46 protein-coding genes and 1 pseudogene (2 of these 47 running past the window's edge) are annotated in these 57671 nt (G+C 58.2%); 22 read left to right on the forward strand and 25 right to left on the reverse strand.

The window, feature by feature from the left end; translation table 11 throughout:
- Positions 1 to 508: the 5' portion of an RNA 2',3'-cyclic phosphodiesterase gene (thpR, locus tag MKleb_RS04830; RefSeq protein WP_014837425.1), read on the reverse strand. It extends 29 nt beyond the left edge of the window; the window shows 508 of its 537 coding nt (coding positions 1-508); the start codon lies at positions 506 to 508; its stop codon lies off the left edge, out of view.
- 72 nt (positions 509 to 580) lie between these two features.
- On the opposite strand from thpR, the gene hrpB reads away from it, so the two are divergent.
- Positions 581 to 3010, forward strand: coding sequence for an ATP-dependent helicase HrpB (hrpB, locus tag MKleb_RS04835; protein ID WP_025106517.1), 2430 nt, complete (start codon positions 581 to 583; stop codon positions 3008 to 3010).
- Positions 3011 to 3284: 274 nt separating this feature from the next.
- Here hrpB and MKleb_RS04840 read toward each other — a convergent pair whose 3' ends face one another.
- Genes MKleb_RS04840 through gspC form a run of 13 tightly spaced genes read right to left on the reverse strand, consistent with a single transcriptional unit; the run spans position 3285 to position 14903 of the window.
- On the reverse strand, positions 3285 to 4082 hold the full coding sequence (locus MKleb_RS04840) for a prepilin peptidase (protein ID WP_025107360.1): 798 nt from the start codon (positions 4080 to 4082) through the stop codon (positions 3285 to 3287).
- A gap of 2 nt (positions 4083 to 4084) precedes the next feature.
- Positions 4085 to 4843: a type II secretion system protein N gene (locus MKleb_RS04845; RefSeq protein WP_025107361.1), complete on the reverse strand. Its 759-nt coding sequence runs from the start codon at positions 4841 to 4843 to the stop codon at positions 4085 to 4087.
- Positions 4833 to 5318 carry a type II secretion system protein GspM gene (gene gspM, locus MKleb_RS04850; RefSeq protein WP_025107362.1) on the reverse strand — a complete coding sequence of 162 codons (486 nt, stop codon included), beginning with the start codon at positions 5316 to 5318 and terminating at the stop codon, positions 4833 to 4835. Before gspM ends, MKleb_RS04845 begins: the two co-directional genes overlap by 11 nt.
- Positions 5311 to 6504: a type II secretion system protein GspL gene (gene gspL / locus MKleb_RS04855; protein WP_025107363.1), complete on the reverse strand. Its 1194-nt coding sequence runs from the start codon at positions 6502 to 6504 to the stop codon at positions 5311 to 5313. The genes gspM and gspL overlap by 8 nt, the downstream gene beginning before the upstream one ends.
- The gene (gspK, locus tag MKleb_RS04860) at positions 6497 to 7477 is read right to left on the reverse strand and encodes a type II secretion system minor pseudopilin GspK (RefSeq protein WP_025107364.1); all 981 of its coding nucleotides are present in this window, start codon (positions 7475 to 7477) and stop codon (positions 6497 to 6499) included. The genes gspL and gspK overlap by 8 nt, the downstream gene beginning before the upstream one ends.
- The gene (gene gspJ / locus MKleb_RS04865) at positions 7474 to 8070 is read right to left on the reverse strand and encodes a type II secretion system minor pseudopilin GspJ (protein ID WP_064405739.1); all 597 of its coding nucleotides are present in this window, start codon (positions 8068 to 8070) and stop codon (positions 7474 to 7476) included. Before gspJ ends, gspK begins: the two co-directional genes overlap by 4 nt.
- On the reverse strand, positions 8067 to 8432 hold the full coding sequence (gspI, locus tag MKleb_RS04870) for a type II secretion system minor pseudopilin GspI (RefSeq protein ID WP_009654631.1): 366 nt from the start codon (positions 8430 to 8432) through the stop codon (positions 8067 to 8069). Before gspI ends, gspJ begins: the two co-directional genes overlap by 4 nt.
- A complete protein-coding gene (gene gspH / locus MKleb_RS04875) occupies positions 8429 to 8941 on the reverse strand; it encodes a type II secretion system minor pseudopilin GspH (protein ID WP_064405737.1) in 513 nt (170 codons plus the stop codon). Before gspH ends, gspI begins: the two co-directional genes overlap by 4 nt.
- A complete protein-coding gene (gene gspG, locus MKleb_RS04880) occupies positions 8941 to 9363 on the reverse strand; it encodes a type II secretion system major pseudopilin GspG (RefSeq protein WP_004098709.1) in 423 nt (140 codons plus the stop codon). The genes gspH and gspG overlap by 1 nt, the downstream gene beginning before the upstream one ends.
- Before the next feature lie 20 nt (positions 9364 to 9383).
- Positions 9384 to 10589 carry a type II secretion system inner membrane protein GspF gene (gene gspF / locus MKleb_RS04885; RefSeq protein WP_064405735.1) on the reverse strand — a complete coding sequence of 402 codons (1206 nt, stop codon included), beginning with the start codon at positions 10587 to 10589 and terminating at the stop codon, positions 9384 to 9386.
- A gap of 1 nt (position 10590) precedes the next feature.
- Positions 10591 to 12084, reverse strand: a complete 1494-nt coding sequence (gspE, locus tag MKleb_RS04890; protein ID WP_064405733.1) for a type II secretion system ATPase GspE — start codon at positions 12082 to 12084, stop codon at positions 10591 to 10593.
- Positions 12081 to 14027 carry a GspD family T2SS secretin variant PulD gene (pulD, locus tag MKleb_RS04895; protein WP_217076742.1) on the reverse strand — a complete coding sequence of 649 codons (1947 nt, stop codon included), beginning with the start codon at positions 14025 to 14027 and terminating at the stop codon, positions 12081 to 12083. Before pulD ends, gspE begins: the two co-directional genes overlap by 4 nt.
- A gap of 36 nt (positions 14028 to 14063) precedes the next feature.
- A complete protein-coding gene (gspC, locus tag MKleb_RS04900) occupies positions 14064 to 14903 on the reverse strand; it encodes a type II secretion system protein GspC (protein WP_143440002.1) in 840 nt (279 codons plus the stop codon).
- Between the two features lie 352 nt (positions 14904 to 15255).
- Between gspC and pulA the strand changes: the two genes are divergently transcribed.
- Positions 15256 to 18528, forward strand: a complete 3273-nt coding sequence (gene pulA / locus MKleb_RS04905; RefSeq protein WP_217076505.1) for a pullulanase-type alpha-1,6-glucosidase — start codon at positions 15256 to 15258, stop codon at positions 18526 to 18528.
- A gap of 71 nt (positions 18529 to 18599) precedes the next feature.
- A complete protein-coding gene (gene gspB, locus MKleb_RS04910) occupies positions 18600 to 19124 on the forward strand; it encodes a type II secretion system assembly factor GspB (RefSeq protein ID WP_025107372.1) in 525 nt (174 codons plus the stop codon).
- Positions 19125 to 19152: 28 nt separating this feature from the next.
- Here the strand turns inward: gspB and pulS are convergent, their stop codons facing one another.
- Positions 19153 to 19530: a GspS family T2SS pilot lipoprotein variant PulS gene (gene pulS, locus MKleb_RS04915; RefSeq protein WP_025107373.1), complete on the reverse strand. Its 378-nt coding sequence runs from the start codon at positions 19528 to 19530 to the stop codon at positions 19153 to 19155.
- A gap of 572 nt (positions 19531 to 20102) precedes the next feature.
- On the opposite strand from pulS, the gene mrcB reads away from it, so the two are divergent.
- From mrcB to fhuB, 5 genes are all read left to right on the forward strand, one after another.
- Positions 20103 to 22658 carry a bifunctional glycosyl transferase/transpeptidase gene (mrcB, locus tag MKleb_RS04920; protein WP_025107374.1) on the forward strand — a complete coding sequence of 852 codons (2556 nt, stop codon included), beginning with the start codon at positions 20103 to 20105 and terminating at the stop codon, positions 22656 to 22658.
- Between the two features lie 274 nt (positions 22659 to 22932).
- Positions 22933 to 25137 carry a ferrichrome porin FhuA gene (gene fhuA, locus MKleb_RS04925; RefSeq protein WP_033836993.1) on the forward strand — a complete coding sequence of 735 codons (2205 nt, stop codon included), beginning with the start codon at positions 22933 to 22935 and terminating at the stop codon, positions 25135 to 25137.
- A 45-nt stretch (positions 25138 to 25182) separates the two neighbouring features.
- Complete coding sequence (gene fhuC / locus MKleb_RS04930; RefSeq protein ID WP_004098728.1) at positions 25183 to 25980, forward strand: Fe3+-hydroxamate ABC transporter ATP-binding protein FhuC; 798 nt, start codon at positions 25183 to 25185, stop codon at positions 25978 to 25980.
- Positions 25980 to 26870 (forward strand): Fe(3+)-hydroxamate ABC transporter substrate-binding protein FhuD, encoded by an 891-nt coding sequence (gene fhuD, locus MKleb_RS04935; protein WP_217076507.1) that lies wholly within the window; start codon positions 25980 to 25982, stop codon positions 26868 to 26870. The genes fhuC and fhuD overlap by 1 nt, the downstream gene beginning before the upstream one ends.
- Complete coding sequence (fhuB, locus tag MKleb_RS04940) at positions 26867 to 28849, forward strand: Fe(3+)-hydroxamate ABC transporter permease FhuB (protein ID WP_025107377.1); 1983 nt, start codon at positions 26867 to 26869, stop codon at positions 28847 to 28849. Before fhuD ends, fhuB begins: the two co-directional genes overlap by 4 nt.
- Positions 28850 to 28963: 114 nt before the next feature.
- On the opposite strand, the pseudogene MKleb_RS30285 reads toward fhuB, so the two are convergent.
- A pseudogene (locus MKleb_RS30285) lies at positions 28964 to 29122 on the reverse strand (Rpn family recombination-promoting nuclease/putative transposase); the annotation flags it as partial.
- 270 nt (positions 29123 to 29392) lie between these two features.
- A complete protein-coding gene (gene hemL / locus MKleb_RS04950; RefSeq protein ID WP_025107379.1) occupies positions 29393 to 30673 on the reverse strand; it encodes a glutamate-1-semialdehyde 2,1-aminomutase in 1281 nt (426 codons plus the stop codon).
- A gap of 180 nt (positions 30674 to 30853) precedes the next feature.
- Here hemL and clcA point away from each other — a divergent pair, with 180 nt between their 5' ends.
- On the forward strand, positions 30854 to 32272 hold the full coding sequence (clcA, locus tag MKleb_RS04955; RefSeq protein WP_032694441.1) for a H(+)/Cl(-) exchange transporter ClcA: 1419 nt from the start codon (positions 30854 to 30856) through the stop codon (positions 32270 to 32272).
- Between the two features lie 81 nt (positions 32273 to 32353).
- Positions 32354 to 32698: an iron-sulfur cluster insertion protein ErpA gene (gene erpA, locus MKleb_RS04960; RefSeq protein ID WP_004098733.1), complete on the forward strand. Its 345-nt coding sequence runs from the start codon at positions 32354 to 32356 to the stop codon at positions 32696 to 32698.
- Between the two features lie 99 nt (positions 32699 to 32797).
- Here erpA and MKleb_RS04965 read toward each other — a convergent pair whose 3' ends face one another.
- From MKleb_RS04965 to mtnN, 3 genes are all read right to left on the reverse strand, one after another.
- A complete protein-coding gene (locus MKleb_RS04965; RefSeq protein WP_009654554.1) occupies positions 32798 to 33421 on the reverse strand; it encodes a TRIC cation channel family protein in 624 nt (207 codons plus the stop codon).
- A gap of 183 nt (positions 33422 to 33604) precedes the next feature.
- Positions 33605 to 34405 carry a vitamin B12 ABC transporter substrate-binding protein BtuF gene (gene btuF, locus MKleb_RS04970; protein ID WP_025107381.1) on the reverse strand — a complete coding sequence of 267 codons (801 nt, stop codon included), beginning with the start codon at positions 34403 to 34405 and terminating at the stop codon, positions 33605 to 33607.
- The gene (gene mtnN, locus MKleb_RS04975) at positions 34398 to 35096 is read right to left on the reverse strand and encodes a 5'-methylthioadenosine/S-adenosylhomocysteine nucleosidase (protein ID WP_025107382.1); all 699 of its coding nucleotides are present in this window, start codon (positions 35094 to 35096) and stop codon (positions 34398 to 34400) included. The genes btuF and mtnN overlap by 8 nt, the downstream gene beginning before the upstream one ends.
- Before the next feature lie 84 nt (positions 35097 to 35180).
- Here mtnN and dgt point away from each other — a divergent pair, with 84 nt between their 5' ends.
- The 3 genes from dgt to cdaR all read left to right on the forward strand — a co-directional run bounded on the left by dgt (position 35181) and on the right by cdaR (position 39618).
- On the forward strand, positions 35181 to 36695 hold the full coding sequence (gene dgt / locus MKleb_RS04980; RefSeq protein ID WP_014227994.1) for a dGTPase: 1515 nt from the start codon (positions 35181 to 35183) through the stop codon (positions 36693 to 36695).
- A gap of 134 nt (positions 36696 to 36829) precedes the next feature.
- The gene (gene degP, locus MKleb_RS04985) at positions 36830 to 38269 is read left to right on the forward strand and encodes a serine endoprotease DegP (protein ID WP_004098740.1); all 1440 of its coding nucleotides are present in this window, start codon (positions 36830 to 36832) and stop codon (positions 38267 to 38269) included.
- A gap of 191 nt (positions 38270 to 38460) precedes the next feature.
- Positions 38461 to 39618, forward strand: a complete 1158-nt coding sequence (gene cdaR / locus MKleb_RS04990; RefSeq protein WP_004098741.1) for a DNA-binding transcriptional regulator CdaR — start codon at positions 38461 to 38463, stop codon at positions 39616 to 39618.
- Between the two features lie 36 nt (positions 39619 to 39654).
- On the opposite strand, the gene MKleb_RS04995 is transcribed toward cdaR, so the two are convergent.
- The 5 genes from MKleb_RS04995 to map all read right to left on the reverse strand — a co-directional run bounded on the left by MKleb_RS04995 (position 39655) and on the right by map (position 47833).
- Positions 39655 to 42633 carry a putative mucin/carbohydrate-binding domain-containing protein gene (locus MKleb_RS04995; RefSeq protein WP_025107383.1) on the reverse strand — a complete coding sequence of 993 codons (2979 nt, stop codon included), beginning with the start codon at positions 42631 to 42633 and terminating at the stop codon, positions 39655 to 39657.
- 195 nt (positions 42634 to 42828) lie between these two features.
- Positions 42829 to 43218 (reverse strand): DUF3461 family protein, encoded by a 390-nt coding sequence (locus MKleb_RS05000; RefSeq protein ID WP_004098742.1) that lies wholly within the window; start codon positions 43216 to 43218, stop codon positions 42829 to 42831.
- 107 nt (positions 43219 to 43325) lie between these two features.
- A complete protein-coding gene (gene dapD, locus MKleb_RS05005; protein WP_004098743.1) occupies positions 43326 to 44150 on the reverse strand; it encodes a 2,3,4,5-tetrahydropyridine-2,6-dicarboxylate N-succinyltransferase in 825 nt (274 codons plus the stop codon).
- A gap of 33 nt (positions 44151 to 44183) precedes the next feature.
- On the reverse strand, positions 44184 to 46847 hold the full coding sequence (gene glnD / locus MKleb_RS05010) for a bifunctional uridylyltransferase/uridylyl-removing protein GlnD (RefSeq protein ID WP_025107384.1): 2664 nt from the start codon (positions 46845 to 46847) through the stop codon (positions 44184 to 44186).
- A gap of 191 nt (positions 46848 to 47038) precedes the next feature.
- Complete coding sequence (map, locus tag MKleb_RS05015; protein WP_025107385.1) at positions 47039 to 47833, reverse strand: type I methionyl aminopeptidase; 795 nt, start codon at positions 47831 to 47833, stop codon at positions 47039 to 47041.
- 323 nt (positions 47834 to 48156) lie between these two features.
- Here map and rpsB point away from each other — a divergent pair, with 323 nt between their 5' ends.
- The 9 genes from rpsB to bamA form a co-directional block, all read left to right on the forward strand.
- Positions 48157 to 48882, forward strand: a complete 726-nt coding sequence (gene rpsB / locus MKleb_RS05020; RefSeq protein ID WP_003856207.1) for a 30S ribosomal protein S2 — start codon at positions 48157 to 48159, stop codon at positions 48880 to 48882.
- Positions 48883 to 49001: 119 nt separating this feature from the next.
- Positions 49002 to 49853, forward strand: coding sequence for a translation elongation factor Ts (gene tsf / locus MKleb_RS05025; RefSeq protein ID WP_004098746.1), 852 nt, complete (start codon positions 49002 to 49004; stop codon positions 49851 to 49853).
- Between the two features lie 146 nt (positions 49854 to 49999).
- Positions 50000 to 50725, forward strand: a complete 726-nt coding sequence (gene pyrH, locus MKleb_RS05030) for a UMP kinase (protein ID WP_004098747.1) — start codon at positions 50000 to 50002, stop codon at positions 50723 to 50725.
- 205 nt (positions 50726 to 50930) lie between these two features.
- On the forward strand, positions 50931 to 51488 hold the full coding sequence (gene frr, locus MKleb_RS05035; RefSeq protein WP_004098748.1) for a ribosome recycling factor: 558 nt from the start codon (positions 50931 to 50933) through the stop codon (positions 51486 to 51488).
- 226 nt (positions 51489 to 51714) lie between these two features.
- Entirely contained in the window at positions 51715 to 52914 is a 1200-nt protein-coding gene (gene ispC / locus MKleb_RS05040; protein ID WP_014227999.1) for a 1-deoxy-D-xylulose-5-phosphate reductoisomerase, read from the forward strand.
- Between the two features lie 242 nt (positions 52915 to 53156).
- Entirely contained in the window at positions 53157 to 53915 is a 759-nt protein-coding gene (ispU, locus tag MKleb_RS05045; RefSeq protein WP_004098751.1) for a (2E,6E)-farnesyl-diphosphate-specific ditrans,polycis-undecaprenyl-diphosphate synthase, read from the forward strand.
- A 12-nt stretch (positions 53916 to 53927) separates the two neighbouring features.
- Complete coding sequence (gene cdsA / locus MKleb_RS05050; protein WP_014228000.1) at positions 53928 to 54785, forward strand: phosphatidate cytidylyltransferase; 858 nt, start codon at positions 53928 to 53930, stop codon at positions 54783 to 54785.
- An 11-nt stretch (positions 54786 to 54796) separates the two neighbouring features.
- Entirely contained in the window at positions 54797 to 56149 is a 1353-nt protein-coding gene (rseP, locus tag MKleb_RS05055) for a sigma E protease regulator RseP (RefSeq protein WP_014228001.1), read from the forward strand.
- Between the two features lie 31 nt (positions 56150 to 56180).
- A protein-coding gene (gene bamA, locus MKleb_RS05060; RefSeq protein WP_014228002.1) for an outer membrane protein assembly factor BamA crosses the window boundary here: on the forward strand, positions 56181 to 57671 show its 5' portion. The gene runs 939 nt beyond the window's last position; the window shows 1491 of its 2430 coding nt (coding positions 1-1491); its start codon is at positions 56181 to 56183; the stop codon falls past the right edge of the window.

Genomic DNA, 57671 nt, shown 5'->3' on the forward strand with positions numbered 1-57671 from the left:
CCAGCGCCTGATAGCGGGTACGCCCGCGGCTAAAGCTGGATTCGTAGAGCACAAATTCGTTGACCGCAAACGCCCAGCTAAATCCGGGCGGCGGAATCGGCACCGCGTGGCGCGCGTCGCGCAGCAGGGTGATATGCGGATGAAACGGCTGCGGGCTCTGATAGCAACCGCTGCGGGCGGCCTGGGCGCGTAGCATATTCGCTAATTGCAGCACCCCGCGCGGCGGCTGACGGGTGCCCAGCCACACTACCCGCGAACGCAGCCACTGCCCGGCATCGTCAAGCGTCAGGGTAAAGCCCGGCTGGCGGATCCGTCCGGCCATCGCTGACAGCGCCCGCTGCTTGTCCGCGCTCACCTCGCCAAGAAACGCCAGCGTCAGATGGAGGTTAGCCGCCGCCACCGGTCGACCCGCATCGCCGGGAAAGCTGGCGGCGCGCCAGTGCACGATCTGCTGCTGAACGTCCCCGGGAAGTTCAATGGCGAAAAACAGCCTTTTCGGCTCGGACATGATAGAGACTCGGTAATGAATTACCGGGATGCTACAATGCTTGCCCGCAAATGTTAACCTCCGGAGCGTTTCGTGTCCTCATTGCCGGTTGCCGCCGTCCTCCCTGAACTTCTCTCTGCCCTGCAGCATGCGCCGCAGGTTCTGCTTAATGCGCCAACCGGCGCCGGGAAATCCACCTGGCTGCCGCTGCAAATCCTCGCCGAAGGTAACATCAACGGACGCATAATCCTGCTGGAGCCGCGGCGGCTGGCCGCGCGTAACGTGGCGCAGCGGCTGGCGGAACTGCTGGGAGAGAAGCCCGGCGAGACCGTGGGCTATCGCATGCGCGCGGAGAGCTGCGTCGGGCCGAACACGCGCCTCGAAGTGGTGACGGAGGGCATTTTAACGCGGATGATCCAGCGCGATCCGGAGCTGACCGGCGTGGGGCTGGCGATCCTCGATGAATTCCACGAACGCAGCCTGCAGGCGGATCTGGCGCTGGCGCTGCTGCTCGACGTTCAGCAGGGGCTGCGCGACGATCTCAAACTGCTGATTATGTCGGCGACGCTGGACAATGAACGCCTGCAGCGGCTGCTGCCGGAGGCGCCGGTTATCGTCTCTGAAGGGCGCGCGTTTCCGGTTGAGCGGCGTTTTCTGCCGCTGCCGGCCCATCAGCGCTTTGACGAGGCGGTGGCGGTGGCCGCCGCGGAGCTGCTGCGCAGCGAAAATGGCTCAATGCTGCTTTTTCTGCCCGGGGTGGGAGAGATTCAGCGCGTTCAGGAGCGGCTGGCGGAGCGGGTGGCGAGCGATGTGATTCTTTGCCCCCTGTACGGCGCGCTGCCGCTGAGCGAGCAGCGTAAGGCGATACTGCCCGCGCCCGCCGGGATGCGCAAGGTGGTGCTGGCGACCAATATCGCCGAAACCAGTCTGACCATCGAGGGGATTCGGCTGGTGGTGGATAGCGCCCAGGAGCGGGTCGCCCGCTTTGACGCCCGCACCGGGCTCACTCGCCTGGTCACGCAGCGCATCAGCCAGGCCTCAATGACCCAGCGCGCCGGACGCGCCGGGCGCCTGGCGCCGGGTATCTGCCTGCATCTGCTGGCTAAAGAGCAGGCCGAGCGCGCGGCGGCGCAGGGCGACCCGGAAATTCTGCAAAGCGATCTGTCGTCGCTGCTGCTGGAGCTGCTGCAGTGGGGATGCCAGGACCCGGCCCAGCTCAGCTGGCTGGATCTGCCGCCTGCGACCAACCTGGCGGCGGCCCGGCGTCTGCTCACCGACCTTTCTGCGCTGGAAGGCGAGCGGCTGTCGGCGCGCGGGCGCAAAATGGCGGCGTTGGGCAACGATCCGCGCCTGGCGGCGATGCTGACCGCGGCGGAGGATGCCGATGGCGCCGCCACGGCGGCTAAACTGGCGGCGATCCTTGAAGAGCCGCCGCGCGGCGGCAATAGCGATCTTAGCGCGGCGTTTGCCCGTCAGCAGGGTAACTGGCAGCAGCGGGCGCAGCAGCTGATGAAAAGGCTGGCGGTTCGCGGCGGTCAGCCCGACGCCGACAACATCGCGGCGCTGCTGGCTTCCGCTTTTGCCGACCGTATCGCCCATCGTCGCGGCCAGGAGGGGCGCTACCAGCTGGCTAACGGGATGGGGGCGATGCTCGACGCCGACGATGCGCTGGGCCGCCACGAATGGTTGATTGCGCCGCTGCTGCTGCAGGGAAGCGCATCGCCGGACGCGCGGATCCTGCTGGCGCTGCCGGTCGATATTCACGCGTTGATTGAGCAGTGTCCGGCCCTGGCCCGGCGTTCCGATATCGTCGAGTGGGATGAGGCGTTAGGAACGCTGAAGGCCTGGCGGCGCACCTGTATCGGACGCCTGGTGATTAAGACCCAGCCGCTGGCGAAGCCGTCGGAAGAGGAGCTGCACCAGGCGATGCTCAACGGGATCCGCGAGAAGGGACTGAGCGTGCTAACCTGGACGCCGGAGGCGGAGCAGCTGCGTCTGCGGCTACACTGTGCGGCGCGGTGGCTGCCGGAGGAGGCGTGGCCGGCCGTTGACGAGGCGTCGCTGCTGGCCTCGCTTGAACAGTGGCTGCTGCCGCAGATGGCGGGCGTCCATTCGCTGCGCGCCCTGAAGGCGCTGGACGTGCGTCAGGCGCTGCAAAACTGGCTGCCGTGGCCGCTGCGCCAGAAGCTGGACAGCGAGCTGCCCACGCACTATACGGTGCCGACCGGTAGCCGCATCGCGATTCGTTATCACGATGAAAACCCGCCGGCGCTGGCGGTGCGGATGCAGGAGATGTTTGGCGAAGCGACCACTCCGACTATCGCCCAGGGGCGCGTGCCGCTGGTGCTGGAGCTGCTTTCACCGGCGCAGCGCCCGCTGCAGATCACCCGCGATTTAGGCGCCTTCTGGCAGGGGAGCTACCGCGAGGTGCAAAAAGAGATGAAAGGGCGCTATCCCAAGCACGTCTGGCCCGACGATCCGGCCAATACCGCCCCGACCCGGCGCACCAAAAAGTATTCGTAGCCGGAGAGTTCCCGGGTTGCGGCGTAAACGCTTTACCCGGGCTACCGGACCAGCACCGCCCGTAGCCCTGCTAAGCGCAGCGCGAGCAGGGGGGGGGGCCCGGGTTGCGGCGTAAACGCCTTACCCGGGCTACCGGACCAACAGCACCCGTAGCCCCGCTAAGCGTAGCGCGAGCAGGGGATGTTTTCCCGGGTTGCGGCGTAAACGCCTTATCGGGGCTACCGGACCAGCACCGCCAGTAGCCCTGCTAAGCGCAGCGCGAGCAGGGGATGTTTTATACCTGGCTCCACAAAAAGATGCCGCCGCCCGCCAGCGCCAGCCAGGGGCCGAAGGCCAGAGGTTGTTCGAGCGAACGACGGGTTACCAGGCGCTGCAGCAGCGTCCAGACCAGACCGCTGGCGGAAGCCAGCAGCAGCGTCTGCGGCAGCGGCTGCCAGCCGAGCCACGCGCCGAGCGCCGCCAGCAGCTTGAAATCGCCGTAGCCCAGCGCCTCTTTACCGGTCAGCAGACGGAACACCCAGTACACCAACCACAGCGACAAATACCCGGCCATCGCGCCAATGACCGCCTCCGCCAGCGGCGCGAAGGTATCGGAAAGATTGAACAGCAGACCGGCCCACAGCAGCGGCAGCGTCAGCCTGTCAGGCAGCAGCTGCGTTTGCGCGTCGATGGCGGCGAGGATCAGCAGTACGGACACGAAAATTAGCCCGCCCAGCAGCGGCATGCCCGGAGCCATCAGGTACCCCGCGAGTACAAACAGCGCGCCGGTCGTCAGCTCCATCAGGGGATAGCGACGCGAGATCGGCTGCCCGCAGCAGCGCGCGCGCCCCCTGAGCCATAAAAAGCTCAGCAGCGGGATATTGTCCCGCCAGGCGATAGGCTGACGGCACTGCGGACAGAACGACGCGGGGAGGCAGAGATTCACCCCCTCTGCGCGTTCCATCATCAGCGGTAAACGATGGATAACGACGTTAAAAAAGCTGCCGAACGCCAGTCCGGACAGGAATAAAAAGCCGCCCCAGATTGACGGGAATTGCGCGGCGAACTCGGGTAACTGCGCGATATTTTCCATCTCTATTTTTTCTCCCCGGAGCGCCACTGCCCCTGCCACTGCCACGGCGTGCGCCCCTGCTCATCTTTGCGGCCGTTTTGCGCGAGCAGCAGCGCCAGCAGCGCCGGAGCCGTCTGGCGGGTCTGCAGCGTACCGTTAAACGTAAAGCGCCCGTTGGGCGTCAGAACGCCCTGTCCTGCGAGGCTAAGCTGACGGGAGTCCTGGGTCAGGGCGACAGCCAGCGCGCCCGCCGGGGTACAGCTTAATTTGCCGTTGACCTGGGCCAGTTCGAGCGATCCGGCGGGGGAGCTGAGCGCCGCGTCCCGCCACTGCACGGTGCTGGCGCTCATCTGTCGGCAACCGCCGGCGTTAAAGCGGGCCTCGGGCAGCGTCAGCACAACCTGACCGCGGGCCTCCAGCGGTATGCCGGATGCTAACCGCTGGCCGATCGTCCGGGCCGGCGCCGCGAGTTGTCCCTCGCGCACCACAACGTCGTTCAGACCGTGCAGCCAGGCCTGGCCGCGCAGGCCGGAGGGGTCGTTAAACGCGATATGCCAGCCGGGAAGCCACGACGAAAAGCCAAACTCCCAGCGTAAATGGGCGATGTCAAAACCGCGCCAGCTGGCCTGACGGGCTTCTCCTTGCCACAGGGTGCCCGTGGTTTCGCCGAGCCGCGCGCCGTCCGGTAGCGCCAGAGTGAGCAGCCGCGCCGGCGCGCTAAACAGCAGCGAGAAGAGATAGACCGCCGCCAGCAGCAGGGCGATAGTGAGTTTATTTTTCATCGCTGCGCTCCAGCACCAGCGTATTAATCGTCACCCAACCGGGCTGCTGCGCCACGGCGGTCACCGCCAGGGTGGCGGTGGTCATCCCCGCCTGCCCCAGCGCGTCCAGCCATGCCATCAGCGCCTGGAAATCGGCGGGCTGCACGGTAAGGCTCAGGCGGGAGCCCTGCGGCTGCAGGCGAACGATAGCGATACCGTGGCGGCCGGCTTCGCGCATAATCACCGTCGAGGGTTCTTCCGGCGCGGCAGAAGGTTTCCGCTGGTTAAGCTGCTGGAGAAGCGGGGTCTGCTGGCGCATCCACCGCAGGCTGGACTGCTCCCTGGCCAGCGTTTGCCGCCACTGCGCCTCGCGATTTTGCCAGGGCTGCCAGAAGGCGTAATAAATCAGGCCAATAAGCAGCATGACGCCCATCCCCAGCAGCAAATGCCGTTCGCGGCGCGTACGCTGTTGCCATAAGGCGAGCAGGTTATCCATCGTTCCCCTCCAGCGTCAGACGCCCTTCAATACCGTCGGCGCGCGGCTTCATCTCGCCGGTCTGCACGCGAAACCCCGCCCGCGTCCGCTGGCTGAACTGCTCCAGAGCCTGCGATGAGACGGCGGATATCTCCAGCTGCAGCGCGTTGCGCGCGGCGTCAAAGCTCAGGGCGCGCAGACGAATGCCCGGCGTTTCGGCGATGATTTGCTGCAGGGCGCCGAGCCGTGAGATGAGCGCCGGCCGGGCGCTCACGCTTTCCAGACGGCGCAGATGCTGCTGCATTTGCAGGCGTGGATTGACGAGATTTTTTTCCGCTTTGAACCACTGGCGGTAAAAATCACGGCTGGCCTGCACGGCGGCGTCGGCCTGACGCGCCAGGGCGAGATGGTCGTGGAGGCGATTTCCGCTCCACAGCAGCAGTAGCGCCAGGGTTGCGACAATCGCCGGCCGCCAGCGTCGGGGCGTCGGCGGCCGGCGTTTCGCGGCAAAATTGCCCTGGCGTAAGCAGATTTTGCGCGCCTGCGGGTTGCTCGCCGCCAGCGCCAGCAAATCCTGCGCCGGGCGAGGCTGCCACGGCGCGGCGATATCCGGCGGCGGCGAGTAGCAGGCGATGGGCGCGAGGTCAGGCCAGTGAACCAGCAGTTCGTCGAGCCATGGGGTTTCCACCGCCATACCGCTGCACGTCTCGCAGCGAAACAGCCACTGTTCGCCGCAGCGTACGGCGCTCCAGCCGGTCGGGTTCTGCGGCAGGGCAAGGGCATCCGGCGTCAGGGCCAGCACGTTCAGTCCGAGCCCCTCGCACCAGGCCTGCCATGCGCGCATCTTCTCCCGCCCGACCACCGCCACGGCACAGTCGCTTTTATCCCGGTGGAGCAGGGCAAAATGGCTTTCTTCGATCTCCGTTGCCAGCTGTTCTTCGAGTAAAAACGCCAGCGCCTGCTGCGCATTTCGGCGCGCGCCGGCGGGCAGGGTAACGCGATGAAACGCGCAGTCGCTGGCGGGCACCAGCACCCAGGCCGGATGACGCTGCGCCAGCAGGCTGAGCGTCGGGTCGCCAGCGTCAGGATGCCACTCGCCAGTCTGCGCCGCGTCGCCCGGCGCGGCCAGCCGCCATATCGCCGTCGCGGCATCGGGATTGAGGCGAATAATCAGCACGGCGGCGGAAAAAGTATGGTGGTTATTCATCGGCTACCCAATAGATTCCGTAGCGCCGCTGGACGACGCTGAAGGTTCGCCCCTGCTTTTGCAGGAGACTGCGTTGCTGATAGCGGGCGCTGCCCATCACCACGCTGAATGTGGCGATAAAGCGCTCGCTGTGCACCGCCAGCCACGGACGCGCGGCGGCGGTATCGGTTTTTTGTAATAGCGGCTGCGACAGGAAGGCGGCGACGCTGCTCCAGCCGGTGGCCGCGCGGGCCTGCAGCAGCTGCCGGGCTTCGGCGAGGGTGAGTTCAGCGGGGAAGAGCGCCGCCAGCAGCGCGGCCTGAGCGGGCTGCAGGGTATTGACGTTTACCTGCAGCGTCTCGTCCGCCAGGGCGCAGACGTAGGGCAGCAGACGCTGATAGAGCGCGGCGTCCATCCCGGCCAGCAGACGCAGTTCGCTGACGTCCTGCAGCGGCTGATTGCCGGTCAGATAGCCGGGGGATTGCGCCATATAGACTTCGTCTTCCGCGCCGTTCAGCAGCGCCTGGCGATCGCTATCCACCCAGTCACGCAGGGCGGCGGTCAGCTGTAAGGCGCGCAGCGGCTCGCTGCCGAGGTTTTCCAGCAGTCGGGTAAAAACCTGCGCGGGATAAGGGATTTCAACGCTTTCGTCGCCGCTGAGCTGGTTAATGGCGTTGAGATTGAAGCAGGCCTGAGCGTCGGTAATCGTGGCGTAGATCTCGCCATCATTGACCGCAAAGCGGCGCCCCTGCTGGGCCCAGTTCTGCGCCAGATGGGTCTGGTTCGGCGAGTCGAGCGCGTCGCGTTGCAGCAGCGCCGCCGCCAGGGTTTCCGCCCCCAGCGCGTACCATTTAGCCTGCAGGTTATCGAGGGTAGTGGCGGTTTGCTGATACATCCGCGCGCTGCGTTCGGTCATGGCGCTCGCCAGCACCATCATCAGAGCGAGGATCAGCAGCACCATAAGCAGGGCGACGCCGCGCTGGCGGGTATTCATTGGCTGCCTCCTGGCGTAAGCAGAAACAGCCGGCGGATCTCGCCGGACTGCTCCAGCGTCAGGGTGACTTCCAGCCCCTGCGGCAGCGTCTGCGTCTGCTGCCATTCATCCTGCCAGCGGCCGCTGGCGTAAAAGCGCAGGCGAAACGCCTGCACGTTGCGCTGCATAACGGTCACCGTGGGCAGACTACCGGGCAGCGGGTCCTGCTGGTCGTAGCTCAGACGCTCCAGCCGATCCCCGCGCAGGCGGTAGCTGACGTTCTGAATTTCCGAACGCGGCAGGATCCCCAAAGGATTGGGCCAGCCGTTGCGGTTAAAGGCGATCGCCCAGTCGTCGCTGCCGAGCTGAAAACGTCCGGCAAAAAAGAGGCTCGCGCTGTCGCGGCTGCGGCGGGGAATGATTTGGCTAAAGTCCGCCGCTATCTGGCTGAACGTTAGCTGTAACGCCTGCATGCGCCCGCCCTTATCGCGGGTGAGCGTATCGGCGCGCATCACGTTTTGCAGCACCGTGACCGCAGCGACGCTGAGCGCGGCGAGGATAGCCAGCGCCAGCAGCATTTCGACGAGGGTAAATCCGCGAGCGCGCTGGATCATGGCGGCGTCACGTAGGTGCGCAGCGAAGAGACGGGCATTTTATCGCTTTTGGCGCGGCGGACTTCAACGTCCAGCGCCCGCAGCTGCGGCAGGTCGGTCTCCACCCCCTGCCAGCGAATGTGCCAGCTGACGCCCGCCGCCTGCACCGTGGTTTCCGACCAGCTCAGCGCGGGCCAGCGATTTTCCAGCCGGAGCTGCACCAGCTGATTATCCGCCAGCCAGCCGGCCAGGGTTTTCTCCTCCATACGACCCAGCTGGCGGGTTTGCTGGAGCGTGGCCTGCATCACCGCCAGCCCGGCGAGGGCGAAGACCGCCAGGGCGACCATCACTTCAATCAGCGTCATACCGGCCTGCTTTTTCATGGCGCCTCCTGCGGTTCGGGCAGGCTTTCGCCGCGCGCATTAAACGCGATACCCGGTCCCTCGCCGACGGTCAGCCGGAACGGCGTCATCTCACCGCCGGGAAAGATCAGCACATCGGGATTGTCGCCCGGCGTCCAGGCCTCGCCCTGCGGAAAAGTGAGATGCAGCGTGTTCCCGGCGATGCTGCCCGAGGTGGCGACGCGTCCGGCGCGCAGGGGGAGCCAGCGATAGCCGTTCCAGTCGTCGCCGGCCGGGGGCGGGTCGTTGCTTTCGCGGGGCTGTAAGACCAGAAACTGCCAGCGATCGGGATGCACCGAGGCGCCAAAAAACTGGCCGGTTTGCAGCCCTCGTTGCTGGACAAAGCGCAGCTGCGCCTCAAAGCGCGCCAGCGCCTGCGCCGCGCTATCGTCGCGCGAGGCGGGGAAGGCCAGCATCACCATGCCCGCGCTGACGCCGATCAGCAGCAAAATGAGCATCATCTCCAGCAACGTAAAGCCGCGCTGTCGCACTATTTCTTCCCGATTGTCCAGTTACCGATATCGTCATTGCTCTCCGGTACGCCGTCCGGCCCGAGGCTGAAAATATCCACCTGTCCGTGCTGGCCGGGGCTCAGCAGCTGGTAATCGCTGCCCCAGGGATCCTGCGGCAGACGGCGAATATAGCCGCCTTCAGGATAGTTGCGCGCGTGCGGCTCGGCCGATGGCGCGCTGACCAGCGCCTGCAGCCCCTGCTCGGTGGTGGGATAGCGGCTGTTATCCAGTTTGTACATGTCCAGCGCCCCCTCGAGCGCCACAAGATCGCTGACCACTTTTTGCCGGTCGGCCTTTTCCTTGTTGCCCATCAGGTTGGGCACCACGAGGCTGGCGAGCACGCCGAGGATAACAATCACCACCATGATTTCCAGTAAGGTGAATCCGCGCTGTCGTTGCATATTTTTCTCCATTAGAACAATTACATACTCATCAGGGTATTGAGCTGCAGTATCGGTTGCAGGATGGCGAGGACGATAAACAGCACCATGCCGGCCATCGCCACTATTAGCAAAGGTTCAAACAGGCTGAGGGCCAGCTGAATTTGCGCGCTCAAATCCCGGTCCTGGTTATCCGCCGCGCGCTCCAGCATGCCGTTGAGCTCGCCGCTCTGTTCGCCGCTGGCGACCATGTAGCGCATCATCGGCGGGAACAGCTTGGTCATTTCGAGCGCGCGATGCAGGCTGACGCCTTCGCGAACCGCGTCGCTGGCGGCTTCCAGCTGGCGCTTCGCCCAGGCGTTGCTTAATACTTCCGCGCTGATGCGCATCGCCAGCAGCAGCGGAACGGCGCTGGCGTTGAGAATGCTCAGGGTGCGGGCGTAGCGGGCGCTGTTAACGCTGCGCGCGACCCGGCCAATCAGCGGCAGGCGCAGCAGCAGCCTGTGCCAGGCCAGCCGCTTTGCCGGCTGCCGCAGCAGGTAGCGCAGCAGCAGAGCGACGAGCATGGCGGCCAGCAGCAGCCACGGACCGGCGGCGCGCAGCACATCGCTCATCGCCATCAGCAGGCGGGTGGAAAACGGCAGCGCCTGCTTAAGGTGGATAAACTGCTCGACAACCTTCGGCACCACCGTCGATAGCAGAATGACGATCACGCTGACCGCCACCAGGGTCAGCACGATGGGGTAAATCATCGCCTGCAGCAGCCGGGCGCGCAGCTGCTGGCGCTGTTCGGTATAGTCCGCCAGCCGGTTCAGCACGCCGTCGAGGTGGCCGGAGGCTTCTCCGGCGGCGACCATCGCGCAGTAGAGCGCGTCGAAGCAGCCCGGGTAGCCGCGCATCGCTTCCGCCAGCGAATGGCCTTCCAGCACTTTGCCGCGCACGCCGGCAATCAGGGTTTTCAGCTGGTTTTTTTCACACTGCTGGGCCACCGCGTCGAGCGCTTTTTCCAGCGGGATGGCGGCGGCGACCAGCGTCGCCAACTGGCGGGTAACGAGGGCGAGATCGCGGGCGTTGGTGCGGCGAATAAAGCGCAGTTGCCCGCCGCTGCCGGCTGCCGGGGCGATGTCCAGCGCCAGCCAGCCCTTTTCCCTCAGCAGCTGGCGAGCGTGGCGGGCGGAGTCCGCCTGCTGGACGCCGCGCCGGGTTTTACCGTTTTCATCAACAGCCTGATAGCGAAAAAGCGCCATGTCAGGAGGCCTCCGCGATCTGCTGTTCGCTAACCCGCAGCACCTCTTGCCAGCTGGTGATCCCCGCCAGCGCCTTGTCCCGTCCGGCGTGGCGCAGGGTGATATAGTCCGCCCCCAGCTGCTGGATCAGCGTCACCTCGTTTTCGCCGCGGTGGATTGCCATACGCACGCGATCGTCCACCAGCAGCAGTTCGTGAATGCCGGTACGTCCGCGATAGCCGGTAAAGCCGCACTCGGCGCAGCCCCGGGGCTGCCAGAGCGCCGTGCCGGGAGCGATCTCCATCTGGCGGGCGGTGTCGGCATTCGCCGGTTCCTGCTGGCGACAGTGCGGGCAGAGCCGGCGCACCAGCCGCTGCGACATCACCGCCAGCAGCGAGGTGGAGAGCAGAAAAGGCTCCACGCCCATATCCTGCAGGCGCGAGATGGCGCCCAGCGCGCTGTTGGTGTGCAGCGTTGAGAGCACCAGATGACCGGTTAGCGAAGCCTGAACGGCGATCTGCGCCGTTTCGCCGTCGCGAATTTCGCCCACCAGCACCACGTCAGGGTCCTGGCGCAAAATGGCGCGCAGCCCGCGGGCAAAGGTCATATCGACTTTCGCGTTAACCTGGGTCTGACCGATGCCCTCCAGCTCATATTCGATAGGATCTTCAATGGTCATGATGTTGCGCTCGCGGGCATCGAGGCGGCTCAGCGCGGCGTAGAGGGTGGTGCTTTTTCCCGAACCGGTCGGCCCGGTCACCAGCACGATGCCGTGCGGGCGGGCGATCAGTCCATCCACCTGCTGAAGCAGCGCGGGCGACATGCCGAGGGTCAGCAGGTCGAGATTGACGCTGTTTTTATCGAGCAGACGCAGCACAACGCGTTCGCCGTAGCTCGACGGCAGGGTGGAGACGCGCACGTCGACGGCGCGTCCGCCAATGCGCAGCGCCATGCGACCGTCCTGAGGAATGCGCTTTTCGGTGATATCAAGGCTCGCCATCACCTTAATGCGCGAGATCAGCAGCGCAGCGAGGCGGCGCTGGGGGCGCAGAATTTCGCGCAGTACGCCGTCGACGCGAAAGCGAATTTGCAGGTGGCGTTCATAGGTTTCGATATGAATATCCGACGCTTTCTCTTTGATAGCCTCGGTGAGCATGGCGTTAATCAGGCGGATAATCGGCGCGTCGTCTTCGCTATCCAGCAGGTCGTCGGTGTCCGGCAGCTCTTCGGCAAGGGTGTACAGATCCAGCTCGTTGCCGATATCCGCCATCATGCGCCGGGCCTCGGCGGAGTCGCGCTGATAGCTCAGCACCAGCAGCTTTTCGAACGCCTCCGCTTCCAGTCGCTCGAGGCTGAACGGCATCCCGGCCACCCTGCGGGCTTCCAGCAGCGCCTGCGGCGCGGTGGCGGCGAGGCAGAAAACCTCGCAGCTTTCGCCGTTGCTCAGGAGCATCACGTTGTGCGCGCGGGCGTAGCCGAAGGGGAGCAGCGGGCGTCGTTCAGCGGCGGGGGTCATAGATTGCCTCCCAGATTGAAGGCGTCGATGGCGGCGCTGACCTGGCGGAACGCGGCGGTATCCTGGCGCGGGTAGATCTCCAGCAGATCGTTACTCAGCATCGCGTCGTTGTTCTCTTTGCCGCGCTGTTTGCTCTGGGCGTCGTTAAACGCGGTGTACTGCCCGGATGAAGCCTGACGGTACTCGTCGCGGTCGCGGATCACCGTCGGGCGGATAAACAGCATCAGGTTGCGCTTGGAGACCTTTTTGCTGGTGGAGCGGAACAGCGCGCCAATCACCGGGATATCGCCGAGCAGAGGGACTTTGTCGGCGGTGTCGGAGACGCTTTTATCCAGCAGTCCGCCGACGACCACCGTTTCGCCGCTGCCGACCAGCACGGCGTTATTGACCGTACGGGTATTGAAGGTCGCGCCGAGATCCGAGCTGGTGCTGGAGGCGGCGTCCGCCACGCTGGAGACCTCCTGTTCGATCTCCAGCAGAACCGAATCGCCTTCGTTGATCTGCGGCTTCACTTTTAGCTTGATGCCGACGGTTTTGCGCTCGACGGTATTGAAGATGTTATCGCCGGAGGTGGTTTGCGAGCCGGTCAGCACCGGGACCTCCTGGCCGACGTTAAAGGTGGCTTCCATGTTGTCGAGGGTGACGATACTCGGCGTCGCGAGAATATCGTTCTTGGTGCTGCTGGAAAGGGCGGTTAACAGCATCGCCCAGTTGCCCTGGTAGAAGCCGGCGGCAATGCCGTTGAAGGAGCTTAAGGCGCTCGCCAGCGAACTGCTGACGGTGCCGTTTTTGTTGTACTGGTTGGCCCCGGCGATGGCCGTGGATATCGGCAGACCGCTGTTGGTGAACTGGGTCATCCCGGCATTTTTATTGGCCCACTGGATGCCGAGGTTCAGACCGTCAGCGTCCTGCACTTCGGCGATAATCGCTTCGACCAGCACCTGCGGGCGGCGGATATCCAGCTGGGCGATCACCCGCTCCAGATCGTTCATTACGTCCGGGGCGGCGGTGACAATCAGGGCGTTGGTCTGACCGTGCGCTTTGATAATGATATTTTTATCCAGCGCCGCCACCGGCTTCGCGGCCTGCTTTTCGCTCTGCATCGTGCTGCTGATGCCGGTCAGCACTTCCACCAGGTCGGAGGCTTTGGCGTATTTCAGGTAGATCACTTTGGTATTGCCCTGGGTCGCCTGCTGGCGGTCGAGCTGCTTAATCATCGCGATGATCCGCTGGCGGGAGTTCGGCTCGCCGCTGACCAGCACCGCGTTGGTGCGTTCATCGGCCACCACGTTGGCGACCATTGAGCCGGGCAGCGCCGATTTGCTGGTGTCTTTGTTGAGTTCGGTCACCAGCTTGACCACATCGGCGGCGGAGGCCCAGGCGAGGGGAACGGTCACCACGCTGCGGTCTCCGGCGTTATCGACGCGTTCGACGATGGTTAGCAGGCGCTTGATGACCGCCGCGCGGCCGGTCATCAGCAGGACGTTGGAGGGTTCATAGTGCACCACGCTGCCCGCGCCGGCGTTATCGTTAAGCTGGCGCAGCAGCGGCGCCAGATCGCGGGCCGCGACGTTGGTCAGGGGCACGACGCGGGTGACGACCTCATCGCCAATGCCCGGCGCGGCATCGCTCGCCACCGGCACCGCGGCGGTTTTCGCATCCTTCGAACGCACGACTTTCAGGACGCCGTTATTCATATTAATCACCGCGAAGCCATAGACATCGAGGACGCTGAGGAAGAATTGATAATATTGCTCTTCGTTGAGCATATCGTAGCTGCGCACGGTAATGGTGCCGCGTACGCTGGGATCGATAATGACCGTTTTATTCAGGTTTTTACTCACCGTATTGATAAATTCCTGAATATCGGTGCCCTTAAAGCTGGCGGAAAACTCTTCCGCCGCGGCCGGTTTGAATAACAGCGCGGCGAATACCAGCAGCATCAGGGAAAATGGGCGAATGACGTTGGCGATGATCAATTATTCATCCCTCAGGGCTAGATAAATATCTTGTTTCTGGCCGTCGCGTTCAACGGTAAGAGTTATTTCAGTTAATTCCGGTAGCTGGGCTAATGCCTGGCGGGACTGTTCTTTATCGCGAAGATCCAGGCCGTTCAGGGCTATCGCCAGATCGTTTTCCTTGAGACCCGCCTGGCGAAATAGCGCCGGGTCTTTGCCCGAATTCAGACGATATCCGCTGAGCTTGTCGTTAACCATGACCGGCGAAATATTGAGGTAATGAAGAATATTTTGCGGCTGCGCGCGGAGCTCCTGCGCCAATTGGCGGGCTGGCGGCGCGGCGCTATTTTTGCCGGCGGCAGGCGGGTCGTTAAACAGCGGGATAGCCTCATTTCTGCCGCGGTAATTAACAATCAGGCGGTCGGGGAAAATAGCGACGATTTTCGCCTCTCCGCCCGGCGTGCTATCGCCAATCCCGAGGCTAACCTGTTGATTCCCTTTCATCATGATGGCAATGGCGCGAGAGGGATCGGTGCTGGCGAGCAGGCCGGTAACGCGCAGTTTGAGCGCCGATACGGGCGCCTGGTCGAGGTTGCCGCCGTGCGCGGAGGCGGAGGTTTTCTCCGCAAGGCCAAACAGCGTAAAGCGCGGCAGCGCCGTTTCCGGGGAGGGGGTTGCGGGCGCCGTCATATCGGCAGGGCTCAATGCGTTATCCGTAAAGTTTACCGGGAGAATTATTTTCCAGGTTAATTGGGCGAGCTGCTGGCAGATAAAAAATAATATGATGGATGTCACAATATGAGGCGCGTAATTAATTATTTTTTTATTTGATATTGTTAATCTCATCACGGAATTATGCATTTTTATTCCTTTGCTCATTCTATTTCCCTCAGCAAAAGGTACCGCCCTACCGATATTGGTGGGGCTTTTTTTATTGTGAGCGTGCTTATTGCGGGAATCTGCGTAGGTCGCTGCGAATCATAAAGAGTTTGGCTATTGCGGTCGTCATTCCCTTTTTATTTTTTCTCCTCCGGCCGCCTACGCCCCCACGTAATGAGCGAATGGATGATTGAACCGGAGAGAGCAAGAATATCTAATTATCGGCGCTTTAAAGATATGCTCGTTATTTTTTTATGGTGCTTAAGTGCGCCAGGAATAGTTTCGCGTATATAACACTTCATATAATTTAATCAGCATGTATAGGGACTATCGAATGCTCAGATATACCCGTAATGCCCTGGTTCTGGGATCGCTGGTTTTACTTAGCGGCTGCGATAACGGATCCTCTTCTTCTTCCTCTGGAAATCCCGACACTCCTGGTAATCAGGATGTGGTTGTACGTTTACCTGACGTTGCCGTACCCGGCGAAGCGGCCACGGCGACAGAAAAGCAGGCGGTCATTCACCTGGTGGATATCGCCGGCATCACCAGCAGTAGCGCTGCGGACTACAGCAGTAAAAACCTCTACTTATGGAACAACGAAACCTGCGACGCGCTGAGCGCGCCGGTAGCGGACTGGAATGACGTCAGCACCACGCCGAGCGGCAGCGATAAATATGGCCCGTACTGGGTGATCCCGCTCAACAAAGAGAGCGGCTGTATTAACGTTATCGTTCGCGACGGCACCGATAAGCTGATCGATAGCGACCTGCGGGTGTCGTTTGGCGACTTTACCGATCGTACGGTATCGGTGATCGCCGGCAACAGCGCGGTCTATGACTCCCGCGCCGACGCCTTCCGCGCCGCTTTTGGCGTCGCGCTGGCCGAAGCCCACTGGGTCGATAAAAATACGCTGCTGTGGCCGGGGGGGCAGGATAAGCCCCTCGTGCGCCTCTACTACAGCCACAGCAGTAAAGTGGCGGCCGACGGCGAAGGCAAATTTACCGACCGCTATCTGAAACTGACGCCGACTACCGTCAGCCAGCAGGTCAGCATGCGCTTCCCGCACCTTTCCAGCTATGCGGCCTTTAAGCTGCCGGACAACGCCAACGTTGACGAGCTGCTGCAGGGAGAAACGGTCGCCATTGCCGCCGCAGAGGACGGGATCCTGATTTCCGCCACCCAGGTACAGACGGCGGGCGTGCTGGATGATACCTATGCCGAAGCGGCGGAAGCCCTGAGCTACGGCGCGCAGCTGGCCGACGGCGGCGTCACCTTCCGCGTCTGGGCGCCGACCGCTCAGCAGGTGGATGTGGTGGTCTACAGCGCGGACAAAAAAGTGATTGGCAGCCATCCGATGACCCGCGACAGCGCTTCCGGCGCATGGTCGTGGCAGGGCGGTAGCGATCTGAAAGGCGCGTTCTACCGCTATGCGATGACGGTTTATCACCCGCAGTCGCGCAAGGTTGAACAGTACGAAGTCACCGATCCGTATGCGCATAGCCTGTCGACCAACTCGGAGTACAGCCAGGTGGTCGATCTCAACGACAGCGCCCTGAAGCCTGACGGCTGGGACAGCCTGACGATGCCGCATGCCCAGAAGACAAAAGCGGATTTAGCGAAGATGACGATTCATGAATCGCATATTCGCGATCTCTCCGCCTGGGACCAGACCGTTCCGGCCGAACTGCGCGGTAAATACCTTGCGCTGACCGCCGGCGACAGCAATATGGTGCAGCATCTGAAGAAGCTCTCCGCTTCAGGCGTCACGCACGTTGAACTGCTGCCGGTCTTCGATCTGGCGACGGTGAACGAGTTCAGCGACAAAGTCGCCGATATTCAGCAGCCGTTCAGCCGCCTGTGCGAAGTGAACAGCGCGGTGAAAAGCAGCGAGTTCGCCGGATACTGCGACAGCGGCTCCACCGTGGAAGAGGTGCTGAATCAGCTTAAGCAGAGCGATAGCCAGGATAATCCGCAGGTGCAGGCGCTGAATACGCTGGTGGCGCAGACCGACTCCTACAACTGGGGCTACGATCCGTTCCACTACACGGTTCCGGAAGGCTCCTACGCGACCGATCCGGAAGGCACGACGCGCATCAAAGAGTTCCGCACCATGATTCAGGCGATCAAGCAGGATCTGGAGATGAACGTCATTATGGACGTGGTATACAACCACACCAACGCCGCGGGCCCGACCGACCGCACGTCGGTGCTGGATAAGATCGTACCCTGGTACTATCAGCGTCTGAATGAAATTACCGGCAGCGTTGAATCCGCCACCTGCTGTTCCGACTCTGCGCCGGAGCATCGGATGTTCGCCAAGCTGATCGCCGACTCGCTGGCGGTGTGGACCACGGACTATAAAATCGATGGCTTCCGCTTCGATCTGATGGGCTATCACCCGAAAGCGCAAATTCTCTCGGCGTGGGAGCGCATTAAGGCCCTGAACCCGGATATCTACTTCTTCGGCGAAGGCTGGGACTCGAACCAGAGCGACCGCTTTGAAATCGCCTCGCAGATCAACCTGAAAGGTACCGGCATCGGCACGTTCTCCGATCGCCTGCGCGACTCCGTGCGCGGCGGCGGCCCGTTCGATTCCGGCGATGCGCTGCGTCAGAACCAGGGCGTCGGCAGCGGCGCGGGCGTGTTGCCAAACGAACTCGCCAGCCTGAGCGATGACCAGGTGCGTCATCTGGCCGATCTGACCCGTCTGGGCATGGCCGGTAACCTCGCTGACTTTGTGATGATCGACAAAGACGGTGCGGTGAAGAAAGGCAGCGAAATTGACTATAACGGCGCGCCTGGCGGCTATGCCGCAGACCCGACGGAAGTCGTCAACTATGTTTCGAAGCACGACAACCAGACGCTGTGGGACATGATCAGCTATAAAGCGTCCCAGGAAGCCGACCTGGCGACCCGCGTTCGCATGCAGGCCGTTTCGCTGGCGACGGTGATGCTTGGGCAGGGGATCGCTTTCGACCAGCAGGGTTCTGAACTGCTGCGCTCGAAATCCTTTACCCGCGACTCCTACGACTCCGGCGACTGGTTCAACCGCGTGGATTATTCCCTGCAGGATAACAACTACAACGTTGGGATGCCGCCCATTAGCGATGACGGCAGCAACTATGACGTGATTACTCGCGTCAAAGAGATGGTTGCCACTCCGGGCGAAGCGGAGCTGAAGCAGATGACCGCATTCTACCAGGAGCTGACCGAGATGCGTAAATCCTCCCCGCTGTTCACCTTAGGCGACGGCAGCGCGGTGATGAAGCGCGTTGATTTCCGTAATACCGGTTCAGACCAGCAGGCCGGTCTGCTGGTTATGACCGTGGATGACGGAGTGAAAGCGGGCGCCAGCCTGGATAGCCGTCTTGACGGCCTGGTGGTGGTGATTAACGCCGCGCCGGAAAGCCGTACGCTGAATGAGTTTGCCGGTGAAACGCTGCAGCTGAGCGCGATCCAGCAGGCGGCGGGCGAAAATTCGCTGGCAAACGGCGTGCAGATTGCCGCTGACGGCACGGTCACGCTGCCGGCATGGTCGGTGGCGGTGCTGGAAATGCCGCAGGGCGATGCCCAGGGCGCCGGGCTGCCGGTCAGCAGCAAGTAAGACCTGAACCTCCCGGCCCGCGGCGTCATAACCACGGGCCGGGATGGCGTGTCTTGATTAAGGAGAAGCCCGTGCTTGTTCGTCAGCAAGAGCCGTACCCGCAGTCCGCGCCCCCGGCGGTAGTTGGAAAAATGGTGCAGATCCCCTATGTGACCGTACCGCTGTACGCCGCGCTGCTGATTGCGCTCGGCTGGTTCGGCGGCGAGCAGTGGCGGAATAAGCCCGAGCCGCAGCCGATGAGGCAGCCGGTAGCGCATGCGGCGTTAGTGCCGCTGAATCAACCGGCGGTCAAAACTGCCGTGACGGCGGTTAAAGCCAAGCCAGAAATGAAGGCTGAACCAGAAATAGCGATCGATGAAGATACTCTGCCGCCTCTGCGCTATAGCGCGCACGTCTACGCCTCGCTGGCGGAGAAACGCAGCATTGTATTAAACGGCCAGTCCTGGAAGGAGGGCGACTCGCCGTTGCCGAACCTGGTTATTGAGCAGATTCAGCAGGATCTCACCGTATTTAGCTTCAACGGTAAAACGTTTACCCTCGCGGCGCTGGATGACTGGCCGGGCGGGGCGATTGAGGAGAGTCCGCAGGCTGAATAAAATAGTGCGAGCGGAATAAAAATAAGCGCTATTTATTGCCGCGCAGGCTATCAATAAATGGCGCCAGCTGGCGATTAAACTGGCTGCATTTTGTGGCTTCCGGGGTACTGTCCTGCTGGAGCTGTTGATATAGCTGCGTGCTGCGCTGGCTTAGCAGATTATCGTCAATATTCGCCCATCCGCGTTTTTTACCCACGTTTATTGCCGCACGATTAATCGCTTCATCGGCGGGCAGATCGCTGCGGTTGCATTTATTCTTCAGATAGCGCGCCCCGGCGGCGACGGAGGCGAGCTGCTCAAGCTGGGCCTGACCGCTCACGGCAGGACTGAGGGTTGTCGAACGATTTTGCTGACAGCCTGAGAGCAGGGCGACCGCCATAAGCGGGAATAGAATAAAGTTGCGCATAATATATTAATCGGAAAAATTAATTGGCTGACAGTTTAACAAATATTTGTCCGCAGTCATCAGAAAATCTGCCAAATTATCAATGTTAAGCGGCTCGCTTTTTTATCATTGTCGTCTTTTAAATTTCTTTTTCTTTCACCTGCATGATTTTTCTTTTACGGCGGAAATATTCTTTCCCGCCGGCGCCGTTCCGGTTTCTTTGGGCGGCCTGCGGATCGATACGGGCGCACATTTTTATGTTGTTAAAAAACATAATAATTTCCCTTTCGTTATTCGATGGGGATGTAAAATGCTGGTTAAGAATGTCGCGGTTTAGTGCTATCCTGTATCGCCTGGACAATCCGTTCCGTGTCCCGAATTATTCTGATGATGAAACGTGTAACAAGATGATTTGTATGGTGAATTTTTAAAGTGAAAATCATACGAGCGACATGATAACGCGTCGCGCAGTACATAAATGGTCGCCTGAAGGCCAAAATATTCGGGCGTCAATTTGAGAGATTTCTTCTTTCCCCCATTCGGGGAAACATTGAGAATCAGGCCTTTACGCCTGTAAGTTGCGGAGAAAAAGCATGGCGGGAGATGACCGCGAGCCGATCGGACGTAAGGGGAGACCCTCGCGCCCGGCAAAACAAAAGGTAACTCGCCGTCGGGTCCGGGAAGAGGACTACGACGACGATTACGATGATGATGACTATGAGGATGAAAAACCGATGCCGCGGAAAGGAAAAGGCAAAGGCGGTAAACCCCCTCGTCGTAAACGCGCCTGGCTATGGCTGCTGATTAAGATTGGGGTTGTCTGCGCGGTGTTGATTGCCGCCTATGGCGTCTACCTCGATCAGAAAATCCGCAGCCGCATCGACGGTAAAGTCTGGGATCTGCCCGCGGCGGTTTATGGCCGGATGGTCAACCTTGAGCCGGATATGCAGATCAGCAAAAACGAAATGGTGCGCCTGCTCAACGCCACGCAGTATCGCCAGGTGAGCGCGATGACGCGCCCGGGCGAATACACGGTACAGGCCAACAGTATCGAGATGATCCGCCGTCCGTTCGATTTCCCGGACAGTAAAGAAGGGCAGGTGCGCGCGCGTCTGACCTTTAATGGCGATCGTCTGGACACTATCGAGAATATGGATAACAACCGCCAGTTCGGTTTCTTCCGTCTCGATCCGCGCCTGATCACTATGCTGCAATCGGCCAACGGCGAACAGCGTCTGTTTGTTAAGCGCAACGGCTTCCCGGATCTGCTGGTCGATACCCTGCTGGCGACGGAAGATCGTCATTTCTACGAACACGACGGCATCAGCCTCTACTCGATTGGCCGCGCGGTGCTGGCGAACCTGACCGCCGGGCGTACGGTGCAGGGCGCGAGTACGCTGACCCAGCAGCTGGTGAAGAACCTGTTCCTCTCCAGCGAACGTTCGTACTGGCGCAAGATTAATGAAGCCTATATGGCGCTGATCGTCGATGCCCGCTACAGCAAGGATCGTATCCTTGAGCTGTATATGAACGAGGTGTACCTCGGTCAGAGCGGCGATAACGAGATCCGCGGCTTCCCGCTGGCGAGCCTCTATTACTTTGGTCGTCCGGTGGAAGAGCTGAGCCTCGATCAGCAGGCGCTGCTGGTGGGGATGGTAAAAGGCGCGTCGGTCTACAACCCGTGGCGTAACCCGAAGCTGGCGCTGGAGCGACGCAACCTCGTGCTGCGTCTGCTGCAGCAGCAGCAGGTTATCGATCAGGAACTGTATGACATGCTGAGCGCGCGTCCGCTGGGCGTACAGCCGCGCGGTGGAGTTATCTCTCCGCAGCCGGCGTTTATGCAGATGGTACGCCAGGAGCTGCAGGCGAAACTGGGCGACAAAGTGAAAGATCTCTCCGGCGTGAAGATCTTTACCACCTTCGACTCGGTCGCGCAGGACGCGGCGGAAAAAGCGGCGACGGAAGGTATTCCGGCGCTGAAGAAACAGCGTAAGCTGCCGGATCTGGAAACCGCGATGGTGGTGGTCGACCGCTTCACCGGCGAGGTGCGGGCGATGGTCGGCGGCGCGGAGCCGCAGTTTGCCGGCTATAACCGCGCGATGCAGGCGCGCCGTTCAATTGGTTCACTGGCAAAACCGGCGACCTATCTGACCGCGCTAAGCCAGCCGAACCAGTATCGTCTCAATACCTGGATTGCCGATGCGCCTATCTCGATTCGCCTGTCTAATGGCCAGACGTGGTCGCCGCAGAACGACGATCGTCGCTACAGCGATAGCGGTAAAGTGATGCTGGTTGACGCGCTGACGCGTTCAATGAACGTGCCGACGGTGAACCTTGGGATGGCGCTGGGTCTGCCGGCGGTGGTCGATACCTGGACTAAGCTGGGCGCGCCGAAGAATCAGCTGAACGCCGTGCCGTCTATGCTGCTGGGGGCGCTGAACCTGACGCCGATTGAAGTGGCGCAGGCGTTCCAGACCATTGCCAGCGGGGGTAACCGCGCACCGCTGTCCGCGCTGCGTTCCGTTATCGCTGAAGATGGTACCGTGCTCTATCAGAGCTATCCGCAGGCGGAACGCGCGGTGCCGGCGCAGGCGGCGTATATGACGCTATGGACCATGCAGCAGGTGGTGCAGCGCGGTACCGGTCGCCAGCTGGGCGCGAAGTATCCGGGCCTGCATCTGGCGGGTAAAACCGGGACCACCAACAACAACGTTGATACCTGGTTTGCCGGTATTGACGGCGGTCAGGTGACCATTACCTGGGTGGGTCGCGATAATAACCAGCCGACCAAGCTGTACGGCGCCAGCGGCGCGATGTCAATTTATCAGCGCTACCTGGCTAACCAGACGCCGACGCCGCTGGTGCTGACTCCGCCTGAAGACGTGGTGGATATGGGCGTCGATGGCAGCGGTAACTTTGTCTGCAGCGGCGGCATGCGCTCGCTGCCGGTATGGACGACCACGCCGGACGCGCTGTGCCGCCAGGGCGAACAGATCCAACAGCAGCAGCTTGAGCAGCAGCAGGCGAATAACCCGTTCAATCAGTCCGGGCAGCAGCCGCAGCAGCAAAATCAGCAGCAGCAACCGCCGAAGCAGGAGAAGAGCGATGGCGTAGCGGGCTGGATTAAGGATATGTTCGGCAGCAATTAACCCGCCGCTGCATCCTGTAAACCGGCGCTGTGTCGGTGGAATGGAGGCGGAAATATAGGCCCTCTACTACCCCGGTAGTAGGGGGCCTTTTTATCTCTGTCATTTAATTAACAGCCGTTTAACCCCACACTTACCGTCTGGTTATTTATTCATCCTTTGATCGCTCACAGGGGGCATATTTCTTGCCTTGCCGCGCGCGTTTCGCCTATTATGTCACCCGTTATAATAATAATTCTCGTTTACGTTATCATTCACTTCTATTAGAGATATACCCATGGCGCGTCTTAAAACTGCTCAGCCAAATCACTCGCTGCGTAAAATCGCAGTTGTAGTAGCCACGGCGGTTAGCGGCATGTCTGTTTATGCACAGGCGGCAGTTGAACCGAAAGAAGAAACCATTACCGTCACCGCCGCTCCGGCCCCGCAGGAGAGCGCCTGGGGACCGGCAGCGACCATCGCGGCGAAACATTCGGCTACCGCAACAAAAACCGATACCCCCATCGAAAAAACGCCGCAGTCTATTTCCGTGGTGACCCGTCAGGAAATGGAGATGAAGCAGCCGACGACGGTGAAAGAAGCGCTGGCCTATACGCCGGGCGTATTCTCGACTCGCGGCAGCTCAACCACCTATGATGTGGTGACGATTCGTGGTTTCACCACGTCGACAACGGTGAATACCAACCAGTATCTGGATGGGATGAAGCTGCAGGGTAATAACTATTCCGAAGTATCGATGGACCCTTATTTCCTCGAACGTGTTGAGGTGATGCGCGGGCCAACGTCGGTGCTGTACGGCAACAGCAACCCTGGCGGTATCGTCAGCATGGTCAGCAAGCGTCCGACCACTGAGCCGCTGAAAGAAATCCAGTTTAAAATGGGCACCGATAATCTGTGGCAGACGGGATTTGATTTCAGCGACGCCATTGATGATGACGGCGTGTGGTCATATCGTCTGACCGGTTTGGGCCGCAGCCAGGACGCCCAGCAGCAAATGGCGAAGTCTACCCGTTACGCGGTCGCCCCCTCCTTTAGCTGGCGTCCGGATGACAAAACGGACTTCACTTTCCTGAGTAATTTCCAGAGCGATCCGTATGCCGGATATTACGGCTGGCTGCCGCGTGAAGGGACGGTGGTGCCGTATTACGACGCCAACGGTAAGGCGCATAAGCTGCCGACGGACTTTAACGAAGGCGAGGCGGATAATAAGATGTCCCGCCGTCAGCAGATGGTGGGCTACAGCTTCTCGCATCAGTTTGATGATACTTTCACCGTACGTCAGAACCTGCGTTATGCCAACGTCCATACCCTCTATCGTTCGGTCTACGGCAACGGATATACGCCGACAGGCAAAATCAACCGTGCGTATGTTCGCTCCGATGAGAACCTTAATACGTTTACCGTTGATACTCAGCTGCAGTCTGATTTCGCTACCGGCGCGGTAGGGCACACTCTGTTAACCGGCGTGGATTATTCGCGCATGCGCAATGATGTGACCGCCGATTACGGGACGGCTTCCTCGCTTGACATGCAGAATCCGCAGTACGGCAATGCAAACGTTAGCGTTAACTTCCCCTATTCAGTGCTGAACCGTATGGAGCAGACCGGTCTCTATGCTCAGGATCAGATGGCGTGGGATAAGTGGGTGATGACGCTGGGGGGCCGCTACGACTATGCGATGGCTTCAACCCTGACGCGCCCTGCGAATACCCTCGCCAAAAATCACGATCAGCAGTTCACCTGGCGCGGCGGTATTAACTATCTGTTTGATAATGGTATCTCGCCATACTTCAGCTACAGCCAGTCTTTTGAGCCGGTTTCCGGATCGTCGCGGGATGGTAAACCCTTCGATGCTTCCCACGGCGAACAGTATGAAGCCGGGGTGAAGTACGTACCGAAGGATATGCCGGTCGTGCTGACCGCCGCGGTATATCAGCTGACCAAAGATAAAAACCTGACGGCGGATCCGAACAACGCCTCGTTCAGCATCCAGACGGGCGAAATCCGCTCTCGCGGGATTGAGCTGGAGGCGAAGGCGGCGGTTAACGCCAACGTCAACGTGACGGCTTCCTATACCTATACCGACGCCCAATACCAGCATGACACCACCTTTAACGGCAAGCGTCCGGCGGAAGTGCCGCGCAACATGGCGTCGCTGTGGGCCGACTACACCTTCCACGAAACCGCGCTGAGCGGCCTGACGGTGGGCGCCGGGGCGCGCTATGTCGGTTCAACGGTAAGCTATTACAAAAACGATACTTCGACGGGGAAAAAAGATGACGCCTTCAACGTCGCGGGCTACGCGTTAATGGATGCCACCGTGAAATATGATTTAGCGCGCTTTGGTCTGCCGGGTTCGTCGATCGGGGTCAACGTCAACAACCTGTTCGATCGCGAATACGTTTCCAGCTGCTATAGCGAGTACGCATGCTACTGGGGCGCTGAGCGCCAGGTTGTGGCGACCGCGACTTTCCGTTTCTAACCACTTAACGGGCGCGGTTCGCCGCGCCTCTGACCAGGTTCCGTTATGCAGGAAATCACTCCGCACTCCGATACGACGTTTTCACTGGACCGCGTGACCTTCCGCGTGCCCGGCAGAACGCTGCTGCATCCTCTGTCGTTAACCTTCCCGGCGGGAAAAGTCACGGGCCTGATTGGCCATAACGGCTCCGGCAAATCGACGCTGCTGAAAATGCTTGGCCGCCATCAGGCGCCCTCGGACGGGGAGGTTTTGCTCGACGGTCAGCCGCTCGACAGCTGGGGCAGTAAAGCCTTTGCCCGCAAAGTGGCTTATCTGCCGCAGCAGCTGCCGCCGGCGGAAGGCATGACGGTGCGTGAGCTGGTGGCGATCGGCCGCTACCCGTGGCACGGAGCGCTGGGGCGTTTTGGCGCGGCGGATCGGGAGAAAGTGGAAGAGGCGATTGCGCTGGTCGGGCTAAAACCGCTGGCCCACCGGCTGGTGGACAGCCTCTCCGGCGGTGAACGCCAGCGCGCGTGGATTGCCATGCTGGTGGCTCAGGATAGCCGCTGCCTGCTGCTCGATGAGCCGACCTCGGCGCTGGATATCGCCCACCAGGTGGATGTGCTGGCGCTGGTCCATCGCCTCAGCCAGCAGCGCGGGCTGACGGTGATCGCCGTACTGCATGATATCAATATGGCGGCGCGCTACTGCGACTATCTGGTTGCGCTGCGCGGCGGTGAGATGATCGCTCAGGGAACGCCCGCGGAGCTGATGCGCAGCGAAACCCTGGAACAAATTTACGGCATCCCGATGGGGATCCTGCCGCATCCGGCTGGCGCAGCGCCGGTAAGTTTTGTCTATTGATGGAAAACCTCACATTTATCACGCGGCGGCGCCTGCTGACCGCAATGGCGCTGTCTCCGCTGCTGTGGCAGATGCGCGGCGCGCGGGCGGCGGAAGTGGATCCGCAGCGTATTGTCGCGCTCGAATGGCTGCCGGTAGAGCTGCTGCTGGCGCTGGGCGTTACGCCCTACGGCGTTGCCGATATCCCTAACTACCGGCTGTGGGTCAATGAACCGGCGCTGCCTGATTCGGTGATTGACGTCGGGCTGCGTACCGAGCCCAATCTGGAGCTGCTGACGCAGATGAAGCCGTCGTTTCTGGTCTGGTCGGCGGGATACGGCCCGTCGGCGGAAAAGCTGGCGCGTATAGCGCCCGGACGAGGATTCACCTTCAGCGACGGCAAGCGCCCGCTGATGATGGCTCAGCAGTCGCTTGGCGAAATGGCTGATCTGATCGGCAGGCAGCGGGAAGCGAAGCGCCATCTGGCGGAATTTGACGCGCTGATGGAGAGCCTGCGACCGCGCTTTGCCCGCCGCGGCGATCGTCCGCTGCTGATGATTACTCTGCTTGATAGCCGTCACGTGCTGGTTTTTGCGCAAAACAGCCTGTTCCAGGAGGTGCTCGACCGCTTTGCCATCAAAAATGCCTGGCAGGGCGAAACCACCTTCTGGGGCAGCGTCACCGTCGGTATTGACCGGCTGGCGGCCTACAGAGACGCCGACGTTATCTGCTTCGACCACGGCAATGCGGGGGAGATGGCGCAGCTTATGGCGACGCCGCTGTGGCGAGCGATGCCGTTTGTTCGCGCAGGGCGTTTTCAGCGCGTCCCGGCGGTGTGGTTCTATGGCGCGACGCTATCGGCGATGCATTTTGCCCGCGTGCTGGCCGACGCTCAGGGAGGCCCGGCATGAGATCGCGAATTTCGCCTTTGGCGACACCACTGCTGTTGACGCTCCTTCTCGTCGCTGCTGCGCTGACGCTGTTCAACCTCAACGTGGCGCTGCCGCGAGGCGAATGGGGGCAGGCGCTTTGGCAGCCGAATATCGATAATATCGCTCAGATGCTGTTCCACTACAGCCTGCTGCCGCGGCTGGCGATATCGCTGCTGGTCGGCGCCGGGCTGGGGCTGGTGGGCGTGCTGTTCCAGCAGGTACTACGTAACCCGCTGGCGGAGCCGACGACGCTCGGCGTGGCGACCGGGGCGCAGCTGGGCATGACGGTCACCACGCTGTGGGCGATCCCTGGCGTGCTGGCGTCGCAGTTCGCCGCGCTGGCCGGGGCGTGCATTGTCGGCGCGCTGGTGTTTGGCGTGTCGTGGGGCAAACGCCTCTCGCCGGTGACGTTGATTCTGGCAGGGCTGGTGGTGAGCCTGTACTGCGGCGCGCTTAATCAACTAATGGCTATTTTCCATCACGATCGGCTGCAAAGTATGTTCCTGTGGAGTACCGGTACCCTGACGCAGACCGACTGGAGCGTGGTGCAGCGGCTGTGGCCGCAGCTGCTGGGCGGAGCGATTTTAACGCTACTGCTGCTGCGTCCGCTGACCCTGATGGGGCTGGACGACGGCGTGGCGCGCAACCTCGGACTGGCGCTCTCGCTGGCGCGGCTGGGGGCGTTGACCCTGGCGATTATCATTAGCGCCCTGTTGGTGAATGCGGTGGGGATTATTGGCTTTATCGGCCTGTTCGCGCCGCTGCTGGCGAAGATGTTGGGCGCGCGTCGCCTGCTCTCGCGCCTGCTGCTGGCGGCCCTGATTGGCGCGCTGCTGCTGTGGCTCTCCGATCAGGTTATCCTCTGGCTGGCCCGGGTGTGGATGGAGATCTCCACCGGTTCGGTGACCGCGCTGATTGGCGCGCCGCTGCTGCTATGGCTGCTGCCGCGCCTGCGCAGCATTAGCGCGCCGGTGATGAACGGTGGCGATAGCGTGCTGGCTGAACGGCAACATGTGCTGTGGTTCGCGCTGGGCGGGCTGGCGATTCTGCTGCTGGCCATCGTCGCGGCGCTGGCTTTCGGCCGCGACGCGCAGGGCTGGCACTGGGCCAGCGGTACGCTACTGGATGAGCTAATGCCCTGGCGCTGGCCGCGCATTCTGGCGGCGCTGTTCGCTGGCGTGATGCTGGCGGTGGCGGGCTGCATTATCCAGCGCTTAACCGGTAATCCGATGGCCAGTCCGGAAGTGCTCGGGATCAGCTCGGGCGCGGCGTTTGGCGTGGTGGTGATGCTGTTCTTCGTGCCGGGAAATGCCTTTGGCTGGCTGCTGCCGGCCGGTAGCCTCGGCGCGGCGGCGACGCTGCTGGTCATTCTGATTGCCGCCGGACGCGGCGGGTTCTCGCCGCATCGCATGCTGCTGGCGGGGATGGCGCTGAGCACGGCGTTTACCATGCTGCTGATGATGCTGCAGGCCAGCGGCGATCCGCGAATGGCGCAGATCCTGACGTGGATTTCCGGCTCAACCTACAGCGCCACGCCGGAGCTCGTGATGCGCAGCGGCGCGGTGATGCTTATTCTGCTGGCGCTGACGCCGCTTTGCCGACGCTGGTTGACGATTCTGCCGCTGGGCGGCGAGGCGGCGAGGGCGGTCGGGATGGCGCTGACGCCGTCACGTATCGGGCTGCTGCTGCTGGCGGCATGTCTGACCGCGGCCGCAACCCTAACGATTGGCCCGCTCAGCTTCGTGGGGTTAATGGCGCCGCATATTGCGCGTATGATGGGATTCCGGCGTACGATGCCGCATATGGCGATCTCCGGCCTGATTGGCGGAGTGCTGCTGGTGTTCGCCGACTGGTGCGGCCGGATGCTGATGTTCCCGTACCAAATCCCGGCAGGATTGCTGTCGACGTTTATCGGCGCGCCGTACTTTATCTATCTGTTGAGAAAGCAGAGCCGGTAGCGTTTCACCATCGCGATGCCCGGCGGGCGTCGCGATGTTATCCCCTTTTTTGCCCGGATTCAGTTGGGACTAACTGCGGAATTCTGCAACTGCTCTAATTCGTTTTCCGTCACGACCGCGCTGCCCCATATAGCTAAAAAACACTTTTAGCTGCTCGGCGGTAGTGTATCCCGCGTTAAGCAGAATCCCCAATTGCTCGAGCAGCAACATGAGATCCCGCTGGCGAATATGCTTTTGCAGGAGCTCCAGGATCGCAATACGCCGGTGCTGCATATCGATATGGGCCAGTAGCTGTTTAAAAATGGCGTCATGCGGTGTAGGGGACGATTGTGTTGTCATTCTGAGCAATCCTTGCGGCTGAGTTTCCGCTGAGAATCTGCTTTTGCCTGCCCATTGTCTGCCGACGATTTTGGGTTCTACGAGGCGGGATGATGACAATCTTTCGAGGCGATCGCGTTTGCATCTTGTTATGCGTGGGCCGACGCAAAATGATGCTTTTAAACAAGATGCGTATTGCCGGGGCAGGGGGCCCCGGCGTTGAGGTTACAGCTTCGCGAAGGCGTTACGCGCGGCGGCGACGGTGTTGTCGATATCTTCTTCGCTATGGGCGATGGACATAAAGCCCGCTTCAAACGCCGACGGCGCCAGGTAGACGCCCTCTTCCAGCATCAGGTGGAAGAAGCGTTTAAACCGCTCGACATCGCATTTGACCACGTCCTGGTAGCAGGTCACGGTTGGCGCGTCGGTAAAGAAAATGCCGAACATGCCGCCGACGTTATTCACCACCAGCGGAATACCGGCATCGCGCGCGGCGTCCAGCAGACCCTGGGCCAGCTGGTTAGTGAGCTCGGTTAGCGTCTCGTGCACGCCGGGCTGCGCCACTTCGGTCAGGCAAGCGAAACCTGCCGCCATCGCGATGGGGTTGCCGGAGAGGGTGCCTGCCTGGTAAACCGGGCCGGTCGGCGCCAGGGCATCCATCACCTCACGACGACCGCCGAATGCGCCAACCGGCATACCGCCGCCGATGATTTTGCCAAGGCAGGTCAGATCCGGCACAACGCCGTAGTAATCCTGCGCGCCGGCCAGCGCCACGCGGAAGCCGGTCATGACTTCATCAATAATCAGCAGCGCGCCGAACTCGTCGCACAGCGCGCGCAGGCCCGGCAGAAACTCCGGCTGCGGCGGGATGCAGTTCATATTACCGGCTACCGGCTCAACGATGATGCAGGCGATATCCTGCGGATACTGTTCGAACGCGGCGCGAACCGATGACAGATCGTTATAGGTGCAGGTCAGGGTGTGTTTGGCGAAGTCCGCCGGCACGCCCGGCGAGTTCGGCTGGCCGAGCGTCAGCGCGCCTGAGCCGGCTTTTACCAGCAGGCAGTCGGCGTGGCCGTGGTAGCAGCCTTCGAACTTGATAATTTTATCACGGCCGGTGAAGCCGCGGGCCAGGCGAATGGCGCTCATGGTGGCTTCGGTACCGGAGTTCACCATGCGGACCATATCCATGGTCGGGACCAGCTCGGTGACCAGCGCCGCCATTTTAACTTCCATCTCCGTCGGCGCGCCAAAGCTCAGGCCGCGTTCGGCGGCTTCAATGACCGCGTTGCGGATGGCCGGATGGTTATGACCCAGCACCATTGGGCCCCAGGAGCCGACATAATCGATATACGCTTTACCATCAACGTCGTAAAGGTAAGCGCCGTCGGCGCGCTCGATAAACAGCGGCGTACCGCCGACGCCGGTGAACGCACGTACCGGAGAGTTCACGCCGCCGGGAATAAGTTCACGCGCAGCGTTATACAGATTTTCAGATTTGCTCATTGCCAGGGTCCTGGTTCGTGAAAAATGTTTTGTCGACTATTCTAAGTTATTCCAGGAAGGTTATGAAAGTTTTGCCCAATTGAAACAATGGGGTCACGGCGCATTTTTTTGACGACGGAGCCTGTCCGGTTGGCTAGAATGACCTTCTTTCTATTTGTATTACTTATTATTGATAATGGCATGAAAGCAGAAAACCCCTCTTCTTCAGCACATCAGTTCGTACGCGTTCGCCGCAGCGATGCCGTGCGTCGGTTGATTCAGCGTGATAAAACGCCGCTGGCGGTGTTATTAATGGCGGCCGTTGTCGGCACGCTGGCGGGGCTGATCGGCGTCGCGTTTGAAAAAAGCGTCAACTGGGTGCAGAACCTGCGCATAGGCGCGCTGGTAGAGGTGGCGGACCACTGGTTTCTGGTCTGGCCGCTGGCCTTTATCCTCTCCGCTTTGCTGGCGATGGTGGGCTATTTTCTCGTCCGTCGTTTTGCGCCGGAAGCGGGCGGATCCGGGATCCCGGAAATTGAAGGCGCGCTGGAGGAGCTGCGTCCCGTTCGCTGGTGGCGCGTACTGCCGGTGAAGTTTATCGGCGGCATGGGGACGCTGGGTGCGGGCATGGTGCTGGGGCGCGAAGGGCCGATGGTGCAGCTTGGGGGCAATCTTGGGCGCATGGTGGTGGACGTTTTTCGCATGCGCAGTCCGGAAGCGCGCCATACGCTGCTGGCGACCGGCGCCGCGGCGGGGCTCTCCGCCGCCTTTAACGCGCCGCTGGCCGGGATTCTGTTTATTATTGAAGAGATGCGCCCGCAGTTTCGCTACAACCTGATCTCCATTAAAGCCGTGTTTACCGGCGTCATTATGGCCACCATCGTCTTCCGTATCTTCAACGGCGATAAAGCGGTTATCGAGGTCGGTAAGCTCAGCAATGCGCCGGTCAACACCCTGTGGCTGTATTTGATCCTCGGGATGATTTTTGGCTGTGTTGGCCCGCTGTTTAATACGCTGGTGCTGCGCACCCAGGATATGTTCCAGCGGCTCCACGGCGGCAACATTAAAAAATGGGTGCTGATTGGCGGCCTGATCGGCGGAAGCTGCGGCGTGCTGGGTCTGATTCAGCCGGCGGCGTCCGGCGGCGGGTTTAACCTGATTCCCATCGCCGCGGCGGGCAATTTTTCCGTCGGCCTGCTGCTGTTTATTTTTATCGCGCGGGTGATTACCACGCTGCTTTGCTTCTCTTCCGGCGCGCCCGGCGGTATCTTTGCGCCGATGCTGGCGCTGGGGACGCTGCTGGGCACGGCGTTTGGCATGGCGGCGACGCCGCTGTTTCCGGCCTATCATCTGGATGCCGGCACCTTTGCCATCGCCGGGATGGGGGCGCTGCTCGCCGCCTCGGTTCGCGCGCCGTTGACCGGCATCGTGCTGGTGCTGGAGATGACCGATAACTATCAGCTCATTTTGCCAATGATTATTACCTGTCTCGGCGCAACACTATTGGCACAATTCCTCGGCGGTAAGCCTTTATACTCGACTATTCTGCAGCGCACCCTGGCAAAACAAAAGGCGGAACAGGAAGCAAAGGCGCAGCCGGTCGGCGGGGAGAATACTTGAACGATTTACTCGGGTATTGGATAATGGCTCAAAAGGTCGGGTTATTCTTTAACCGGTCAGAAGTATCAATGGGAGCATAAAATGAGTGATGACGTAGCGTTGCCGCTGGAGTTTACCGAAGCCGCGGCGATTAAAGTAAAAGACCTGATTGCGGATGAAGACAATCCGAACCTGAAACTGCGCGTGTACATCACCGGTGGTGGCTGCAGCGGTTTCCAGTACGGCTTTACCTTCGACGATCAGGTTAACGAAGGCGATATGACTATCGAGAAGCAGGGCGTCGGCCTGGTGGTTGACCCAATGAGCCTGCAGTATCTGGTCGGCGGCGCCGTCGATTATACCGAAGGTCTGGAAGGCTCGCGTTTTATCGTGACCAACCCGAATGCGAAAAGCACCTGCGGCTGCGGCTCCTCGTTCAGCGTCTAAAGATAGTGCGTCCGGGAGCCTCTTCTCCCCAGTCCTCTCATATAGCGAGAGGGAGCAAACGCTAAAAACGGTAACGTTAAGGTTACCGTTTTGCTTTTATTACCGTCCATTCTCATCAAGCGCGAACGTTGGCAGCTTCAGGTGCCAGCGGATGGCCGCCAGCCTGATGACCAGCGTGACCACCATACCTATCATCGCCGCGTTTTCTAACGGAACCTGAAAGGTGTAGTACGCCGTCGCATGCACGATGCCGCCAACGATGCAGGCCGTCGCGTAGATTTCCGTACGCAGAATCATCGGGATTTCACGCGCCAGCACGTCGCGGATGATCCCCCCGCCGACGCCGGTGACGACCCCCATGCAGACGGCCACCAGCGGTCCGCTATGGGCAAGAAAGGCTTTGTTGACGCCAATACCGACAAATACCGCCAGACCAACGGCGTCCAGCACCGGCAGCACCCATTTGGGTAACCGGCGCGGCTGGCGTACCAGCAGGATAGTGAACATACTGGTGACCATCGCCACCACCAGATCGGTAGGGTCTTTAACCCAAAATACCGGGCCGTTAGCAAGGGCCATATCGCGAATGGTGCCACCGCCCACCGCGGTCACCACGCCTAATACCAGCACGCCGAAAGGGTCCATGCGCAGCTTTCCAGCCAGCAGAACGCCGGAGATGGCAAACACGGCGGTGCCAATGATATCCAGCCAATAGACAAGCATCGTCAGTTCCCACTTAGAGTCTATCCCATTAGGCTTTTTTATTTGCCAGTCTGGCCCCGGGCAGTGCTCACAGCCCCCACGTACCACATGTACGCTCCGGGTGTTCCGCGCCGCCCGTGTCCAAACTGGCTGCAACAATTGCGCCTGGTGGGATAGCCTTTTAGCACCTGGGTTAGCAGGTGATTATTTTATCTGCTCGAGCGCAGTACAGAGTTGTTTTGCGGCGAGAATAATACGTGGGCTCGCGCGTTCAAACCAGTCGCCATGTAGCGCAATAAAAGAAATTTTTAGCTGATTCTGCCAATAGCGCTCAACGGCGGGAAGTTGACTGGCGTCGCCGGCGATGACAATGGCCTGCGGCTGCCTTGCCAGTACCTGTTCACGGCTCACCTGCGGCCAGGGAACCCGGCTGGCGGCAAAAATGTTTTCTCCTCCGCACAGCGTCAGAACCTGATCCTGAATCGAGCCTTTGCTGGTGGTAAAGAGAGGGTTGGCGCCGAACTGTAAAAAAACGCGTTTTTTCGGCCCGCTCGCGTAGCGGGTTTTTAAGGCCTGGTACGCGTCCTGCATTTTCTGCGCCGCCTGCCGCGCCTTTTCCGGCTGCGGGCTCCACTGCGCCAGCTGGCGAAGCGTTGCGATAATCTCTTCGATGGTCGATGTTTCGACCCAGATGACTTTTATCCCGAGCGAGCTTAGCTGATTCACCTGGCGTTCAGCGTTACCGCCGCGCCACGCCAGCACCAGGTCGGGCTTAAGGGCGACGATGCGTTCCAGATTCATCCCCTGCCAGCTGGAGACCTGCTCTATCTTTGCGGCTTCCGGGGGATAATCGGAATAGCTGCTGACGCCAACCGGCGTAATACCGGCGGCAAACGCCAGTTCAGTATTGGCGGGAGAGAGCGTAATCACCCGCGGCGCGGCGAAAAGCCACGCCGGGGCAAGTAGCATCAGGACGGCAAGCGCCGCGTTGAGCGACTTAGCCACGAGCCAGGTGCTGCACCAGGTTTTCCACCATCAGGGTGGATTGCTTCGCGGCAACGGCGAGAAACTCGTCGAAGCTCAGATGCGACTGTTGGTCGGCAACATCGGAGATCGCGCGAACGACAACAAACGGTACGCCATAGTTGTGGCAGACGTGCGCGATGGCGGTGGCTTCCATTTCTACCGCGACGGCCTGCGGGAAGTTGTGGCGGATTTTGGCGAGATCAATGGAACCGTTGATGAATGCATCGCCGCTGACAATGAGTCCGCGAACCGCATTAAGATTCAGCGCGCTGATGCAGGTCTCTGCCGCGGCAATCAGCTTATCATCGGCTTTGAAACCGGCAGGGCAGCCCGGCAGCTGGCCATACTCATAGCCAAACGCGGTGACGTCCGCGTCGTGATAGCGCGTTTCGTCGGAGACGACGATATCGCCAACCTTCAGGGTCGACGCGAGGCCGCCCGCAGAACCGGTGTTAATAATCACATCCGGCTTGCAGTGCTCCATCAGCAGAGTGGCGCCCATGGCGGCGGCGACTTTGCCAATGCCCGATTTCAACAAAGCGACATCAACGCCCTGCAGCTGGCCGGTGTAGATTTCGCTGCCGCCGATAGTGATGGTCTGGCGGTTGTCGATTTTGTCGCGCAGAAGGGTAACTTCTTCTTCCATTGCGCCAATAATACCGATTTTCATAGATTTACTCGCGATGTGTGGGTTTTAGCGGCATAGTCTATCATGCGCTTAGAAGGAAACGTTATTGCTCGCTCGGGGGAGATCATGGCTAAGATCGATTTTCGCAACAAGATTAACTGGCGTCGCCGCTACCGTTCACCGCAGGGCGTTGAGACGGAGCGTGAAATCCTGCGAATTTTCGAAAGCGATCGCGGACGCATCATCAACTCGCCGGCAATCCGCCGGCTGCAGCAAAAAACGCAGGTTTTCCCGCTGGAGCGCAATGCCGCGGTGCGTACGCGGCTGACCCACTCTCTGGAAGTTCAGCAGGTGGGCCGCTACATCGCCAAAGAGGTGCTGAGTCGTCTGAAAGAGCAGAAGCTGCTGGAAAGCTACGGGCTGGATGAGCTTACCGGGCCGTTCGAGAGCATTGTTGAAATGGCCTGCCTGATGCACGATATCGGCAATCCGCCATTTGGCCATTTTGGCGAGGCGGCAATTAATGATTGGTTCAGTCAGCGGCTTTTCCCCGGCGATGCGGCCAGCCAGCCGTTAACCGACGATCGCTGCGTGGTTGCGGCGCTGCGCCTGCAGGAAGGCGATAGCCAGCTGAATGAGCTGCGGCGTAAGGTTCGCCAGGACTTATGCTGGTTTGAAGGCAATGCGCAGGGTATTCGCTTAGTGCATACGCTGATGCGCATGAATCTCACCTGGGCGCAGGTGGGCTGTATTCTAAAATATACGCGTCCGGCATGGTGGCGCGGGGAAGCGCCGGCTAGCCACAATTATTTAATGAAAAAACCTGGTTATTATTTAGCCGAAGAGGGCTATGTTGCGAGGTTGCGTAAAGAACTGGATCTGGCTCCTTACAATCGCTTCCCATTAACGTGGATTATGGAAGCCGCGGATGATATCTCATATTGCGTCGCCGACCTTGAAGATGCGGTAGAAAAACGCATCTTCAGCGTAGAGCAGCTTTATCAGCATCTCTATGAAGCCTGGGGCGTTCACGAAAAAGGCTCCTTGTTTAATCAGGTTGTCGAAAACGCCTGGGAGAAATCGCGTGCGAATTCTCTGAGCCGGAGTACCGAAGATCAGTTTTTTATGTATTTACGGGTTAATACGCTCAATAGGCTGGTACCGTATGCGGCGCGGCGGTTTATTGATAACCTGGCGAAGATTTTTAGCGGTGACTTTAACCATGCGCTGCTTGAGGACGATAGCGATTGCAGCCAGCTTCTTGAACTATATAAAAATGTCGCGGTAAAACATGTGTTTAGCCATCCGGATGTCGAGCAGCTGGAGCTGCAGGGCTATCGCGTGATCAGCGGTCTGTTAGATATATACCAGCCGCTGTTAAAATTATCGCTGGATGAGTTTAGTTTGCTGGTGGAAAAAGAGCGGGTGCGAAGTTTACCGATTGCATCACGTCTTTTTCAGAAACTTTCAACTCGTCATCGGTTAGCTTACATAGAAGCCGTAAATAAGATTTCGCGCAATAATCCGGAGTTTCCAGTGATGGAATATTATTATCGCTGTCGTCTCATTCAGGACTATATCAGCGGAATGACCGACTTGTATGCATGGGATGAATATCGACGATTGATGGCCGTAGAATAAGGGTGAGTTTTGTAAAGACGGACAATAAATTTTTACTTTTACCAAAACTTCATTCCGGAACTTCGCGCTATAAAATGACTCTGATAGTCACCAACACAGCAACTATTCGTTATCTGAAATTGAGATTGAAACCTATGAAAAAAACCACGTTAGCAATGAGTGCCCTGGCTCTGAGTTTAGGTCTGGCGTTGTCCCCTCTCTCTGCGAGCGCGGCGGAAACAGCTTCTTCGGCGACTAATGCGCAGCAGATGCCAAGCCTGGCGCCGATGCTGGAAAAAGTGATGCCGTCGGTCGTGAGCATTAACGTTGAGGGGAGCACCACCGTTAATACGCCGCGGATGCCGCGTAACTTCCAGCAGTTCTTTGGCGACAATTCGCCGTTCTGTCAGGATGGTTCTCCGTTCCAGAGCTCTCCGTTCTGTCAGGGCGGCGGGCAGGGCGGTGCGCCGGGTAGCGACGGCGGCCAGCAGCAAAAATTTATGGCCCTCGGTTCCGGGGTGATTATTGATGCCGCTAAAGGCTATGTTGTGACTAACAACCACGTCGTGGATAACGCGACTACTATCAAAGTTCAGCTCAGCGATGGCCGCAAGTTCGACGCGAAAGTGGTCGGCAAAGACCCGCGTTCTGATATTGCGCTGATTCAAATCCAGGATCCGAAAAACCTGAGCGCGATTAAGCTGGCGGACTCTGATGCCCTGCGCGTCGGCGATTACACCGTGGCGATCGGTAACCCGTTTGGCCTGGGCGAAACCGTGACCTCGGGGATCGTTTCCGCCCTGGGCCGTAGCGGCCTGAACGTTGAAAACTATGAAAACTTTATCCAGACCGATGCGGCGATCAACCGCGGTAACTCCGGCGGCGCGCTGGTTAACCTGAACGGCGAGCTGATCGGTATCAACACCGCGATTCTGGCGCCGGACGGCGGCAACATTGGTATCGGCTTCGCTATTCCGAGCAACATGGTGAAAAACCTGACCGATCAGATGGTCAAATTTGGCCAGGTTAAGCGCGGTGAGCTGGGCATCATGGGGACCGAGCTGAATTCCGAACTGGCAAAAGCGATGAAAGTTGACGCTCAGCGCGGCGCGTTCGTCAGCCAGGTGATGCCGAACTCTGCGGCCGCTAAGGCGGGGATTAAAGCCGGCGACGTGATTACCACGCTGAACGGTAAATCGATCAGCAGCTTTGCCGCGCTGCGTGCCCAGGTGGGTACCATGCCGATCGGCAGCAAAGTCGAGCTTGGCCTGCTGCGTGATGGCAAGCCGGTGACGGTGACCGTTGAGCTGCAGCAGAGCAATCAGAATCAGGTTGACTCCAGCACCATCTTCAACGGTATTGAAGGTGCGGAAATGAGCAACAAAGGTCAGGATAAAGGCGTCGTGGTGAGTAACGTGAAAGCGGGAACGCCGGCGGCGCAGATTGGCCTGAAGAAAGGCGATATTATCGTTGGCGCGAACCAGCAGCCGGTGAAAAATATTGCCGATCTGCGCAAAATTTTTGATGCCAAACCGTCGGTTCTGGCGCTGAATATCCAGCGCGGCGATACGTCGATTTATCTGCTGATGCAGTAATCCCTGACGGTTCGCAAAGCCCCTTTTCTCCTTGCGGAGGAAAGGGGCTTTTTTATTTCTGCCGCCCCTTCCATTTTTCGTTCTGTGATATCTTCCACAACTCCATATTTCTTAGCCCGGCTTTGTGCAAATGCACAATGCGGCGTGTTGCCAACTCTTTTATGCTGTTAGCCTGCTCACGGGAGGGTTACATGGCTGGCTGGCATCTTGATACCAAAATGGCTCAGGATATCGTGGCGCGTACGATGCGCATCATTGATACCAATATTAACGTAATGGATGCCCGCGGGCGCATTATCGGTAGCGGAGACCGCGAGCGAATTGGTGAATTGCACGAAGGCGCGCTATTAGTGCTTTCCCAGGGTCGCGTTGTCGATATTGATGATGCCGTTGCCCGACATCTGCACGGCGTGCGCCAGGGGATCAACCTGCCGCTGCGTCTGGAAGGGGAGATCGTCGGCGTTATCGGCCTGACCGGCGAACCGGAGTCGCTGCGTAAATACGGTGAACTGGTGTGTATGACCGCCGAGATGATGCTGGAACAATCGCGGCTGATGCATCTCCTGGCCCAGGATAGCCGTCTGCGCGAAGAGCTGGTGATGAACCTGATTCAGGCGGAAGAGAACACCCCGGCGCTGACCGAGTGGGCCCAGCGTCTGGGGATCGATCTCAACCAACCGCGCGTGGTGGCTATGATTGAAGTGGATAGCGGCCAGCTGGGCGTAGACAGCGCGATGGCGGAGCTGCAGCAGCTCCAGACCGCGTTGACCACGCCGGACCGTAATAATCTGGTGGCCATTGTCTCGCTGACCGAAATGGTGGTACTGAAGCCCGCGCTGAACGCCTTTGGCCGCTGGGATGCGGAAGATCACTGCAAACGGGTCGAGCAGCTCATTAGCAGGATGAAAGAGAACGGTCAGCTGCGTTTTCGCGTGGCGCTGGGAAACTTTTTTACCGGACCGGGCAGTATTGCTCGCTCGTATCGCACCGCCAGAACCACCATGATGGTCGGTAAACAGCGGATGCCGGAGAGCCGTAGCTATTTTTACCAGGATTTGATGCTGCCGGTACTGCTGGATAGCCTGCGCGGCGGCTGGCAGGCTAATGAGCTGGCGCGCCCGCTGGTTCGCCTGAAGGCGATGGATAACAACGGCCTGCTGCGTCGCACCTTACAGGCGTGGTTTCGTCATAACGTGCAGCCGCTGGCGACGTCGAAAGCACTGTTTATCCACCGTAATACGCTGGAATACCGTTTGAACCGTATCTCTGAGCTGACGGGGCTGGATTTGGGTAATTTTGACGATCGTCTGCTGCTGTATATTGCGCTACAGCTCGATGAGCAGCGCTAAAAACACTCCCGCCTGCGGCGGGAGCGGGGACGGCAATTACAGGCGCTGCAGTCCGCGGGCCGTGACTTGCCAGGAGACGGTATGAGGCTGTGGCCAGGCGTTACCGTTTTGTGGGTTGATAATGACGGAGCGATCGCCGGCTTCGGCATGGAATACTTCGATGATATAGCCCTCATCAAGTATTGCCGTATCTATATAGTCGCCAAGCTGCGATGAGCCTTTAATGGACTGGCGATAAACCACCGAGCCGCGCGTATTGTAGATATTCACCGCGGCATAGGCCGTCGTAAAGTGCTTATTCGGCACCACGGGGCTGGCGGTAAAGGTGAGCGCGCCGCGGCCAATATCCATCTCCATCGTCGCAAAACGAATATTATCATTGCCAAGTAGCTGCCAGCAGAAGAGATCGCCATACAGCTCTGTAGCCTCGTCCTCAGCATCCGCAGTTTCTTTATCCTCCGGGTCTGGCACCAGCGAACAGGTCTCCAGCCCATCCTTCACTACCCGCCAGCGGTTGTGCTGCTTCAGCGTAATGGCGCGATGCGTCGTATCATTGCTGGCGCTGGAGCGGAATGGCTCATCATGGAAAACCTCAATGATCATGTTTTCAGCGAGGGCGATAGTTTCGCTGTTTGCCAGGTTGTTGGTCGCTCCGGCATAGCTGCGGTGATAAACCTCCGTATCGTCCGCCCCGGTTACCGTAATGCTGGCGTAGGTATGGGAGACATAATACGGGTGCGGCGCGCCGGTACGGGTGGTGACCGTCATGGCGTGCTGTTGATTATCGATAACGATCTGGCAAAAATCTTTGTTGCCCTGTCCTCTGAGATTGAGGGTCACGCTCTTGCCCGTCAACTCGCCCGGTTCACTATTATCCTGAGGCAGAACATCGGCATACTCTTTAAGCAGCCTGCTGCGCTGGGGCTCTTCAATATGGGAGAGCATCAGCCAGAGATCGTTTTTACATACGCTCTCTTCCTGCGCTAATAGCGAAGGCTGGTTACGCATCGCCTGAGCGTCATGCTCGAAAATAGCCAGTAAATCTTCCGCCGGATTATTATCGAGGATAAAGTTGTAAAGCCCACTCTCATCAATACGCATCAGCTGGCATTTCTCGCCCGCGATCAGCGGTAAATACTCCGGGGAGGCTTTCAGACGTCCCGGCTCGACGTGAGTAATATACAAGTGATAGTGAGGGCCGAAGGGAATAATCACCTTACCGGTGGCGCAGTTTGTGCCGTTCATATTGCGCTCAAAGACTTTTTCGCCGCTGGCGGAAAGTACGCATACGCCGGCATAGAGCGCGTCAGGGTAGTTGTTGTGCGGCGTGGCGCTGGTAATATTCAGCGTAAGCTGCTGATTTTCGAAATCGATATCCAGATATGCAAACGGCGTGTCGCCAATACCTAAAAAGCTCATTGTCACGTTACGCCCGCGGGTATCGCGTTGTCGGGTGTAGTTGATGGTAGCCGCATTCGCCCCTTCTTTTACGACGAGATAGCTGATATCCGGACGATATTTTTGTGAACGGCCTTTCGGAGGATCGATCTGGTAAACGCCGACTGGAATATCATTCAGGATCAACGTGTCATCATTAACAACCAGTGAATAATGCGTGCCACAATTATCTTTAATCGTCAGCGTTCGCCCGTAAATTTGTTCCAGCTGGTCGATATTGAACGTCAGGGATAGCGTCCCCGTTTTGCCTAATGCCGCCAGTTCGCTGTTATCCACCAGCCAGACGAAGGAGTCCAGCCCCAGCTGCCGCCGCGCGCTATCCCATTCGCTTTGCGGAAGGAAAACATATAGCGGATAGAGCGGTTTTGCCGCCAGCGCGGCGATATCTCCCTTAGTGGTAATTTCCAGCGTTAAGCCGCATAGCTCGATAAACGGCGTGACATCATACCCTGCGGCGGCGGCAATGGCGGTAGCCAACATATCGATAAGCTGATAATCGGACGGCCGGAAGCTATCGCCGTTGGCCAGTTCACGATAGTTCTGGTTAAAGGCGCTGAAGGCTTTGGTTCCTGCTTTTAGCAACATCAGCATCAGGAATTGCAGGCGCGGACGCAGGCCCCAGCTGGCGACCGGCGTCTGGTCTTTTATATAGGTCATCAGCTGGAGTTCCTGTACGGCCTGCTGACCATAGTTATAGAGCCAGCCATCCACATAGAGATGATTATCCTGGCTCAGGGTAAGCTGCTGATAGAAAGCGGCGTAAATATTGTTCCACACCTCATTGACGGGCAGAGTGGTGTCCTGCATAAATTTGCCCTGATACCCGTGCGCAATTTCATGAAGAATAACCCACTGCGTCGCAACGTTATCCAGCCAGCCTTCACCTAACGTTGATGATGTATGTGCGCACCACCAGGGGTGATAATAGGCTGCGCCGACGCCGTGTTTATCTGCCCGCACAAAGTAGCGGTTGGCGACATCCTGGTTCCACGGCGCATCCGGGCGATCGCTTAGCCCAGCCCAGTCGTTATAGCATTTGAAAAGGTGGGTGTAATAAGCATGTAGCGAGGATAAGCCCGCTTTCATCGCATTATCGCGGTCGGCGTAGGGCAGCAGCAGGTTAATCACATCTAAATCAAGCAGCGCGAGTGCGGATTGATTTTTCTCCCAGCTGAGGAAAAATTCATCCTCAGATTGTCCTGCTTTCCAGCACGGCAGCGGTTTAGTTGCGGCAGGTTGCTGGTAGATGACGGTGAATTCGCTGGACTGGTCGGTAAACAGCGTATCGACAAAAGGAACGGTGTCGACCGTGGCGCTGACCGTTTTCCAGCCGGTGGCGATCGTGCTGGTGCTTTCTAGCGCGGTATCATTGCAAAGCAGGCGCAGAATCGAGTTGCCGTTGCTGATATCCGGTTGGCGAATGTGCAGCGGCGTATTGGCGGGCAGAATAAAGCCCAGCGGCTGGCGATCGTGCTGCCGTCCTTTTTCAAAGCCGGTCTTATCCAGCCAGGGCGCAGATTGTAGGGTATAAAATTTTTGTTCAATTTCCTGTGTCATCGTATGATCTCCTTTCAGGTGGAAATTGAACATACAGCGACTTATTTTATTATGTCATTCATGTAGATAGGGATATGAGATGAAATGATATCAGAGAGGAATAGCTGATATTCGCTGATGCTGCCGGTGGGGGTAAGTGAGAAAAAAGAGGATGAGGCAGAGAGAAACAGGGCCAGCATCTGGCCCGTATCAGGCTCACTTATTGCGGGTCAGTTTTTCCAGATCGGATTCGATTTCGCTGATCTTATTCGTCACCACGCTTTCGAGGTGACGCAGATCGTCGAGGATCTTACGTTTCAGATCGATTTCGGTGCGATCGCGCTGACAGATTTGATCCAGCTCGTCGATGATATAGCGTAGATTAGGGCTAATCTCCTGGACTTCTTTATATCCCTGGCCCACGCCGTCGGCGACAACGGTTTTGCGCTGACGCGGATATTTGAACTTGACGCTCTTGGCGAAGAACTCGCCTTTATCCTTCTGAAAGTAGATTTTCAGAATGTCGTTGTTGGCTTCCTGCCGCAGGCTATAGCGATCGATTTCATCAGGATTGGTAATACCAAGACTTTTCAGATTATCGTACATAACGGTACCTTTGATATCATCGTAATCTTTGAATAATTAACGAAAAAATCCATCTTCGCCAGCTCAATATATAAAAAAAGCGGGATGCCTCCCGCTTTTCATGCTGCTTAGTCGATGGTACGCAGAAGTTCGTTGATTCCAACCTTGCCGCGGGTTTTGGCATCGACTTTTTTGACGATAACCGCGCAGTACAAGCTGTACTTGCCATCTTTTGACGGCAGGTTGCCGGAGACGACGACGGATCCCGCCGGAACGCGGCCGTAGAAGACTTCACCGGTTTCGCGGTCGTAGATTTTGGTGCTCTGGCCGAGGTATACGCCCATGGAGATAACGGAACCCTCTTCGACGATGACGCCTTCAACGACTTCCGAACGCGCGCCGATAAAGCAGTTATCTTCGATAATGGTCGGGTTAGCCTGCAGCGGCTCCAGTACGCCACCGATGCCGACGCCGCCGGACAGGTGGACGTTTTTGCCGATCTGTGCGCAGGAACCCACGGTCGCCCAGGTATCAACCATCGAACCTTCGTCAACGTAGGCGCCGATGTTCACATAGGACGGCATCAGAACCGTGTTGCGAGCGATATACGCCCCCTGACGAACGGCCGCCGGCGGAACGACGCGGAAACCTTCTTTCTGGAAACGCGCTTCATCATAATCCGCGAACTTCATTGGGACTTTATCGAAGTAGCGGCTTTCCGCACCATCGATAACCTGGTTATCGTTAATACGGAAAGAGAGCAGAACCGCTTTCTTCAGCCACTGATGGGTGACCCACTGGCCGTCAACTTTTTCAGCGACACGCAGCGCGCCGGAATCAAGCAGAGAAATCACCTGGTTAACCGCTTCGCGGGTTACGGTATCCACGTTTGCCGGCGTGATGTCGGCGCGACGCTCAAAAGCGGACTCAATAACGTTCTGTAATTGCTGCATTGTTTACTCTTTCCATTTACTTAAAAAAATACGTTACCCTTTATCGTTTGGATTGAGGGCCTCTGTCAACCGTTGTTGCACTTCTTGCTGTAGCTCATTATTAAGGGCGCGCCGGTCTGCGGTGGCGATTATAAATAAATCTTCTACTCGCTCACCAATTGTCGTAATTCGCGCGCCGTGGAGCGAAATTCCGAGGTCGGCAAATACCTGGCCGACGCGCGCTAACAGACCCGGCTGGTCGAGAGCAATCAGCTCAAGAAAGGATTTCCGGTCGGTATGCGTCGGCAGGAAATTCACCTCTGTCGGCACGGAAAAATGCCTCAGCTTCGCCGCCTGACGACGGGGCGCCGGGGGCTGCCAGCTGCGCTGGCTGATGGTCTGTTCCAGGCCCACGCGGATCATTTCGTGCCTGTCGGCGGAAAGCGGGCTGCCGTCCGGCTCAAGAACAATAAAGGTATCCATCGCCATGCCATCGCGGGTGGTGAAGATCTGCGCATCGTGAACGCTTAGATTACGTCGATCCAGCTCGCCGCAAACGGCGGCGAAGAGGTAAGGACGATCCGGACTCCAGATGAAGATCTCGGTGCCCCCGCGCGAGGCGTGGGAACTGAGCAGGATCATCGGTTTGCTGAGATCGTGCTGCAGCAGATTACGCGCATGCCAGGCGAGCTGGTTTGGCGTATGGCGCACAAAGTAGTTGGCGCGGCAGCGGTTCCAGATTTGGTGCAGCGCCTGTTCATTAATATTTTCCATCCGCAGCAGCGCCAGCGCCTGTAGCTGGTGGTGACGCACCCGCTCGCGCATATCCGGCGTGTTTTGCATCCCCCGGCGCAGCTGTTTTTCGGTGGCGAAATAGAGCTCACGCAGCAGGCTCTGCTTCCAGCTGTTCCACAGGTTTTCGTTGGTGGCGCAGATATCGGCGACGGTCAGGCAGACCAGGTAGTGCAGACGGTTCTCCGTTTGCACCTCTTCGGCAAACTGCTTGATCACTTCCGGATCCTGAATATCGCGACGCTGGGCGGTGACCGACATCAGCAGATGATGACGCACCAGCCACGCCACCAGCTGGGTTTCGCGCGAGTTAAGACCGTGAAGCTCGGCGAATTTCAGCACGTCCTGCGCGCCGAGAATCGAATGGTCGCCGCCGCGCCCTTTCGCGATATCGTGGAAGAGGGCGGCGATAAGGATCAGCTCCGGATGGGTCAGGCGCGGCCACAGTTCAACGCACAGCGGATGCCGGCTGCGGGTCTCTTCTTTGGCGAAGCTCTCAAGCTTAAGCAGCACGCGGATCGTGTGTTCATCAACGGTATAGGCGTGAAACAGGTCAAACTGCATCTGACCGACAATATGCGACCATTGCGGCATATAGGCCCACAGCACGCTATGGCGGTGCATCGGCAGCAGCCCCCGGCTGACCGCGCCCTGATGGCGCAGCATGCTGAGGAACAGGGTCCGCGCTTCCGGAATATAGCAAAGCGGCTGCGTCAGATGACGGCGGGCGTGGCGCAAATGGCGAAGCGTGGTGGAGTAGATGCCGGTGATGCTGCTGTTGCGCACCATCATAAAGAACATGCGCAGAATCGCCTGCGGTTCGCGGATGAACAGCGTGTCATCGCGCAGATCGATTAGCGTGCCGCGCAGCTGAAAATCATCGTCAATCGGCCGCGGCTTCTCATCTTCGGTGAGCGCCAGAATCGCCTCTTCGAACAGCTGGATCAGCATTTGGTTCAGCTCGCTCACCCGGCGGGTGACGCGAAAGAAATCCTTCATCATATGCTCGATCGGCTGGTTGCTTTCGCCTTCGTAACGCAGGCGACGGGCGACGCTGAACTGCCTGTCGAACAGCAGGCGATTATCGTAGCGGTTGAGCTCCAGATGCAGCGCAAAGCGAATGCGCCAAAGCTGATGCAGGCATTCGTTAAGCTCGTTGCGCTCGGCTTCGGTCAGGAAACCGAAGCCGACCATTTCATCAAGCGAGGTGGCGCCGAAATGGCGGCGCGCGATCCACTGCAGGGTGTGAATATCGCGCAGGCCGCCGGGGCTGCTTTTCACGTCCGGCTCGAGGTTATAGCTGGTCCCGTGATAGCGCTGATGGCGTACATTCTGCTCTTCGACTTTTGCCGCAAAGAACTTTTCCGATGGCCAGAAGCCGTCGCTGAATATGTGTTTTTGCAGTTCAAGGAACAGCGCGACGTCGCCAATAAGCAGACGCGATTCAATCAGGTTAGTGGCGACGCTGAGGTCCGACAGCCCCTCCAGCAGGCACTCTTCGAGGGTGCGCACGCTGTGGCCGACTTCCAGCTTGATATCCCACAGCAGCGTCAGCAGCTCGCCGACCTTCTGCGCCTGCTCATCGGGCAGCTTTTTACGGCTCAGGATAAGCAGATCGATATCGGAAAGCGGGTGCAGTTCGCCGCGGCCGTAACCGCCGACGGCGACCAGCGCGATGTCGTTCATCGACCCGAACCCGTACTCGACCCATAGCCGCTGAAGCAGCTGATCGATAAATTCGGTGCGCGCCTCAATCAATCTCTCTGCGGCGATGCCGTGGTCAAACGCTTCGCCCAGCCAGCGCTGAAAAGCGTCGATGTGCGCCTTGATAGCCGCGCAGTTGAAGTCGCTCTGCGGCCAGCGGCCCGGATTCGCCGGCTGGTCGCCCAGGGCAGGGGAGACAGTATCAGATAAAGAGTTGCTCATCGCGCCACCATAATAAAAAACTATCACCCATAAAAAATCGCCGGGAGCGATTTTTAACGTCGCTTGCGGCGGCCCATAGGGTGACGGGCAGGACGCCCGTCATAAAAAATCGCCGGGAGCGATTTTTAACGTCGCTTGCGGCGGCCCACAGGGTGCCCGTCATAAAAAAGCCGGCTGGCGCCGGCTTTTCATCATTCGTTGTGCGAGATTATCGCCGGGATGGTTTCATCCTTGCGTAACGTCAGTATTTCGCAGCCGCTGTCTGTCACCACAATAGTATGCTCATACTGCGCAGACAAGCTCCGGTCTTTGGTTTTTACCGTCCAGCCGTCTTTCATACTGCGGATCTCTTTTTTACCCGCGTTGACCATCGGCTCAATGGTAAAGGTCATGCCGGGTTTGAGCACCACGTTGGTTTCCGGAGAGTCGTAATGCAGCACCTGCGGTTCTTCATGGAAACCGCGGCCGATACCGTGGCCGCAGTACTCGCGCACGACGGAGAAACCTTCGGCTTCAACGTATTTCTGGATAGCCGCGCCGATAGCGCGCAGATTAACGCCCGGTTTGACCATTTTCAGGGCCAGATAGAGGCTTTCCTGGGTAATGCGGCACAGGCGCTCGCCCAGAATGGTCGGTTTACCGACGATAAACATCTTCGAGGTATCACCGTGGAAATCATCTTTAATGACGGTGACGTCAATGTTGACGATATCGCCATCTTTCAGCAGCTTGCCGTCGTCCGGGATCCCGTGGCACACCACTTCATTAATAGAGATGCAGACGGATTTCGGGAAGCCGTGGTAGCCCAGGCAGGCGGATACGGCTTTTTGTTCGTTAACGATATAATCGTTGCAGATGCGATCCAGTTCGCCGGTGCTGACGCCCGGTTTTACGTAGGGTTCGATCATTTCCAGCACTTCAGCGGCCAGGCGGCCGGCAACGCGCATTTTTTCGATGTCTTCAGATGTCTTGATAGAAATAGCCATGGATTGTGTCCAGCAGTGTCGATTTTTTCGACAATAATAGATTATGTCTGAACAATGTTAACAGTCCGGGCGTCCTGCTGCCAAATTGAGAATCATTAGCAGCACGCGACGTCAACAACAGTTGGTGTCTGCTCCTGTTTTGTGGTATAAAGCGCGCCGGACTTCTGTTCCATTCTCAGATACACAAGATGGACTGAAGCGACAAATCTCACTTTGTGTAACAACACACACGTATCGGCACATATTCCGGGGTGCCCTTTGGGGTCGGTAATATGGGATACGTGGAGGCATAACCCCAACTTTTATCTATAGAGGTTTTAAACATGGCAACTGTTTCCATGCGCGACATGCTCAAGGCTGGTGTTCACTTTGGTCACCAGACCCGTTACTGGAACCCGAAAATGAAGCCTTTCATCTTCGGCGCGCGTAACAAAGTTCACATCATCAACCTTGAGAAAACTGTACCGATGTTCAACGAAGCTCTGGCTGAACTGAACAAGATCTCTTCTCGCAAAGGCAAAATCCTTTTCGTTGGTACTAAGCGCGCTGCAAGCGAAGCGGTAAAAGACGCTGCTAACAGCTGCGACCAGTTCTTCGTGAACCATCGCTGGCTGGGCGGTATGCTGACTAACTGGAAAACCGTTCGTCAGTCTATCAAACGTCTGAAAGACCTGGAAACTCAGTCCCAGGACGGTACTTTCGACAAGCTGACCAAGAAAGAAGCGCTGATGCGCACTCGTGAGCTGGACAAGCTGGAAAACAGCCTGGGCGGTATCAAAGACATGGGCGGCCTGCCGGACGCGCTGTTCGTTATCGACGCTGACCACGAGCACATCGCAATCAAAGAAGCAAACAACCTGGGTATTCCGGTATTTGCTATCGTTGATACTAACTCCGATCCGGACGGCGTTGACTTCGTTATCCCGGGTAACGACGACGCAATCCGTGCAGTTAGCCTGTACCTGAGCGCTGTTGCTGCTACCGTTCGTGAAGGCCGTTCTCAGGATCTGGCTTCTCAGGCGGAAGAAAGCTTCGTAGAAGCTGAATAATAAGGCATACCCTTATTTAGTACCGTGTATAAATAGGGGCCTCTTAGCGGCCCCTTTTTCACTTTCAAATCTGTCTGGTTCCTGGAACCGGGCCGATCACATCTCCCGAGGAATAAAGAATGGCTGAAATTACCGCATCCCTGGTAAAAGAGCTGCGCGAGCGTACTGGCGCAGGCATGATGGATTGCAAAAAAGCGCTGACTGAAGCGAACGGCGACATCGAGCTGGCAATCGAAAACATGCGTAAATCCGGTGCTATTAAAGCAGCGAAAAAAGCGGGCAACGTTGCCGCTGACGGCGTGATCATCACTAAAATCGATGGCACCTACGGCATCATTCTGGAAGTTAACTGCCAGACTGACTTCGTGGCTAAAGATGGTGGCTTCCAGGCATTTGCTAACAAAGTTCTGGATGCAGCTGTTGCAGGCAAAATCACCGACGTTGAAGTTCTGAAAGCACAGTTCGAAGAAGAACGCGTTGCGCTGGTTGCTAAAATCGGTGAGAACATCAACATCCGTCGCGTTTCTTCCCTGGAAGGCGAAGTTCTGGGCTCTTACCAGCACGGCGCGCGTATCGGTGTTCTGGTTGCCGCTAAAGGCGCGAGCGAAGAGCTGGTTAAACAGCTGGCTATGCACATCGCTGCAAGCAAGCCTGAATTCGTTAAGCCGGAAGACGTTTCCGCTGAAGTGGTGGAAAAAGAGTACCAGGTTCAGCTGGACATCGCCATGCAGTCTGGCAAGCCGAAAGAAATCGCAGAGAAAATGGTTGAAGGCCGCATGAAGAAATTCACCGGCGAAGTTTCTCTGACCGGTCAGCCGTTCGTTATGGACCCGAGCAAATCCGTTGCTCAGCTGCTGAAAGAGCACAACGCTGACGTGACTGGCTTCATCCGCTTTGAAGTGGGCGAAGGCATTGAGAAAGTTGAGACTGACTTTGCAGCAGAAGTTGCTGCGATGTCCAAGCAGTCTTAATTTTCAAAAGGAGCCGCCTGAGGGCGGCTTCTTTTTGCGCCTAATGTGTAAATTCAGCCAACCGCTATAGTGGGCACGCTGAAAAGCGACGTACAATGTCGCCAGAATTAATTCATCTCATTCGTTGACAGTCTCAGGAAAGAAACATGGCTACCAATGCAAAACCCGTCTACAAACGTATTCTGCTTAAGTTAAGTGGCGAAGCTCTGCAAGGTTCAGAAGGCTTCGGTATTGATGCGAGCATACTTGACCGCATGGCTCAGGAAATCAAAGAACTGGTTGAGCTGGGTATTCAGGTTGGCGTAGTGATTGGTGGCGGTAACCTTTTCCGTGGTGCTGGTCTGGCGAAAGCGGGTATGAACCGCGTTGTGGGCGACCACATGGGCATGCTGGCAACGGTCATGAACGGCCTTGCAATGCGTGATGCACTTCATCGCGCCTATGTGAACGCCCGCCTGATGTCAGCGATTCCGCTGAATGGCGTGTGCGATAACTACAGCTGGGCGGAAGCTATCAGCCTGCTGCGTAACAACCGCGTGGTGATTCTTTCCGCGGGTACCGGCAACCCATTCTTTACCACCGATTCCGCTGCCTGCCTGCGCGGCATTGAAATTGAAGCCGATGTGGTACTGAAAGCCACCAAAGTCGACGGTGTATTTACCGCTGACCCGGCCAAAGATCCTTCCGCAACGATGTACGATCAGCTGACCTACAGCGAAGTACTGGATAAAGAGCTGAAAGTGATGGATCTTGCGGCCTTTACCCTGGCGCGTGACCACAAACTGCCGATTCGCGTATTCAATATGAATAAGCCTGGCGCGCTGCGCCGCGTGGTGATGGGTGAAAAAGAAGGCACATTAATTACTGAGTAATTCCCGTCAGCGTCAAATACGGGTAATATTCGGCCTTACTTTTTCGGGTTTTTGACCCGATGGTTTTCAACATGCTCTGTGGACGGAATGCTGCGGCTGACCCGCAGCCTGAAAGACGCTGAGCATAAACATGACTATACTTAGCTCACTTTTGCAGTGGGCGACCGTCTGGTCTGTCTGAGACAAGTTTTCAAGGATTCGTAACGTGATTAGCGATATCAGAAAAGATGCTGAAGTACGCATGGACAAATGCGTTGAAGCGTTCAAAACCCAAATCAGCAAAATACGCACGGGTCGTGCTTCTCCCAGCCTGCTGGATGGCATTATCGTGGAATACTACGGCACGCCGACTCCGCTGCGTCAGCTGGCTAGCGTAACGGTAGAAGACTCCCGCACGCTGAAGATCAACGTCTTCGATCGCTCCATGAGCCCGGCCGTTGAAAAAGCGATTATGGCTTCCGATCTCGGTCTGAACCCAAGCTCTGCGGGCAGCGATATCCGCGTTCCGCTGCCGCCGCTGACCGAAGAGCGTCGTAAAGATCTGACCAAAATCGTGCGTGGCGAAGCTGAACAGGCGCGCGTTGCCGTACGTAACGTTCGTCGCGATGCCAACGACAAAGTCAAAGCGCTGCTGAAAGAGAAAGAGATCAGCGAAGATGACGATCGCCGCTCTCAGGAAGATGTGCAGAAAATGACTGATGCTGCTATCAAGAAAGTTGATGCGGCGCTGGCGGATAAAGAAGCGGAACTGATGCAGTTCTGATTCTTTGCCGACACGCAGGTCTAACGATCGGCCTGCGTAAAATCTGAAACGCCGTACAGGAGACCGTACGCTCAATTTTCGGGATTGCGTTTAGACGGCTGGCCTTGTAGCCTTTGGCGCCATGTCAAAGGCCTTGCGCCTCCGCTCTGTCAACCGATAATTGATGCATAAGGGTTTGCTGGCGGCGTTTTGCTTTTTATCCTGTCTTCATTATTCTGGACGCCTCATGAAGCAATTAACCATTCTTGGTTCGACCGGTTCTATCGGCTGCAGCACGCTGGATGTGGTGCGCCATAATCCTGATAGCTTTTCTATCACCGCGCTGGTCGCCGGGAAAAATGTCGACCGTATGGTTGAACAATGTCTGGAATTCTCCCCTCGTTACGCGGTAATGGACGATGCGCACAGCGCGGAGCTGCTGCGTGCGCAACTGCGCGAGCAGGGCTGCCGAACGGAAGTCATGAGCGGCCAGCAGGCTGCGGCAGAAGTGGCGGCGCTGGACGAGGTCGAGCAGGTGATGGCGGCGATTGTCGGCGCAGCAGGCCTGGTGCCGACGCTCTCAGCCATTCGTGCGGGTAAAACGGTGCTGCTGGCGAACAAAGAGTCGCTGGTGACCTGTGGCCGTCTGTTTATGGATGCCGTGCAGCAGTACGGCGCACGATTGTTGCCGGTTGATAGCGAGCATAATGCGATTTTTCAGAGTATGCCGGAAACAATTCAACATAATCTGGGATACGCTGATTTAACCCAGAACGGCGTGGCGTCGATTCTGCTCACCGGCTCCGGCGGTCCCTTCCGGGAAACGGCGATTTCTGAACTGGCGGCGATGACCCCCGATCGGGCATGCAAGCATCCAAACTGGTCGATGGGGCGCAAAATATCTGTCGATTCGGCCACCATGATGAACAAAGGGCTGGAGTATATCGAAGCCCGCTGGCTGTTCAACGCCTCGGCGCAGCAGATGGAAGTCCTGATCCATCCGCAATCGGTGATTCACTCGATGGTACGTTATCAGGATGGCAGCGTCCTGGCGCAGCTCGGCGAGCCGGATATGCGTACGCCGATTGCCCACACGATGGGCTGGCCAAAACGCCTTAATTCTGGCGTGAAACCGCTGGATTTCTGTCAGTTGAGCACTCTGAGCTTCTCGGCGCCGGATTACGGCCGTTACCCCTGTCTGAAGCTGGCCATGGAGGCTTTTGATGTCGGCCAGGCGGCGACCACGGCGCTGAATGCGGCAAATGAAGTTTCGGTCGCGGCGTTTCTGAACGGGGATATTCGCTTTACCGATATTGCGGCGATAAATCAGGCGGTGCTGGATCAACAGGCGTTAAATGAGCCGCAAAGTATTGATGAAGTGCTGGCTATTGATGCGATGGCCCGGGTAAGCGCAGGCCAGCTCCTGACGGCGTGGCGCAAATTCTGATACGCGTTGTGATATTTGTGGGCGCTGTGCTTCAGTGATATAGTCTGCGCCATCCGATCGTTGCATTTTGGTGTGAAAGATTACGGTGGCCGTGGCAAGACACGGCTTTTTTGCGTAAAGCTTTTGGTTGTTCTCTGCGATTGGCCGTAGCTCCGGCACCGGATAAAAATGCGTATCCAGCGCTGACCGGTGGCCCGTGTTTAGTAGCTTAGCTAATCCTTATTATGGACTTAAAACGCGTTATGTTGTCTGCTAATCAAACTGTCAGCGAAATGTTGCCTGCGCATGGCTGTCGTCATGTGGCCATTATTATGGATGGCAACGGGCGTTGGGCAAAACGGCAAGGAAAGATCCGCGCCTTTGGCCATAAAGCCGGCGCTAAATCTGTTCGTCGCGCCGTCTCTTTCGCGGCGAATAATGGTATTGAAGCGTTGACGTTATACGCGTTCAGCAGTGAAAACTGGAATCGCCCGGCGCAGGAAGTCAGCGCGCTGATGGAGCTGTTTGTCTGGGCGCTGGATAGCGAAGTGAAAAGTCTGCACCGGCATAATGTGCGCCTGCGTATTATCGGCGAGACCACGCGCTTCAATGCGCGTCTCCAGGAGCGTATTCGTAAAGCGGAGGCGCTGACTGAGAACAACACCGGTTTGACCCTGAATATTGCGGCGAACTACGGCGGCCGCTGGGATATCGTCCAGGGCGTTCGTCATCTGGCCAAACAGGTGCAAGACGGGGTGCTTCAGCCCGAGCAAATCACAGAAGAGATGCTGAGCCAGCAGGTCTGCATGCATGAACTGGCTCCCGTAGATTTAGTTATTAGGACCGGGGGAGAGCATCGCATTAGTAATTTTTTGATTTGGCAAATTGCCTATGCCGAACTTTACTTTACGGATGTTCTTTGGCCCGATTTCGCTGAACAGGACTTTGAAGGTGCACTCCATGCCTTTGTTAATCGAGAGCGTCGCTTCGGCGGCACTGAGCCGGGCGGCAACAATGCCTGATGGGGGTCACTTTTGCTGAAGTATCGCCTGATTTCTGCTTTCGTCTTAATACCCGTTGTTATTGCGGCGCTTTTTTTACTGCCGCCCGCGGGTTTTGCCATCGTTACGCTAGTCGTCTGTATGCTCGCCGCGTGGGAGTGGGGGCAATTTAGCGGTTTCACTTCAACTACCCAGAGAGTCTGGCTGTCAGTGCTTTGCGGTCTGCTGCTGGCGCTGATGCTATTCCTGATGCCGGAATACCATTATGACGTTCATCAACCGCTGGTTGAGGGCGCGCTATGGGCATCATTAGGCTGGTGGGTCGTCGCGCTGCTTTTAGTGCTCACTTACCCTGCTTCAGCGGCTTTCTGGCGCAATTCAAAAACGCTCCGTCTGATTTTTGGCGTCCTGACCATCGTGCCGTTTTTTTGGGGCATGCTGGCGCTTCGGGCCTGGCATTATACCGATGACCATTATAGCGGTGCGCTGTGGTTGCTGTACGTAATGATTCTGGTCTGGGGCGCGGATTCCGGCGCTTACATGTTCGGAAAAATGTTCGGTAAGCATAAGCTGGCGCCGAAGGTTTCTCCGGGTAAAACCTGGCAGGGTTTTTTCGGCGGTCTGTTAACGGCAGCGGTTATCTCCTGGGCTTACGGCTGGTGGGCCCATCTGAATGTCACGCCGATGGTGCTGCTGGTGTGTTCTATTGTCGCGGCCCTGGCTTCGGTACTCGGCGACCTGACCGAAAGCATGTTTAAACGCGAAGCTGGCATTAAAGATAGCGGAAATCTGATTCCCGGACACGGCGGTATTCTCGATCGTATCGATAGCCTGACGGCCGCGGTGCCCGTGTTTGCTTGCCTACTCTTGTTGGTTTTCAGGACGATTTGACGGAAGGTTTTATGCTGAGCGTTCTCTGGAATTTGGCTGCTTTTATTATTGCGCTGGGCGTGTTGATCACCGTCCATGAGTTTGGCCATTTCTGGGTTGCTCGCCGCTGCGGTATCCGCGTTGAGCGTTTCTCAATCGGCTTTGGCAAAGCGCTGTGGCGCCGTTTTGACAAGCAAGGAACGGAATTTATTATCGCCCTTATTCCGCTGGGCGGTTATGTCAAAATGCTTGACGAACGCGTTGAGCCCGTGGCCCCAGAGATGCGTCACTCCGCGTTTAACAACAAAACCGTCGGCCAGCGCGCCGCCGTTATTGCCGCGGGGCCAATCGCGAACTTCCTTTTTGCCATTTTTGCCTACTGGCTGGTGTTTATTATCGGCGTGCCAGGCGTGCGTCCGGTCGTTGGCGACATAACGCCCAACTCGATCGCCGCGCAAGCACAAATTGCAAAAGGAACGGAACTTAAAGCGATAGATGGCATCGAAACGCCTGATTGGGATGCAGTACGTATGGCGCTGGTGGCGAAGATAGGCGATCGGCAAACAATAGTTACGGTCGCCCCTTTCGGGACCAATCAACGTCAGGATAAAATCCTCGATCTGCAGCACTGGGCGTTTGAGCCGGATAAACAAGATCCGGTTGCCTCGTTGGGCATTCAGCCTCGCAGCGCGCAGATTGATACCGTCCTGGCTGAAGTACAATCTGACTCGGCGGCGCAGAAGGCGGGTTTGCAAGCGGGCGACAGGATCGTTAAAGTCGATGGTCAACCGTTAACGCAGTGGATGACGTTTGTTAATCTGGTGCGTGATAATCCGGGTAGGGCATTAGTTCTGGACATCGAGCGGCAGGGTAGCCCCCTGTCGGTGACCTTGACGCCGGATACGAAGTCTACCAAAGGCAAAGCGGAGGGGTTTGCAGGGGTCGTACCTAAGGTCATCCCGCTGCCTGATGAATATAAGACAGTGCGTCAGTACGGGCCATTTGCCGCCATCGCTGAAGCCACGGATAAAACCTGGCAGCTGATGTCGTTAACGGTCCGAATGCTGGGCAAATTGATAACCGGTGATGTCAAACTGAACAACCTCAGCGGGCCGATTTCTATCGCCCAGGGGGCTGGGATGTCAGCGGAATTTGGGTTGATTTACTATCTGATGTTCCTTGCGCTGATCAGCGTGAACCTCGGCATAATCAACCTGTTCCCGCTTCCCGTTCTCGACGGGGGACATCTGCTGTTTTTGGCGATTGAAAAGCTGAAAGGCGGGCCGGTATCCGAGCGAGTTCAAGACTTTAGTTATCGCATTGGCTCAATATTGCTGGTGCTGTTAATGGGGCTTGCACTTTTCAATGATTTCTCTCGGTTGTAAGAGAGTTTGTTAGGAAGAACGCATAATAACGATGGCGATGAAAAAGTTGCTCATAGCGTCGCTGCTGTTTAGCAGCGCAACCGTATACGGTGCTGACGGGTTCGTGGTGAAGGACATTCATTTCGAAGGCCTTCAGCGAGTCGCTGTTGGTGCGGCCCTCCTCAGTATGCCAGTGCGTCCTGGCGATACCGTAACCGATGATGATATCAGTAACACCATCCGTGCTCTGTTTGCCACCGGCAACTTTGAGGACGTCCGCGTACTGCGCGATGGTGATACCCTGCTGGTGCAGGTGAAAGAGCGTCCAACGATTGCCAGCATCACTTTCTCCGGTAACAAGTCGGTGAAAGATGACATGCTCAAGCAAAACCTTGAGGCATCCGGCGTGCGCGTAGGGGAATCCCTCGATCGCACCACGCTGGCTGATATCGAAAAGGGGCTGGAGGATTTCTACTACAGCGTCGGTAAGTACAGCGCCAGCGTTAAAGCTGTCGTGACGCCGCTGCCGCGTAACCGTGTCGACCTGAAGCTGGTATTCCAGGAAGGCGTCTCGGCGAAAATCCAGCAGATCAATATCGTCGGCAACCACGCATTCAGCACCGATGAACTCATTTCTACCTTCCAGCTGCGCGATGAAGTGCCGTGGTGGAACGTGGTGGGCGATCGTAAATATCAGAAACAGAAGCTGGCGGGAGATCTTGAAACGCTGCGCAGCTACTATCTGGATCGCGGCTATGCTCGTTTCAACATTGACTCCACGCAGGTTAGCCTGACGCCGGACAAAAAAGGTATCTACATCACCATCAACATTACCGAAGGCGATCAGTACAAGCTTTCTGGGGTGCAGGTGACGGGTGATCTGGCGGGGCATTCGGCAGAAATCGAAGCGCTGACCAAAGTGGAGCCGGGCGAGCTGTATAACGGCACCAAAGTGACCAAAATGGAGAATGACATTAAGAAACTCCTTGGTCGCTACGGCTATGCCTATCCGCGCGTTCAGTCCCAGCCGGAAATCAGCGATAGCGATAAGACCGTGAAGCTGCACGTGAACGTCGATGCGGGTAACCGCTACTACGTGCGTAAAATTCGCTTCGAAGGCAACGACACCTCGAAAGATGCCGTTCTGCGTCGAGAAATGCGTCAGATGGAAGGCGCCTGGCTGGGCAGCGACCTGGTCGATCAGGGTAAAGATCGTCTGAACCGTTTAGGCTACTTTGAAACGGTTGATACCGATACGCAGCGCGTTCCGGGCAGCCCGGATCAGGTTGACGTGGTCTATAAGGTTAAAGAGCGTAACACCGGTAGCTTTAACTTCGGCGTTGGTTACGGTACGGAAAGCGGCGTCAGCTTCCAGGCCGGCGTTCAGCAGGATAACTGGCTCGGTACCGGCTATTCCGTTGGGATTAACGGCACCAAAAACGACTATCAGACCTATACTGAACTGTCGGTGACGAACCCGTACTTTACCGTGGATGGCGTCAGCCTCGGCGGTCGTGTTTTCTATAACGACTTCGACGCTAAC

The organism is Klebsiella sp. PL-2018 (genome assembly GCF_019048985.1).
Classification (GTDB): domain Bacteria; phylum Pseudomonadota; class Gammaproteobacteria; order Enterobacterales; family Enterobacteriaceae; genus Klebsiella; species Klebsiella michiganensis.

Excerpts from the sequence above, each read along its gene's own strand:
- gspM (WP_025107362.1), bottom strand. The coding sequence starts at position 5,318 with ATGGATAACCTGCTCGCCTTATGGCAACAGCGTACGCGCCGCGAACGG.
- fhuD (WP_217076507.1), top strand. The coding sequence starts at position 25,980 with ATGGAAAACCTCACATTTATCACGCGGCGGCGCCTGCTGACCGCAATG.
- map (WP_025107385.1), bottom strand. The coding sequence starts at position 47,833 with ATGGCTATTTCTATCAAGACATCTGAAGACATCGAAAAAATGCGCGTT.
- dgt (WP_014227994.1), top strand. The coding sequence starts at position 35,181 with ATGGCTAAGATCGATTTTCGCAACAAGATTAACTGGCGTCGCCGCTAC.
- ispU (WP_004098751.1), top strand. The coding sequence starts at position 53,157 with ATGTTGTCTGCTAATCAAACTGTCAGCGAAATGTTGCCTGCGCATGGC.
- MKleb_RS04840 (WP_025107360.1), bottom strand. The coding sequence starts at position 4,082 with ATGGAAAATATCGCGCAGTTACCCGAGTTCGCCGCGCAATTCCCGTCA.
- mtnN (WP_025107382.1), bottom strand. The coding sequence starts at position 35,096 with ATGAAAATCGGTATTATTGGCGCAATGGAAGAAGAAGTTACCCTTCTG.
- degP (WP_004098740.1), top strand. The coding sequence starts at position 36,830 with ATGAAAAAAACCACGTTAGCAATGAGTGCCCTGGCTCTGAGTTTAGGT.
- gspI (WP_009654631.1), bottom strand. The coding sequence starts at position 8,432 with ATGAAAAAGCAGGCCGGTATGACGCTGATTGAAGTGATGGTCGCCCTG.
- gspG (WP_004098709.1), bottom strand. The coding sequence starts at position 9,363 with ATGCAACGACAGCGCGGATTCACCTTACTGGAAATCATGGTGGTGATT.
- MKleb_RS04995 (WP_025107383.1), bottom strand. The coding sequence starts at position 42,633 with ATGACACAGGAAATTGAACAAAAATTTTATACCCTACAATCTGCGCCC.
- gspK (WP_025107364.1), bottom strand. The coding sequence starts at position 7,477 with ATGAATACCCGCCAGCGCGGCGTCGCCCTGCTTATGGTGCTGCTGATC.
- MKleb_RS04965 (WP_009654554.1), bottom strand. The coding sequence starts at position 33,421 with ATGCTTGTCTATTGGCTGGATATCATTGGCACCGCCGTGTTTGCCATC.
- tsf (WP_004098746.1), top strand. The coding sequence starts at position 49,002 with ATGGCTGAAATTACCGCATCCCTGGTAAAAGAGCTGCGCGAGCGTACT.
- ispC (WP_014227999.1), top strand. The coding sequence starts at position 51,715 with ATGAAGCAATTAACCATTCTTGGTTCGACCGGTTCTATCGGCTGCAGC.
- dapD (WP_004098743.1), bottom strand. The coding sequence starts at position 44,150 with ATGCAGCAATTACAGAACGTTATTGAGTCCGCTTTTGAGCGTCGCGCC.
- pulA (WP_217076505.1), top strand. The coding sequence starts at position 15,256 with ATGCTCAGATATACCCGTAATGCCCTGGTTCTGGGATCGCTGGTTTTA.
- pulD (WP_217076742.1), bottom strand. The coding sequence starts at position 14,027 with ATGCTGCTGGTATTCGCCGCGCTGTTATTCAAACCGGCCGCGGCGGAA.
- gspJ (WP_064405739.1), bottom strand. The coding sequence starts at position 8,070 with ATGATCCAGCGCGCTCGCGGATTTACCCTCGTCGAAATGCTGCTGGCG.
- cdaR (WP_004098741.1), top strand. The coding sequence starts at position 38,461 with ATGGCTGGCTGGCATCTTGATACCAAAATGGCTCAGGATATCGTGGCG.
- hemL (WP_025107379.1), bottom strand. The coding sequence starts at position 30,673 with ATGAGCAAATCTGAAAATCTGTATAACGCTGCGCGTGAACTTATTCCC.
- gspL (WP_025107363.1), bottom strand. The coding sequence starts at position 6,504 with ATGAATAACCACCATACTTTTTCCGCCGCCGTGCTGATTATTCGCCTC.
- MKleb_RS04845 (WP_025107361.1), bottom strand. The coding sequence starts at position 4,843 with ATGAAAAATAAACTCACTATCGCCCTGCTGCTGGCGGCGGTCTATCTC.
- gspF (WP_064405735.1), bottom strand. The coding sequence starts at position 10,589 with ATGGCGCTTTTTCGCTATCAGGCTGTTGATGAAAACGGTAAAACCCGG.
- rseP (WP_014228001.1), top strand. The coding sequence starts at position 54,797 with ATGCTGAGCGTTCTCTGGAATTTGGCTGCTTTTATTATTGCGCTGGGC.
- fhuC (WP_004098728.1), top strand. The coding sequence starts at position 25,183 with ATGCAGGAAATCACTCCGCACTCCGATACGACGTTTTCACTGGACCGC.
- MKleb_RS05000 (WP_004098742.1), bottom strand. The coding sequence starts at position 43,218 with ATGTACGATAATCTGAAAAGTCTTGGTATTACCAATCCTGATGAAATC.
- mrcB (WP_025107374.1), top strand. The coding sequence starts at position 20,103 with ATGGCGGGAGATGACCGCGAGCCGATCGGACGTAAGGGGAGACCCTCG.
- pyrH (WP_004098747.1), top strand. The coding sequence starts at position 50,000 with ATGGCTACCAATGCAAAACCCGTCTACAAACGTATTCTGCTTAAGTTA.
- fhuB (WP_025107377.1), top strand. The coding sequence starts at position 26,867 with ATGAGATCGCGAATTTCGCCTTTGGCGACACCACTGCTGTTGACGCTC.
- fhuA (WP_033836993.1), top strand. The coding sequence starts at position 22,933 with ATGGCGCGTCTTAAAACTGCTCAGCCAAATCACTCGCTGCGTAAAATC.
- gspE (WP_064405733.1), bottom strand. The coding sequence starts at position 12,084 with ATGACCCCCGCCGCTGAACGACGCCCGCTGCTCCCCTTCGGCTACGCC.
- clcA (WP_032694441.1), top strand. The coding sequence starts at position 30,854 with ATGAAAGCAGAAAACCCCTCTTCTTCAGCACATCAGTTCGTACGCGTT.
- erpA (WP_004098733.1), top strand. The coding sequence starts at position 32,354 with ATGAGTGATGACGTAGCGTTGCCGCTGGAGTTTACCGAAGCCGCGGCG.
- gspC (WP_143440002.1), bottom strand. The coding sequence starts at position 14,903 with ATGCATAATTCCGTGATGAGATTAACAATATCAAATAAAAAAATAATT.
- pulS (WP_025107373.1), bottom strand. The coding sequence starts at position 19,530 with ATGCGCAACTTTATTCTATTCCCGCTTATGGCGGTCGCCCTGCTCTCA.
- glnD (WP_025107384.1), bottom strand. The coding sequence starts at position 46,847 with ATGAGCAACTCTTTATCTGATACTGTCTCCCCTGCCCTGGGCGACCAG.
- rpsB (WP_003856207.1), top strand. The coding sequence starts at position 48,157 with ATGGCAACTGTTTCCATGCGCGACATGCTCAAGGCTGGTGTTCACTTT.